The 57,671-nt window shown below is 50.3% G+C and carries 50 protein-coding genes (2 of these 50 cut by a window edge); 11 read left to right on the top strand and 39 right to left on the bottom strand.

The features are described from left to right. The 5 genes from acsB to BUF15_RS14330 all read right to left on the bottom strand — a co-directional run. Positions 1-1,262 carry the 5' portion of an acetyl-CoA decarbonylase/synthase complex subunit alpha/beta gene (gene acsB, locus BUF15_RS14310; RefSeq protein WP_073614249.1) on the bottom strand. It extends 952 nt beyond the left edge of the window, so the window shows 1,262 of its 2,214 coding nt (coding positions 1-1,262); it begins with the start codon at positions 1,260-1,262; its stop codon lies beyond the left edge, outside the window. A 52-nt stretch (positions 1,263-1,314) separates the two neighbouring features. After that, positions 1,315-3,342 (bottom strand): anaerobic carbon-monoxide dehydrogenase catalytic subunit, encoded by a 2,028-nt coding sequence (gene cooS / locus BUF15_RS14315; protein WP_073614250.1) that lies wholly within the window; start codon positions 3,340-3,342, stop codon positions 1,315-1,317. Between the two features lie 78 nt (positions 3,343-3,420). After that, the gene (locus tag BUF15_RS14320) at positions 3,421-4,974 is read right to left on the bottom strand and encodes an acetyl-CoA decarbonylase/synthase complex subunit delta (protein ID WP_073614251.1); all 1,554 of its coding nucleotides are present in this window, start codon (positions 4,972-4,974) and stop codon (positions 3,421-3,423) included. A 176-nt stretch (positions 4,975-5,150) separates the two neighbouring features. After that, a complete protein-coding gene (locus BUF15_RS14325) occupies positions 5,151-7,109 on the bottom strand; it encodes an ASKHA domain-containing protein (RefSeq protein WP_073614252.1) in 1,959 nt (652 codons plus the stop codon). A 668-nt stretch (positions 7,110-7,777) separates the two neighbouring features. Continuing rightward, positions 7,778-8,572, bottom strand: coding sequence for a cytidylate kinase-like family protein (locus BUF15_RS14330; protein ID WP_073614253.1), 795 nt, complete (start codon positions 8,570-8,572; stop codon positions 7,778-7,780). Positions 8,573-9,060: 488 nt separating this feature from the next. On the opposite strand from BUF15_RS14330, the gene BUF15_RS14335 reads away from it, so the two are divergent. Both BUF15_RS14335 and BUF15_RS14340 read left to right on the top strand, forming a co-directional pair. Beyond that, complete coding sequence (locus BUF15_RS14335) at positions 9,061-9,561, top strand: rubrerythrin family protein (RefSeq protein ID WP_073614254.1); 501 nt, start codon at positions 9,061-9,063, stop codon at positions 9,559-9,561. A 134-nt stretch (positions 9,562-9,695) separates the two neighbouring features. Further along, a complete protein-coding gene (locus BUF15_RS14340) occupies positions 9,696-10,394 on the top strand; it encodes a M15 family metallopeptidase (protein ID WP_073614255.1) in 699 nt (232 codons plus the stop codon). A 27-nt stretch (positions 10,395-10,421) separates the two neighbouring features. Here the strand turns inward: BUF15_RS14340 and BUF15_RS14345 are convergent, their stop codons facing one another. After that, complete coding sequence (locus tag BUF15_RS14345; RefSeq protein ID WP_159441304.1) at positions 10,422-11,063, bottom strand: TIGR04211 family SH3 domain-containing protein; 642 nt, start codon at positions 11,061-11,063, stop codon at positions 10,422-10,424. Between the two features lie 604 nt (positions 11,064-11,667). Here BUF15_RS14345 and BUF15_RS14350 point away from each other — a divergent pair. Continuing rightward, entirely contained in the window at positions 11,668-13,083 is a 1,416-nt protein-coding gene (locus BUF15_RS14350; protein ID WP_084554011.1) for a PLP-dependent transferase, read from the top strand. Between the two features lie 202 nt (positions 13,084-13,285). Beyond that, a complete protein-coding gene (locus tag BUF15_RS14355) occupies positions 13,286-13,486 on the top strand; it encodes a twitching motility protein (RefSeq protein ID WP_073614257.1) in 201 nt (66 codons plus the stop codon). 4 nt (positions 13,487-13,490) lie between these two features. On the opposite strand, the gene BUF15_RS14360 is transcribed toward BUF15_RS14355, so the two are convergent. The 27 genes from BUF15_RS14360 to BUF15_RS14490 all read right to left on the bottom strand — a co-directional run bounded on the left by BUF15_RS14360 (position 13,491) and on the right by BUF15_RS14490 (position 43,425). After that, positions 13,491-14,342 (bottom strand): sensor histidine kinase, encoded by an 852-nt coding sequence (locus tag BUF15_RS14360; protein WP_073614258.1) that lies wholly within the window; start codon positions 14,340-14,342, stop codon positions 13,491-13,493. A gap of 33 nt (positions 14,343-14,375) precedes the next feature. Beyond that, positions 14,376-15,050: a hypothetical protein gene (locus tag BUF15_RS14365; RefSeq protein WP_143170727.1), complete on the bottom strand. Its 675-nt coding sequence runs from the start codon at positions 15,048-15,050 to the stop codon at positions 14,376-14,378. A gap of 198 nt (positions 15,051-15,248) precedes the next feature. After that, positions 15,249-16,055 (bottom strand): glycosyltransferase domain-containing protein, encoded by an 807-nt coding sequence (locus BUF15_RS14370; protein ID WP_073614260.1) that lies wholly within the window; start codon positions 16,053-16,055, stop codon positions 15,249-15,251. Positions 16,056-16,143: 88 nt separating this feature from the next. Beyond that, a complete protein-coding gene (locus BUF15_RS14375; protein WP_073614261.1) occupies positions 16,144-18,111 on the bottom strand; it encodes a PAS domain-containing hybrid sensor histidine kinase/response regulator in 1,968 nt (655 codons plus the stop codon). 159 nt (positions 18,112-18,270) lie between these two features. Further along, positions 18,271-19,734, bottom strand: a complete 1,464-nt coding sequence (locus tag BUF15_RS14380) for a TrkH family potassium uptake protein (protein ID WP_073614262.1) — start codon at positions 19,732-19,734, stop codon at positions 18,271-18,273. Further along, positions 19,731-21,068: a Trk system potassium transporter TrkA gene (gene trkA, locus BUF15_RS14385; protein ID WP_073614263.1), complete on the bottom strand. Its 1,338-nt coding sequence runs from the start codon at positions 21,066-21,068 to the stop codon at positions 19,731-19,733. The genes BUF15_RS14380 and trkA overlap by 4 nt, the downstream gene beginning before the upstream one ends. A gap of 217 nt (positions 21,069-21,285) precedes the next feature. Beyond that, a complete protein-coding gene (locus tag BUF15_RS14390; RefSeq protein WP_073614264.1) occupies positions 21,286-22,029 on the bottom strand; it encodes an NADH-quinone oxidoreductase subunit B family protein in 744 nt (247 codons plus the stop codon). 58 nt (positions 22,030-22,087) lie between these two features. Continuing rightward, positions 22,088-23,605 (bottom strand): hydrogenase large subunit, encoded by a 1,518-nt coding sequence (locus tag BUF15_RS14395; RefSeq protein ID WP_073614265.1) that lies wholly within the window; start codon positions 23,603-23,605, stop codon positions 22,088-22,090. Continuing rightward, complete coding sequence (locus BUF15_RS14400) at positions 23,598-25,025, bottom strand: proton-conducting transporter transmembrane domain-containing protein (protein ID WP_073614267.1); 1,428 nt, start codon at positions 25,023-25,025, stop codon at positions 23,598-23,600. Before BUF15_RS14400 ends, BUF15_RS14395 begins: the two co-directional genes overlap by 8 nt. 4 nt (positions 25,026-25,029) lie before the next feature. Next, the gene (locus BUF15_RS14405; RefSeq protein WP_073614268.1) at positions 25,030-25,683 is read right to left on the bottom strand and encodes a hydrogenase; all 654 of its coding nucleotides are present in this window, start codon (positions 25,681-25,683) and stop codon (positions 25,030-25,032) included. Then, entirely contained in the window at positions 25,680-26,597 is a 918-nt protein-coding gene (locus BUF15_RS14410; protein WP_073614269.1) for a respiratory chain complex I subunit 1 family protein, read from the bottom strand. Before BUF15_RS14410 ends, BUF15_RS14405 begins: the two co-directional genes overlap by 4 nt. Positions 26,598-26,634: 37 nt before the next feature. Continuing rightward, complete coding sequence (locus tag BUF15_RS14415) at positions 26,635-28,470, bottom strand: proton-conducting transporter transmembrane domain-containing protein (protein ID WP_234981183.1); 1,836 nt, start codon at positions 28,468-28,470, stop codon at positions 26,635-26,637. A gap of 379 nt (positions 28,471-28,849) precedes the next feature. Then, positions 28,850-29,092 (bottom strand): hypothetical protein, encoded by a 243-nt coding sequence (locus tag BUF15_RS14420; RefSeq protein ID WP_073614271.1) that lies wholly within the window; start codon positions 29,090-29,092, stop codon positions 28,850-28,852. A gap of 423 nt (positions 29,093-29,515) precedes the next feature. After that, positions 29,516-30,874, bottom strand: a complete 1,359-nt coding sequence (locus tag BUF15_RS14425) for a sigma-54-dependent transcriptional regulator (protein ID WP_073614272.1) — start codon at positions 30,872-30,874, stop codon at positions 29,516-29,518. Continuing rightward, positions 30,871-32,340 (bottom strand): sensor histidine kinase, encoded by a 1,470-nt coding sequence (locus BUF15_RS14430; protein WP_073614273.1) that lies wholly within the window; start codon positions 32,338-32,340, stop codon positions 30,871-30,873. Before BUF15_RS14430 ends, BUF15_RS14425 begins: the two co-directional genes overlap by 4 nt. A 170-nt stretch (positions 32,341-32,510) precedes the next feature. Then, positions 32,511-33,350, bottom strand: coding sequence for a F0F1 ATP synthase subunit gamma (locus BUF15_RS14435; protein ID WP_073614274.1), 840 nt, complete (start codon positions 33,348-33,350; stop codon positions 32,511-32,513). Continuing rightward, on the bottom strand, positions 33,347-34,861 hold the full coding sequence (locus tag BUF15_RS14440) for a F0F1 ATP synthase subunit alpha (protein WP_073614275.1): 1,515 nt from the start codon (positions 34,859-34,861) through the stop codon (positions 33,347-33,349). The genes BUF15_RS14435 and BUF15_RS14440 overlap by 4 nt, the downstream gene beginning before the upstream one ends. A gap of 54 nt (positions 34,862-34,915) precedes the next feature. Beyond that, positions 34,916-35,665 (bottom strand): F0F1 ATP synthase subunit delta, encoded by a 750-nt coding sequence (locus BUF15_RS14445; RefSeq protein ID WP_073614276.1) that lies wholly within the window; start codon positions 35,663-35,665, stop codon positions 34,916-34,918. A gap of 12 nt (positions 35,666-35,677) precedes the next feature. After that, the gene (locus BUF15_RS14450; protein ID WP_073614277.1) at positions 35,678-35,947 is read right to left on the bottom strand and encodes an ATP synthase subunit c family protein; all 270 of its coding nucleotides are present in this window, start codon (positions 35,945-35,947) and stop codon (positions 35,678-35,680) included. A 13-nt stretch (positions 35,948-35,960) separates the two neighbouring features. Continuing rightward, complete coding sequence (locus BUF15_RS14455) at positions 35,961-36,638, bottom strand: F0F1 ATP synthase subunit A (RefSeq protein WP_073614278.1); 678 nt, start codon at positions 36,636-36,638, stop codon at positions 35,961-35,963. Then, the gene (locus BUF15_RS14460) at positions 36,639-36,860 is read right to left on the bottom strand and encodes an AtpZ/AtpI family protein (protein ID WP_407642619.1); all 222 of its coding nucleotides are present in this window, start codon (positions 36,858-36,860) and stop codon (positions 36,639-36,641) included. 47 nt (positions 36,861-36,907) lie between these two features. Then, positions 36,908-37,318: a F0F1 ATP synthase subunit delta/epsilon gene (locus BUF15_RS14465; protein WP_073614280.1), complete on the bottom strand. Its 411-nt coding sequence runs from the start codon at positions 37,316-37,318 to the stop codon at positions 36,908-36,910. Then, a complete protein-coding gene (gene atpD / locus BUF15_RS14470) occupies positions 37,315-38,718 on the bottom strand; it encodes a F0F1 ATP synthase subunit beta (RefSeq protein WP_073614282.1) in 1,404 nt (467 codons plus the stop codon). Before atpD ends, BUF15_RS14465 begins: the two co-directional genes overlap by 4 nt. A 244-nt stretch (positions 38,719-38,962) precedes the next feature. After that, positions 38,963-40,111: a CaiB/BaiF CoA transferase family protein gene (locus BUF15_RS14475; protein WP_073614283.1), complete on the bottom strand. Its 1,149-nt coding sequence runs from the start codon at positions 40,109-40,111 to the stop codon at positions 38,963-38,965. Between the two features lie 45 nt (positions 40,112-40,156). Continuing rightward, entirely contained in the window at positions 40,157-40,756 is a 600-nt protein-coding gene (cobO, locus tag BUF15_RS14480; RefSeq protein ID WP_084554015.1) for a cob(I)yrinic acid a,c-diamide adenosyltransferase, read from the bottom strand. Positions 40,757-40,759: 3 nt separating this feature from the next. Then, the gene (locus BUF15_RS14485) at positions 40,760-42,646 is read right to left on the bottom strand and encodes a GNAT family N-acetyltransferase (protein ID WP_073614284.1); all 1,887 of its coding nucleotides are present in this window, start codon (positions 42,644-42,646) and stop codon (positions 40,760-40,762) included. Between the two features lie 197 nt (positions 42,647-42,843). Continuing rightward, positions 42,844-43,425 (bottom strand): transglutaminase-like domain-containing protein, encoded by a 582-nt coding sequence (locus BUF15_RS14490; RefSeq protein ID WP_234981184.1) that lies wholly within the window; start codon positions 43,423-43,425, stop codon positions 42,844-42,846. Positions 43,426-43,796: 371 nt separating this feature from the next. On the opposite strand from BUF15_RS14490, the gene BUF15_RS14495 reads away from it, so the two are divergent. Both BUF15_RS14495 and BUF15_RS26605 read left to right on the top strand, forming a co-directional pair. Further along, on the top strand, positions 43,797-44,018 hold the full coding sequence (locus tag BUF15_RS14495; RefSeq protein ID WP_073614285.1) for an alanine-zipper protein: 222 nt from the start codon (positions 43,797-43,799) through the stop codon (positions 44,016-44,018). 302 nt (positions 44,019-44,320) lie between these two features. Further along, complete coding sequence (locus BUF15_RS26605; protein WP_159441305.1) at positions 44,321-45,463, top strand: L,D-transpeptidase family protein; 1,143 nt, start codon at positions 44,321-44,323, stop codon at positions 45,461-45,463. A gap of 81 nt (positions 45,464-45,544) precedes the next feature. Here the strand turns inward: BUF15_RS26605 and BUF15_RS14505 are convergent, their stop codons facing one another. The 6 genes from BUF15_RS14505 to BUF15_RS14530 form a co-directional block, all read right to left on the bottom strand. Next, on the bottom strand, positions 45,545-46,702 hold the full coding sequence (locus BUF15_RS14505; protein ID WP_073614286.1) for an acyl-CoA dehydrogenase family protein: 1,158 nt from the start codon (positions 46,700-46,702) through the stop codon (positions 45,545-45,547). A gap of 30 nt (positions 46,703-46,732) precedes the next feature. Beyond that, positions 46,733-47,518: an enoyl-CoA hydratase-related protein gene (locus BUF15_RS14510; protein WP_073614287.1), complete on the bottom strand. Its 786-nt coding sequence runs from the start codon at positions 47,516-47,518 to the stop codon at positions 46,733-46,735. Positions 47,519-47,545: 27 nt separating this feature from the next. Then, the gene (locus BUF15_RS14515; protein ID WP_073614288.1) at positions 47,546-48,304 is read right to left on the bottom strand and encodes a DUF6125 family protein; all 759 of its coding nucleotides are present in this window, start codon (positions 48,302-48,304) and stop codon (positions 47,546-47,548) included. A gap of 23 nt (positions 48,305-48,327) precedes the next feature. After that, on the bottom strand, positions 48,328-49,527 hold the full coding sequence (locus BUF15_RS14520; RefSeq protein WP_073614289.1) for a M24 family metallopeptidase: 1,200 nt from the start codon (positions 49,525-49,527) through the stop codon (positions 48,328-48,330). A gap of 86 nt (positions 49,528-49,613) precedes the next feature. Further along, a complete protein-coding gene (locus BUF15_RS14525) occupies positions 49,614-50,462 on the bottom strand; it encodes a 3-hydroxybutyryl-CoA dehydrogenase (protein WP_073614340.1) in 849 nt (282 codons plus the stop codon). A gap of 64 nt (positions 50,463-50,526) precedes the next feature. Beyond that, on the bottom strand, positions 50,527-51,705 hold the full coding sequence (locus tag BUF15_RS14530; RefSeq protein WP_073614290.1) for an acetyl-CoA C-acetyltransferase: 1,179 nt from the start codon (positions 51,703-51,705) through the stop codon (positions 50,527-50,529). 619 nt (positions 51,706-52,324) lie between these two features. On the opposite strand from BUF15_RS14530, the gene BUF15_RS14535 reads away from it, so the two are divergent. The 5 genes from BUF15_RS14535 to BUF15_RS14555 form a co-directional block, all read left to right on the top strand. Next, positions 52,325-54,094: an acetate--CoA ligase gene (locus tag BUF15_RS14535; RefSeq protein ID WP_073614291.1), complete on the top strand. Its 1,770-nt coding sequence runs from the start codon at positions 52,325-52,327 to the stop codon at positions 54,092-54,094. A gap of 148 nt (positions 54,095-54,242) precedes the next feature. Next, positions 54,243-55,388: an acyl-CoA dehydrogenase gene (locus tag BUF15_RS14540; RefSeq protein WP_073614292.1), complete on the top strand. Its 1,146-nt coding sequence runs from the start codon at positions 54,243-54,245 to the stop codon at positions 55,386-55,388. A gap of 102 nt (positions 55,389-55,490) precedes the next feature. Beyond that, the gene (locus tag BUF15_RS14545; protein ID WP_073614293.1) at positions 55,491-56,264 is read left to right on the top strand and encodes an electron transfer flavoprotein subunit beta/FixA family protein; all 774 of its coding nucleotides are present in this window, start codon (positions 55,491-55,493) and stop codon (positions 56,262-56,264) included. Positions 56,265-56,276: 12 nt separating this feature from the next. Beyond that, the gene (locus BUF15_RS14550; RefSeq protein ID WP_073614294.1) at positions 56,277-57,194 is read left to right on the top strand and encodes an electron transfer flavoprotein subunit alpha/FixB family protein; all 918 of its coding nucleotides are present in this window, start codon (positions 56,277-56,279) and stop codon (positions 57,192-57,194) included. 189 nt (positions 57,195-57,383) lie between these two features. Further along, on the top strand, positions 57,384-57,671 hold the 5' end (the start) of the coding sequence (locus tag BUF15_RS14555; protein WP_073614295.1) for a TetR/AcrR family transcriptional regulator. Its footprint extends 372 nt past the window's final position; only the first 288 of its 660 coding nucleotides appear in the window; it begins with the start codon at positions 57,384-57,386; its stop codon lies beyond the right edge, outside the window.

Consider the following 57,671-nt stretch of genomic DNA (forward strand, 5'->3'; position numbering starts at 1 on the left):
TAGTTGATCAGATGATGAATCTGACGTTCCATAATCGGCTCGAAATCCGGCTGGAACTCACGACCGGCGATCTGTACGTAGATACCGAGCGGAAGGGTTTCGCCTTCTTTCATGTCACCGATGTCTTTACCGACAACATTGACCTTGCCATCCTCGATCTCACTCATCTCAGCCATTTTGACCAACTCGGTACACTGGGTCTTGCCGCCACCCATCTGACCGAAGAGGTCACCACCACGTACACGCTCACCTTCGAATGCCGGGCCAAATGCACAAGGAATGTCGATCTCAGTTACATTGATCTTCAGACCGCGAACTTCGACAGACTTCTGGCAGATCTCGTTGTGCGGTACATTTGCGACAACGTGCTCGTAGGTACAGATACCGGTCGGCAGAATCTCCGGGATATCCGTATCGGCAAGTGTCGGGAAGCCCCAGTTGACTGCGCCAGCAGCTGCAACAGCCCACTCGGTACCGACATCGCCCAGAGCGTTGACGAAAGCGAAGATACGGTTTTTGTTGTACATCAACATCTTGCGATAATCGCCTGGCTGTACACCACCGAAGGCCATTGCGGCCCTGTTAGCGAAACCAAGTGCAAATACTGCCGCAGAGATGTCCGGACCAAACGGTACGATACGGGTATTCCAGCCAATCTGCATTCCAGCCTCGAGACACTGCTCGATAGCGGTTTTGCCATTATGGTTGGCCGCGCAGAAGATATAGAGTGACTTCTTCTGGTAGTCCTCGATGATCATCTTGGCGGTCTCGGCATCAGGTGCAGCGCCGACGATGGCAGCAAAACCCGGAGCAGAACCGTCAACAAACTCAACACCACGCTTTCTGAGGATGGTGTCATCAGCAGGACCAACCCAGATCTTTCCAGCGTCTACGTCAGGATCTTCCGTAAAGGTATAGTAATCAGGTTGATTCAGGATGCGAATCGCCTCTTTGATCTCATAAGCAAAGATACCGGCCATGCCAGCATCAAGCAGAGGTCCGAGATAAGGAAGGTGATTGGCGCCTTTCAGGTGCGGCGGCAGCAGACCACGTGCAAACTCCAGAGGCTTCTTCAGATCCTCGAGAGTCTCACACTTCATACCGGTCAGAGAATAGATAACCGGCAGATAATATGCGGTATTGCCAAAGCCGATCTTGGTGGATGCATCATAGCTTTTGAGGGCTCTTTCCAGCTCTCCCTCAACCTGGGATACGACCTTATAGCCGCCCTGTATCGCTGCAAATGCTACTAATCTAGACATGCGTTCCTCCTTCTTTTGAGGATAAATTTATCACGTATTCTTCGATCGAATGTTAGTCCATTCCAAGGGCCTGTCTGTCGGCCATATCCATCAACACCCTCTCACGGGCCTTATCGATACCAAGCTCTTTCCGCTTTTTGTCGATATGGGCGATCATCTTGTGAGCATGCTTGATCGGATCGGGCTCGCAATCCCATTTGCCGCCATAAATTTTTTCCATGTCTTTATAGAGGTGGTCCCTGAATACCGGAGCGCCATCAACAGGCATGTGATAACCGAAAACGGTGTAGACACCGGAGGCAACAAAATATTGCCCGATGGCGATCGCTTTCTCACTCATCCACTCGGGTGCACTACCGGCAGCCGGAAGATCACAGATGTCGTTGCCGAGACCACCAGCTTTCACGACCTCGGTTGCAGCCAACAGAATACGGCTGTTGTCAACACAGGAACCAAGATGCAGAACCGGAGGAATACCAACGGTCTCACAGACCTCGGCAAGGCCTGGTCCACAATGAACTGCTGCAGACTCAGGAGTCAGCAGACCATGAATACCGGCGGTAATAGCAGAACAGCCGGTGGTCAGAACGATAACGTCGTTCTTGATCAGCTCCTTGATGATGGTGATATGCTCTTCGTTGTGCTTGGTTCGGGCATTGTTACAACCAACAACACCGGCGATACCGCGAATACGACCATTGATGATGTTGTCATTTAAGGTGTAGTAGTCGCCACGGAAGGAGCCGCCAAGATGATAACGGATGGACTCGACGCCAAATCCGGCGATCTGCTTCATCTTATGACGTGGAATCATGATATCTGCACCACGATTCTCGAAATTGTCGATAGCAAGTTTCACGATGCGCTTGGCATCCTGCATGGCGTAGTGCTCGTCAAACTCGATATGAACCACGTTCTCCTGCTCCATCTTGGCCATCGGATGGGTGGTGATCAGTTTGGTGTGGAAGCACTTGGCAACGTTGGCAAGATTCTGGAAAACACACTGGACGTCAACAACCATTGCCTCGCAAGCACCAGTGATAATTGCCAGTTCCTGCTGCAGGTAGTTACCTGCGGGCGGTACACCGTGGCGCTGAAGGATCTCGTTGGCGGTACAGCAGATACCACCCAGCTGAATACCTTTGGCTCCTTTCTCTTTGGCGTAATCGATCATTTCCTGAGACTGACAGGCGGCAACGATCATCTCGGAAAGCAGCGGCTCGTGGCCATGGACGATGATGTTGACATGATCTTCCTTCATAATGCCAAGGTTCGCCTCAGACTGCAGAGGAGAAGGTGAACCGAACATAACGTCCTGCAGGTCTGTACCGATCATGGCACCGCCCCAACCATCGGCCAGAGAACAACGGGTTCCCTGCTTCATCAGGTTTTTGAAATCCTGATCAACACCCATATGGGTGCGATGCATAATATCAACGACCTCACGATCGATGTTCCGGGGCAGAACACCCTGCTCTTTCCATTTGTCCTGCAGTGGCTGCGGGGCTCTCTTAAGATAGGCAAGGGTCGAACCGGTTTTACCCCACTCCGCCATTGCTGCTTCAGCAACACCGAGGGCGATCTCATCGAGATCACGATCCATCGTCTTGCCATCTACTTCAACAGTTGTAGCTACACCAAAATAAGGGGCAATCTGGATCAGCTTGGCCGGATCCTTGATCGTGTAATCGTTTGTTTCTTTTCGTGCTACAGCAAGAAATGTCTCGGCAACAGAACGACCATGATCTGAGTGAGCAGCTGCGCCGGCGGCGATCATTCGAGCAAAGTTACGGGCGGCGATGGTGTTGGCGGTTGCGCCGCACAGGCCTTTGCGGGTGTCCTCGCCTTCGATGCCGTCTTTCGGCAACGGCAGACGACAGGGGCCCATTGCGCAGTTCTTACAGCAGATACCCTGCAGGCCAATGGCACAGGGTTTCATGGTAACAGCACGATCAAAAACGGTTTCTATCTGGAGTCTTTGCGCTCGACGAATCATCTCCTGGGTTGAGGCTTCAATTGAAGCTTCCATCGGATCTGCAAGCTTAGGAGCTTTCGCGGGTGCTTGTTTTGCTTCTGCCATTAGAGGTTCCTCCTCAATATTTTCTTAGCGTGAATCGCTTTTCACTGCCACGATGTATCAACCACGAAACGGTCCACCTTACCGTTTGTGGAATCTGTTCAGCATTTCAATAATTTTTTCCTGAACGGTCATCTGTACGGCAGCCGGAGTAGCTTTTGCGTCGCCAGTGGGTGCGCTTGCCCTGCCAGCAGCATGTGCTTCGCGCTCTTTTGCGCGTTGTGCCCGAAGAGCGGCTTCTTCAGCATCACGTTGTGCTTTAGCATCGGCAAGGGCTTTTGCTTCGGCTTCTGCCTTGGCTTTGATATCTGCAGCTGCTTTGGCCTCGGCGTCAGCTTTGGCTTTGGCATCGGCTTGGGCTTTTGCTTCTGCATCAGCTTTTGCTTTGGCTTCGGCATCTGCTTTGGCTTTTGCTTCTGCCTCGGCTTTTGCTTTGGCTTCTACAGCCGGATCTACAGCAGGTGCTGCAGGAGCTTCAGCTTTGGCTTCCGCTTTCGGAGCGGCTGGTGCAGCTGCAGCTGGAGCTGCTGCTGGTTTGGCGGCGGCAGGTGCTGCGGCAGCCTCTTTCTTGGCAGGTGCAGCTTTTTTCTCTTCAGTAATAGTCAGATCAAGTGCCGGGGCCAATGCTGCAAAGTCAACCTTGACATCGGCAAGACGTTTGGTAATGGGAGCGACATCAGCAAGTGAACCACCATCAGCCAGAGCAGTAATGTACGCTTTGGTAAGTCGTATGGCCTCAGGATGACGCATGATCAAGATGTTAGCGCCAGTCATCAGATAGGCAACGGCACCGACAGCTTCCATCAGAATACCGCGACGCTCCGGATCACCGAGAATCGGAGCCTCTTCTACAGTCTGTTTGGCTTCCTTGCACTTCCAGACCTCGTTTCCGAGGTTATTGATCATCGGGTACTGCAGTTTCTCATCACCCTGGGTCATAGCGGCCAGAGTCAGGCGCTCCATAACGGAGTAAGTGTACTCAAGACCATAACCAAGACCACCTGTGGTAGGATCAACAATGACCCTTTCCATCGGCATTCCAAGGTTTTCAAGCAGAATGTTCACCTGCTTTGCCAGGTTTACATCAATAGGAGAAGAAGAGATAATGGCATGACCATATCCCATGGCAGCAGCGCCAATACCTTTATAGTTTTTCTCCTCAACAGGACCAAGTACCAGATTGCTTCCTTCGCAGGCAGCGGCCACAGCCTTCATGACCTCTTCATCCTTCTCAGGATTTGCGCAGCCCCAGACGATCAGCGGCACTTCGATTGTTCCAAGTACGGCTTTTACCGTCGCAGCCGCCGAATCGGCACTGGCATTTTTATCATTGGGGTCTATCGATTTCAGCTGAAGGACGATTGCATCTGCGCCATATTCATCAACACATTTTTTGGCCCAGGCGGCAGGATTATCGAGCACATCAGCAAAAGGAGCAGTAGCCGCTTCCGGCCAATCCTCAGGCTTTATGTCCCAGATTTCCATGGCAATGATAGGCTTGTTCGGCATCGCCCCTTCAAATGTATAGAAAGGAAACGATGTTTCACCGCCAACGGTGATCGCTGCGGCCCCCTTGCCAATGGTTATTTCTCTTATACCACCAGAATAGGATTCCTTCTTGATTTCAAATCCCACTTTTGCCTCCTTAATGGTGAGTTGTTAACTTGAAGGTTGTTGTAACCACCCAACCTCAACCTTCCCTTTTTTCATGACTCAAATTCGAGAGGTACAAACTTCTGCTTCAACTGTGTATTATATCGATTCGACTCTCCTTTTTCTCTTTTGCCCTACGGGCGTTAACGAAAACTTTGCTACTGTTTCTTTTTAGCCATCATGCGTTCTTTTAATCGCGGAAACTTCTCGATCTCGGTGTGGGGGATAAACATTGCCGCGATATAGTTATTCATATAGGAAGGCGTTTCCGACAGCTCAAAATTTGTCATACGCCTGGTAACCTCGACCACATCCTTACGAATTGCATTGGTCAAAGCACTCATCCGCGCCCCAAGCAGCGAACCATTTCCTATATAGGTGACACGTGCAGGGTCTATTTCCGGCAAAAGGCCAAGGGTCATGGCTTTTTCAAGATCGATATAACTGCCGAAACCACCTGCCAGTATGATCTTCTCGATTGAATCCATGGTCAGGCCGACCTCTTCCAGCAACGTCATGCAACCACTGTAGATGGCGCCTTTAGCCCTGATCAGATTCTCGATATCCACCTCTGAAAGTGTGATATCCCTGTCGATCTGCGTTTCATCCTTCCATGCAACGACATATTCCCAGATGCCATTGGTGCTGCGAATCCTTGGGGTGCCTAGATCACGATTGAATCTACCGTTGTTATTGATCAATCCCATTTCGAACATCACGGCCGCCATAGTCAAAAGACCTGAGCCACAGATGCCTTTGGGTTGCTCATCGCCAATGGTGAGAATCATCGGCTCAAAGGTCACGGGATCAACAAGGAAATCCTCGATCGCACCTTTTGCGGCACGCATACCAAATTCAATCCCGCCACCCTCGAATGCCGGCCCGGCAGAACAGGCGGTGCAGGCGAGCCAATCCTTGTTGCCAATGACCAATTCAGCGTTGGTACCAATATCAAGGAAAAGGGTCAGCTCCTCATTTCTATACATACCACTGCCCATGATACCGGCCACAATATCGCCGCCCACATAACTGGAAATCTGCGGAAAGACAAGAGCAATGGTCTGCTCATCCAAATCGATACCTATCGAGGTCGCAACAAAAGGCGGATACAGGGTTGATGCAGGCACATAGGGCGACCTTCGCAGATAGCGGGGATCAATTGCCAATAAGAGCTGGGTCATGGTCGTATTGCCGGCGATGGTGATAGTGGAGATATTCTCTTTATCTACACCCGACTTCTTTACCGCCTTGTTGACCGCCCGGTTAATAGTCTCAACAACCACCTGTTGCAGCGTTTCGAGGCCTCCCGGTTTTTCTGCGTACATGATCCGGCTGATTACATCTTCGCCGTAACTTATCTGTCCATTGAAATCCCCATGCTCACCAAGGCACTCGCCGGTTGCTAGATCGATTAACTGGCAATAGACGGTGGTAGTACCTATATCGAGAGCGATGGCGTAACTCTTGTCGGAGGTGTCGCCAGCCTGAATATTTGTGATCAGCGTCTTGCCGTCATCCCTGACTGGTTTCACCAGGGTCGCAGTGACCTTGAAATTATCGGCTCGCAACACTGCCGGCAACTTGCGAATTACCGGCAAGGTAAGCTCAAGCTTATGCCACTCGGAGCTCTGACGCAGTCCTTCAATCAGCCTGGAAACATCGGGCATATTGTTCTGGGCATCAGGAGGGGGAATCTCAAGATATTGCTTGATCACCGGAGGCAAAAACAGCCCCTGCTCCTTCAATGTGTCAAAATCCAGTTCGGTGATAGTCGCTGTACGACGGGGTGCCACCTGTTTATTGAGAGCACTGGCATCAATTGACGACTCAACAGGAATCCTGATGGTAACGTCGGAATCAATTCTTGCCAGACAGGCCAGTCTATATCCCCTTGCCGCATCTTCCTCGGTCAGTCGATCGGAAAACCCCTCTGAAACCTGACCGTCCTCAACCAGAACCCGGCATTTACCACAGACACCGCCACCACCACAAGAGGCATTAACATGCACCCCGGCCTGCAAGGCCGCGCGGATGAGACTCTCACCAGCAGCAACCTCAATTTTCCGCTCATGCGGCAGAAAGGATACCTTGTATTTTTGTTTGGCAGATTCAACCATCAACGACCACTCACTTCCTATCTTCAACGGCAGGTCCCCGAAACACTTCGGGGATACCAACCGTATATTTGCATACTGTCCCCGACCTAAAACCACCAGCGACCGGGCACATCAATTTTCCAGCAACATGCACCATATTTAAATGATGTTGCAATGCAACCGGGAGAACTCTTTTGGGGGCAATGCCTGCCAGGGTACAGGGTGACTGGAGGGAACTACAGGAAATACGTAGCCTATCCGCCCGGGATAGGCACGATGCATGGTGTGTACGCGACAGACTCAATGGGTAGAATTGAATTCCCACTGACAAATCACCTTATGCAGACATTTCGGATCAACACGCAAAGAAGCGGACAGCACCGCCTTTCGCACTTAATTCACCACGCAAGGTTTACCTTGTAATTTGTGAAAAATCAACATCTAGGACGAATGTTTTGCATTCCTATTCGCCTTTCGGCTAAAATCAATTCTTCTGTTAGCGAACATAAAAACAACTGATCGAGAGCATCTCTTTTCATTATCAATCAACTTTGGCACACTCGCTGTGCAAAATAGTCATCGGCAACAAATCAGCACAACGGCACATCAATAGGTTAGGCGTACTCATCGCGCCTCAGCGAAATCATCGTTTTTCACCCCTTCCCTGACAAATATATCAAACCTAACTTTCAGTAATATGGTGAAAAGCTTATATCGATTGATGCTACCCCCTCCAGCTCGTGTAACATCGAATCCATCCGTTCTCTCACGACCTTTTCCTGAGACTCCGGCACCTTCACCTGGATACGAACCGACCCGTTTTCGACATAAACAGCTGCCTGAGGATAGTCAAACAGTGCAGCTTTGACCTCTGCCTGCAAAGCAAGGTCAACAATTCGCCTTGTCGAGTCTTCTGTCGCTTGATAACAGGGAAAAGAGGTTGATCTGGCAATCAGACTGGCGGCGTCTTCCACGCCCATGGTACTGATGTTGAGCACCATGTCGTAGTTTGCCGGCTCTGAGATATCAACACCATAGAGCAGCATTGCCCACTTTCGTCGCTCCTCATCATCTTTCAGCAATTGCTCACGCGCCTCTTCCCGTGAGATAGTTTTTCTCTTGGCTTCTGCAGCAACACGTTCATCAAGATCCGCGATAATACGTACCTTGATGACATGGCTGACGCCATCGACAAAAAATTGTCCGGCCAGCCCGTGGTACACATGATTATCTTTTTTCAGGAACCGGAGAATGGAGGATGACATGTAATTAATATAGCGATCCCGGCCAAAGGAAAATCGCTCCAACACCTGGGCAGCGTGCCTGACATTTGGCATCAGCCTGATTTCAGGAAGATCGTATATCTCACTATTTTGCAGCAAAGACCCACGCGATATGCATTCATACCTCAGCACCTCCGCCACGGCGTGCGCAACCTCCCTGCCACGATGGTAACTCCCCCTGGAAATACTGATAATCGGCATAATGTTTCCCTTTGAGTCTAGCAATCGGCAAATAGAGTCTCCGTCAAGCGAAACGATAGGCAACCGCCCTGACCTGCCAATCCTAACGCAATACCCCCTCCGTTCGCAACTGCTTTTACACCACTTTCTTACCTAATATACAATGTGATACTATGTATTGTTATCCATTCGACACCATTAAAGTTAAACAATCTTTTTATTATCCTGCACATACTTTTCATCCTTCATCGACACGTACTTCGATTCTCACAAAGAGATGGAGAAATCTATGATTATACACGGTAACAATTGCACCATCGCTGCTAATCATATATGATGACATTCATCCTCGAAGAGCAAAGATTCAAGCCTCTACCCAAACGGACAATGCAGGCACACAACCTGGTCTACAGTTGAAGCGCTGGTCGGCACGCCGAACAGTGATTTCAGTATCCCAGCCGCACCTTTCCGGGATCATGTCTATAATCTATACCCACAAGGAGACAACCATGCCGACGACAACAGACAATCTCAAGGAAGCCTTTGCCGGTGAAAGCCAGGCCAACCAGAAATACAAGGCCTTCGCTAAAAAAGCAGAGAAAGAGGGATTCGCCAACATCGCCAAACTTTTCCGTACCACCGCCGAAGCCGAGCGTATCCACGCGGAAGGTCACCTGAAAGCTCTTGACATGATCGCCTCCACCGCCGATAACCTTCAGGCGGCAATTAACGGCGAGACTTTCGAATTCACCAAAATGTATCCGCCGATGGTTGAGAAGGCCACCACCGAAGGCCATAAGGCCAAAACCATGTTCCGATTCGCAGTTGAAGCAGAAGAAGTCCATGCCAACATCTACGCGAAAGCCCTTGAGGCTGTGAAGAAAGGCGTAGATCTCGATGTTGCCGAATTCTACCTCTGCCCAATATGTGGCTTTATCGAACTCGGCAGTGCACCCGAGAAATGCCCTGTGTGTGGTGCCCTCAAGAAGGTATTCCATCTGGTTGACTAAGATGAGAATTGAATGATCTGCCGATAGACAGATCATAGACAACCAGGGCGGGGAACGCTTTTTCGTTTCCCGTCCTCTTCTTTTTTCCTTCCATATCCGGTATCTGTAAACGCCGAATACCCCAAGAATAAGCGATGTCTGCCCCTCACCAACTTTCTTTTATTGCCCGGAGCACTATCTCCTGTTGCCTGTTGCTTCTATCTGTATCACGGCTCCTCGCCACAGAAAATAACGACACCACCGCAATCATCATAGCACCGGCGGCACCTCCGGCTGAGACCATCCAAATCGAAGAAAAAAGCTACCAGATTCCCAGACCGTGGGTCGGCAACCGCATCTCCGCTCCGTCTTTGCCCATGAGCGCTTTCAAGATGATCCCTGTAGATCACACCCGTGACAGCACCCATATCTATGTGGTCACGGAGACACACCGCGCTTTAGTGAAGTTACTTGAGGCAGCCAAAGAAGACGGGATAGTGTTACGCATTGAGTCAGGTTACCGCAGTCCCGGCTATCAAAAGAAAATTTTTTCGAGAATGTTGGACGAAGGCCGTCAGTTCGAAGATATCATCCGCTATGTGGCACCTCCGGGATACTCGGAACATGCCCTGGGAACAGCGGTGGATTTTTATCCCAGCAACTGGGAATTTGCGCGACTACCTGATTACAGTTGGTTGCAGAAGCATGCATCTCAGTATGGTTTTACCGAGACATACCCGGAGCATAACAGCAAGCATTATCCATGGGAGGCGTGGCACTGGACGTATCATAAAGAAACGGAGACAGCTGCAACAAAGCAGCCTGAGCTGGAGGCCGCTGCGCCCCAAGGCTAGCCTGGAGCGCAACCGGAAGTACGTTAATTACGACAATAGCGATGATTTCCGCCGGCGGGAAGGACTCGGCATCTTGCCAAGAGCAATGCCAAAAACCAGGACACCGCCTCCAGCAAGGAACCAGTTGACGGTTCGGTCTTTCTTCATCTGGTTGTTTTCCGCCTCCAAAACGACAATTTTTTCGACCAGCTGCCGATTTTCTTCCGCAGTCTTCTGCATATCGTTTCTAATCTTCATGACATCGGCAGTATCGCGCTGGAGTGTCTGGAAATCAGTAACGACCTTATCGCGCTCAGCCACCAGCATATCGAGATCCGTCCTGGCTGTTTCAAGCATCGTTGTCATTTCTTCAATTTTCAGGGTGGCCTCAGTTTCCTTTTGTTGCAAAACCTCTTTTTCTTTTCGCAACTGGTCAACAAGTGCATCAAGAGGCGGCTCGTTTTTCAGAAAACGTCGCAACATCCAGCCCTCGACACCGTTACTCAGTCTCACCAGGGCATAATCTTCGTTTTCTTCCACCATTTCAACCGAGTTCCCCTCTTTCACCACCCCTACAATCTTATACTGATTTCCTTGGCCGGTCCGCACTACCGCCTCACCACTGGGCTTGACATAGCGTGTTACCGCCATGGTGTTATCGGCACAGAACAAGACCAAAAACAGTATCATAACAATGGGCATCGTCAACGAAAGCCTGTGACACATGGCCTTAAAAGATTGTTGCTCTCTTCTCATATTCAATAATCTCCAGAAAACAGTCCGACTTGACTGATATAGATGTTGGATCAACAAAGGTGGCACGAACGATATAGTCAAAGATAAAGACAATGTACAGAAAATAGCAGCGACATTGCACTCATCGCAAACGCCGCATCAGGTGATACCCATTGCAACGTCTTCACGTCAGGCATTCTGACACCAGTCAAAACCCTACGCCAGACTAGAAGCCTATTTTTACTCAGCTGCCTCTCTTCTGTCAAGACGTGTACGTTCTGCATGGGTGCTAAACGGTTGCCACTTTCACCTGCAACACCCTGCCTTTTTATCAAATACATGCAACTTCAACTAAATCACAGGCAAACCCTGAATATCACTCTTGACTGTAAAATGGTCAAGAAACCCATACCACTACAGGATTTACCAAAGGACTCGGCACCCATGTCCGTATGATATCTGAGCGATTTATTTGACGGAACCTTGTTGAAAACGATATTATGTAACCGTAACCATTCAACTGTTTTTCCCTCTAACTTTCTACGGAGAAGGGCAAACCATGTCAAATAGCAGCGATGTCATCATCACCCCAGGGATGCAGGCCTACATTGACCGGAATAGCAGCTATCTCAAAGAACGGGAACAGTATATCGCCAACGAGGTGAAAAAATGGAAATTTGACACAATCGCCGTCCACGGTCTCTATTCAGTTCAGGACGCAATAAATGATTATCAGGGGGCGATCATCGAACCCATCTTTATGAGCAGCTCACAGGCGTATCGTGATTCCGACGAGATGGCCGCCGCCCTGGCTTATAAAATACCGACATGGTGTTATTCGCGTATCGCCAACCCGTCAACCTACTACTATGAATGGACTCTCGCCCTGTTGGAAGGATACGGGTTTGATGGAGAAACCTCCTGCTGCTCTACCTCATCCGGCATGGCAGCAATTTTTACAGCGGTCCAGCCATTTTTAAAAGTCATCGACTCCTCAACCGAACCATGCAATTTCGTTGCCACCGCCCAGTGCTACGGCGGAACCTTCCAGCAATTCACTGTGCGGCTAATGCAGGAGCGCAATATCGAATGCCGCTGGGTGGTCAATGCCAATGATATTGATGAATGGGCCTCAAAAATCGATAAAAATACCCGTTTTCTTTACGGAGAGCTGCCCTCCAATCCGCAACTCTCGTTTTTCGACATCAAGGAGGTAGCAGACCTGGCCCACAGCCACCAGCTACCGCTCATCTGCGACTCGACTATCGCTACCCCCGCCCTGCTTCGCCCCATCTGCCATGGTGCCGACATTGTGGTGCAGTCGGTCACCAAAAGCCTCACCAGCAGTGGATTCGGCATCTGCGGCGCCGTCGTCTCTAGAAAGAACCTGGTCTCTGCCATCGTCGAAGAGGGGTTGAAAGAGGACTTTGCACTCAATGTCAAACTGTTGCAGAATCGTGACTTTGGCCCTAACCTGCACCCGCTGCAGGCGGTAATGAGCCTCAACGACATGCGGACCATACGCTCGAAAATGGATCTCATGAGCCGCAACACCATGAAAGTGGCGACCCATCTTCAACACCATCCTAAAGTGGAAAGCGTCCAGTACCTGGGACTTCCAAACCACCCCCAACATGAGCTTGCCAGCCGCTACATGTGGCTGGTGGATGCAGATCATGACGAGCTCTACAACCAACCGGTGAACCGTTATGGCCATCTCATGTCATTTTGCGTGAAAGGGGGCGCAACCAAAACCAGAACCTTTTTTGACAAGCTGCAGCGGATCTGGAGAGCTACCGACCTCGGCAGAATCAAGTCTGTAGCCACTATTCCGGCAATATCGACCCATCAACAACAAGGGGAATCCGCACGCGCTCTGGCCGGCATCCCTCCAAACATGGTTCGTCTCTGCGTCGGGGCCGAGCATCCGGATGACGTTATTGCAGACCTGGAGCAGGCCCTTGAAAAGATATAAGTCAGGTCAACCGGCACAGGCAGGCAGCAACGCACAACGAGTCATCAAATGCTGGAATCACATGTGACACAACAGTTCCTTGATGTAATTGATGCTATTGCGACTATAATAGACTCATTTTCCAGGACGTGACCGCAATTTTGCGGAAACTCTCCTATTCTACAATAACCAGCACTATCAACCTGACACAGGAGATATTTTCGTGGAACTGCTCAACAATCAATCTGCACTTATTCTTGAAGAAGACGAACACGGCGAAATCAGCGTCAACGTGGCAAGCGGCAATCAGGAAAGCATCACTTCCATGATCTGCGAGGCAATCGCCAGGAAGTTGATGTCGGACGAACAGTTCCAGACCGAGATCATGGATATGCTCGATGACGAGGAGGAAGAAAGCGAATAAGATCTCAACATGAAGACACTTTGAGTTGCGGATGTTGCTGCAGGCTTACCTCAGGACACAGCTTAACATCACCGCAACTCGAAAGGTTCGATAGGGGAATAATAATCTGGACAACCGTCCCTTCTCCGGGTTGTGTATCGATGGTCAGGTCTCCACCAAGATAAAGCAAGCGGTCTTTCAGCGAAAATAAACCGAATCCATTGCCTGAGACCTGGGCAATGTCAAATCCCTTACCCTCATCTGCAACCTCGGCAACAAAAAGATCGCCATCCTCCCGCAAGATAATCTGCCCCTCCCTGGTTCTCACATGCTTCACCACATTGATAACCAGTTCCCGCACAACTCTATAGAGAGTCACCTTTGCCTGCTGGTCGGGAGCAAGAGGCCTACTCAACAGATTGCTGAACACCAGACACATGTCGTGACGAATATTGATATCAGTAACCAACCACTCCAGGGCAGCCTCCAGGCCGAAATCATAGAGCACCGGAGGGCTTATCTGAAAGGTGAGGGACCGCAGATCGGTAAGCGCCTGCTCCAGATGAGTGCGGATATCGTGTAGCTCCCCCATTTCAGGTTTCCTACGCTGTACAGATTTTATCCGCGAGAGGCTTAAGGCAAGCAGCTGAGTAACACTGTCGTGTAAATCCGTAGCAATGGCTCGTCGCTCCCGCTCTTCGGTGGTAACGAGTTCCATGGATATCGCCTGCAACTTCTTACCAATACTCGCCCGCTCTTCTTCAATCAACCTTTCCTGAATGCTGATCAATCGCTCCGTCCGCTCGCGAATAATGTTATCACGATTAATAATCTGCTCCTGATGCTCCATCTCGACCGCCTCTGCTTCCTCAGTCAACTTGCGAATCCAGGGCAGACAATAGAGAGCGCCTTAGCCAAGCCGAATGAGCAGATTTGGCTCCTGGTAGCGTATCTGAAAGTCCCAGATAGATCTCTTATCCTCATCCGAATGTGTCGGACCGGAATCGACACAAATTGCATCGACGGTGATATCGTTCGCACCCGCCAACTTGGCATATGCCGCAAAGCAACCGGCATTCCACTGCATGGTAAATTCATTGATGACAATACCCGGATTATGGACAATCCGTATCTCAACGAACCCTTTCTCCAGTTTTCGTATCTGATACTCTTTGGTACGATTATATTTGGCCGCCTCCTGGGAGATTTTCATCGCCACCCTATGCCCCCCTAAAAGCGCCATCCCAAGGGTGGTACGTATCACAGGTTGAGTCTTATGGAGGGTGGAGCCGATTTTGTAGCCCAGGCGTGGATCAGGCACCTGCTCAAGGATCAGGTCATGGAAGGCTTTGACAAAGTTATGAGAGAACCAGTAGCGGGGATTCTGCAGGTGATATAACCTTACGGGTTCCACCACACCACTCTGCAGATTTTCGACATAGCAGGGAAACATTTTTGCAAGCCGGTCAAGCATGCCCTGAAGATCGAGGGATGGATGGCGATCTGTAAGATATTGGATGAGCCAGAAAGTATTAAGCGCCGAGACCTCTTTCGCCATCACCTCCGGCGTAGTGTTACCGTCCATGCATATGCCGATGAGAGAAAAACTGCAGAAGAACAGCAGCGATAACCGTTATATCAATGCTCACTTTTCTGCGATATGTCTCTACTTAGCAAATATTCCATGCGGAATCAATATCTTCCATATGAAAACCACACGATGTTACATTTCAACCGCAGCAGCATCGCGATGGCTCAACAGTCTTTCACTGAAACAATCAACTTACCGGTGATCCATTCGTTTGAAATAATTTCGAAAAATCCAATATGGAATATAATACGGTTGCACTTCAGGACAAAGACTTAAGGCATAATTGAATGCCATCTGATCCCTTCGTGACCAGGTTAGCAGCTGAGTAAACCAGGTCTCCATCAACAGTTGCAGCGCCGGTCGGCCGGACCGACGGATCATCACCCTGGCATTGATATGGGGCAAATGGTCCTGAAATCCCATTTCATTGGTATAATGCTGGTATTGTCGCTGCAACATATCCACATCATCCTTCCCTTCTTCAATGCATTTTTCCAGCTCCTGGCTGAGCGAATGCAAAAATGGATGTTGCAGGATAGCGAAATCACTGTCAATCGGTAGTGCCTGGGCAAGAAAACTATCTAGATCACCGCGTATACGTAGATTTGCGTCAACGTATACGCTGATATCATACCCCTGATCGACCAAATGATGGTTGATTTTGAAATGACGCGATAATCTGACCGGATCAAAATCCTCCTCATTTTCCAGCAAGCATACCCGCCATGTTCTGCTCGAAAGAGCCTTATTGTCGGTGAAGCAGACGTAATCCCAGTTCGGCAGCTTTTGAGGGATCTCATTGAGTCGGTCGTACCCGCCAGTCATTATTGTGTAAAAAAGCTTTTTTTCACCTCGATATCGTCGGGCACTTGTCAGTCGCACCAGGCTCGGACGTTGAAACAAGCGTCGCAGATTGTATGATAGAACCATACGCCAGAGATCGAGATTTCCGCCGCCACGATTGGTGTTATATTTCTTGAGATGTTGGAGATAATTCATAGATATGGAGAGGCAGTTCCAGCAGGCCCGATGATGCTGTTACATGAGAGTGGAGAAAAGAGTAAATGGCGCATTTTCCGGGCACTGTTCATGGGGAGTCATGTAAAACCCTGAAGACCACCTGCTGTAAATGATTGAAGATATATGGTTTAGAAACAACAGCTCGAAATCCGTAATCTGCATAATGCGCCATCACAGGATCCTCGGTATAACCACTTGAAACCACAACCCTGGCTTTGGGATCGATCTCCAGCAGTTGCTGGACGGTCTCCTTGCCACCTCCTCCACCGGGAACGGTAAGATCCAGAATAACAAGGTCAAAGCACCGCCCATCATCAACTGCTTTTCGGTACAGTTCGACAGCGCGAAAACCATTCACTGCCGTTACCACCTGACAATCCATTGCGACCAGCATTTCTTCGACGACATGGAGAATATCCTCATCGTCGTCCATGACCAGAACCCTTGGTTGGAAGCCAAGTGGTCCGACTGGTTCCGCTTGACCCGGTGCAATTGGTTCTACCGGGTGAGACGACGCGGGCAGATACATGGTGAAGGTTGTCCCTTTTCCAAGCTCTGAACTCACGCTGATTTTCCCTTTATGCCGTGCGATGATCGAGAAGACGCTGGCAAGTCCGAGACCACGGCCGGTCTGCTTGGTACTGAAATAGGGGTCAAACACCCGGCCAAGATGTTTTTCACTGATGCCGATACCCTCATCGCGGACCTCGGCTCGAATATACTTGCCGGCAGTGAGTCCAAAAAGAAGATTATCGGCGCCATGCTGGTAATTTGAAAACCGTATGCTAAGATGCCCACCATCCACCATCGCCTGTTTGGCGTTGATCGCCAGATTGGAAAAAACCTGCTGGATCTGGCCTTTATCCACCTCTGCCTGCCAGAGATCGTCATCAGCCGACAGCACCAGCCGGATGTTGCTGCCGGAAAGATCAAAAGACACCGTCTCCCGGACCAGATCGACGAGACTGACCTGTTCGATTATGGGGTCTCCCCCCTTGGCAAAGGTCAGTAACTTCCCGGTAAGATGAGTGGCACGATTGAGACTGTTTTCTGCCTGTTCGATGTGCCTGAACGCCGGGTGGGTATTTTCCAGCTTTATTTTGGCAAGAGAGAGGTTACCAAACAGTCCCGTCAAAATGTTGTTGAAATCATGAGCTATTCCACCTGCCAGGGTACCAATACTCTCAAGCTTCTGGATAACTTGACTATCCTGCTCTGCCCGCTTCTGGGCACTGATGTCGCGTATCGCTGCCACCCGCACCTGCTCGCCCCGGTAATTGATCTCACGCCCGCAAATTTCCACGGGGAATCGGCGACCATCCTTGGTGAGACCCATAGTTTCATAGGCCTGTTCATAGCCGGAATCCATATTCTCTCGCACATTTTCCCGTTCTTCGGGAGCGATCAATATGGTGGAATATTTGCCTTCCAGCTCTTCCGGTGAGTAGCCAAACATTTTTTCGGTATTATCATTCTGGCCGATACAGACGCCTTTTCTCGTGAGAACGACAGCCTCAAAGGTCGCTTCCGATAAAGCACGCTGATGCGCTTCCGATTCAAGAAGGTCCTGTTCCATCACCTTTCGCCGGGTCACATCACGGATAAAAGCATGCAGGGTGCCATCCGGCATCATCTTGCTGTTCATCTCAATGGGGACAACAGAGCCATCTTTCCTGGTGAGAGTCCGCTCAGTTTGCACCACTTTTCCCTGTTTGAGCAGATCATAGCGAAGCGGCACCCGAAGCTGCTCCTCTTTCGAAAATAGCTGGCCCATATGCATGGTGAGCAGCTCATCGCGTGAATAACCGGTCAAGGCAATGGCACTCTGGTTGACACCGGTAAAATTGCCCTTTGGATCACCGGTAAAAATAGCGTCAGCCGCCAGCTCTATTAAGCCTTGGCTGCGATCCCGTTCTTCCAGGGTTGCAACAACTTCACTCCGGCATTTTCGCAATGCTTCCTGCAAAACTGCCTGCTCCTGGTGCAGTTGTTCTATTTTGTCCTGGAGTTCCTGAAAAGAGGATTTCTTCATCATTACCGGGTGGTTCGATCACGAAAGGTTAACCCAGCGCTCAAAGGGGACAGTGAGCAGAGTCGCATTTCCTGCACTTTTATTGTCGCCATTTATGGCCTTCTTTTCAAGCGGATGTTCTATATCTTCGACGTTCATCACGCACCATCCAAAGCGGACAGCTCAGCAACCTCGACGAAATGTCCAGAAATCGGGATGCAACATGGCAATAAAAGGTATCAGCTCAAGCCTGCCCACAATCATATTTATGATAAAGATGATCTTGGTGGCAATTGATAACATGCCGAAACTCCCCATCGGACCTATTTCGCCAAATCCGGGACCGATATTGCCAATTGTTGCGGCGGTACCGACAAACCCTACAGCCGCATCGCCCTCGATCATGGTCACAACCAGCCCAGATATCACCATGAGCATGATGTAAAAAAGGAGAAAACCGAGAATCTGGCGCTGGATATCCTCAGGTACTGTGGTTCGATCGATTTTTACCGGTAACACCGCCTGGGGATGGAGCACCTGTGACACCTCCCTCTGGAGGTATTTACCCATAAAAAGAACGCGTACAACCTTAACACCGCCACCGGCAGAACCGGCACAGCCTCCGACCAGCATAACCGTCAACAGCATTGTTTGCGCGGGTACAAGCCACAAAGCAAAATCGACCGAGGAAAAGCCGGTGGTGGTAATAATGGACACGATCTGGAACAGACCATCCCTCAGGCTGTCAGCCCCGGACATCTGGTGGCTGAAATAGAGATTCAGGCCCAGCATGCTTGACATGAACAAAACAATAGTGAGATAGAGACGAAACTCCTCGCTTCGAAAAAGCGAGTGGGGTTTCAGCTGGACCAAGGCACGATACTGGAGTGCAAAGTTTCCTCCTGCCAAAAACATAAAGCAGGTGATAATCCAGGTTGAAGCTGAGCTCTGGTACCCCATGATCGACTGTGGATGCGGTGAAAACCCACCCGCAGCCATGGTTGTGAGACTGTTACAGACCGCATCAAATAGCGGCATACCGGTAAAATGGAGCAATCCAACTTCAACAACAGTCAACAGGACATAAATAAGCCACAGCGCCTTGGCGGTCTGGGCAATACGCGGGGTAAACTTGTCTTCGGTCGGCCCAGGTGCTTCTGCAAAAAACATCCGGCGGCCAGCCACGGCAAACTGGGGAAGGATGGCGACAAAGAGAACGATGATACCCATGCCCCCCAACCACTGGGTCAAACTCCGCCAGAAGAAGAAATCTTTGGGGTAAAGGGAGAAGTCGATCAGGATTGTCGCCCCGGTAGTGGTAAAACCTGAGACGGACTCGAAGTAGGCATCAAGCGGGCTCAGCCCATAAAAAAGATAGGGAATACCACCTATTGCCGCCATCACTACCCAAGTGAGGGTTACAATCATAAATCCTTCGGAGCGCGTAACAGAATCGAAATTATGACCCCATCCGCCTCGCCACTGGCAAATCAACCCGGAAATTAATGCACAAACGGAAGCCACCAGGAAAGGAAGAATGGATGAATACTCCTCCTCGAGTATCGCCACCACAATCGGCAACAGGATAATCACCCCAATGCCGAGGAGTATCAGGCCAAGGGCATTGGCAATCGTGCTCTTTCTCATTTTGTAAAGACCGCCCGCAACAATTCAGCATTTTCAGCAATGGTGAAAATCTTCAGTTGATCACCAGCGCTGATCATGGTTCGACCATCTGGTATCACAATGCTGCGTCCACGTTTAATAATGCCGATGATGGCATTTGCCGGCAATTTGAGATCCATAACCCTGGTATCGACAAATGCTTCAGATACTTCGATACGAAGTACTTCGCCCTGCCCTCCTTCCACCAGTGCCAGGATATTGACATTTTTCGCATGCAGGTGATTGAGCAGTTCTTTCATCGCCGACTCTCTGGGCGAAACGACCACGTCGATGCCGACCTTTTCAAAAAGCTGAGCGTTTCGGGCGTTACCAACCCGGGTGACGATGCGCCGAACCCCAAGCTGTTTGACTAAAAGCGAGCAGAGCAGGTTTTTCTCGTCATTATTGGTGACGCAGATCACCACATCCATATCACCAATGCCTTCATTCTCCAGCAACTCAAGATCGGTGCCGTCACCATTCAACACCAGACTTTTTTTGAGATTATCCGTTAAAAAAGTACATCGGCTGAGACTGTGCTCAAATATTTTCACCCGGATATTGGCTTGCTCCATCTGGTGGGCCAGAAAGTAACCGACATTGCCACCGCCGATAACCGCTGCAGTCCGGATTCTGTCATTTTTTTGAAAAACATTGACGGCCAGCAAATCCAATGCTGGACCTGTCCCCATGAAGATCACTTTATCGTCTACGGCAATGGTGGTGGAACCATTTGGAATAAAGAGAACATTATCCCTGGTAATACCTACGATAAGTACATCTTTGGGAAAGGAGTAGTCCATGATTCGCTTGTTGCAGAGCGGTGAGTCATCTTTGATCCGGTACTCGAACAGTTTGGCCTGACCGTCATCGAAATATTCGACATCGATGGCCTCCGGCACCAGGATAATGCGAAAGATATCCTGGGTCAGTAACTGTTCAGGCCAGATGACCGTGTCGATATCATATTTCGTCTGGTAACGATATTGGACAGGTGAAACAAGATTATTGTAAATCTCTCCTTTACGGACAAAACAGACCGTCTCAGCATTAACAATTTTCTTAAAGGTCCAGCAGGCGACAATATTGGCTTCGTCCGTCAAGCTACAAGCGATAAACAGTTTCGCTTTCTTGCCGTTTGCCTGCTCCAGTGCCGCCACATCGGCTCCACTGCCGCAAACGTAGCCAATGTCAAGGTTATTGAACCGCTCCGGCAGCCGCTCAAACTCATCGATGACGGTGATATCATGTTCCAGATACAACCGGGCAGCGATCATATAGCCGATATCGGTTGCCCCATAGACAAGTATCTGCATTTGTAGTCCTCCTTCCCTCTTATTCCGTGAAATGCGTGACTTACAGGGTAGGATACATTTCACGGGAGATCTCTATCCGCCTGCCTGCGACAAAATACCACGCCAAGACAAAACCCGAAATGACAAATTCGGTAAGAAGTTAGAGCAACTGCGCGCTGAGAAAAGAGGCTATCCGTCCACCACATTCAAAGTGAACGGATAGTAATTGAGGAAAAAATTATTTGAAATACTGCAAAAGGGCATGCAGCGTCGTCAAAGGATGGGGCGGACAGCCGGGAATATAAAGATCAACAGGCAGAAGGCTGTTCAGATCACCGACTACCTCATCACTGCCATAGAAAGGCCCGCCAGAAATTGAACAGCAACCACTGGCGATAACTACCTTCGGCGCTGGTACAGCCTCATAGGTATCAAGCAGGGCCTGGCGCATGTTACGGGAAATGGGCCCGGTAACATGGATACCGTCTGCATGGCGGGGAGAGGCCACAAAATCAATACCAAAGCGTGACAGATCAAAAAACGGGGTATTGAGGACGTTGGTGTCAGCTTCGCAGGAATTGCAACCAGCCGCCGAAACCTGGCGAAGCTGCAGTGAACGGCCAAAAAGTTTCTTGAAATGCTGTTTGGCATGATCCGCCAGCGCCGGTAAACTGCCGCCAGTAATGAGATCGGATCTGTTAGCTGCACCCAGTTCGAAATTCTGGCTGAACTTGACAAAAGCGCCATTCGCCACTGTTTCACACTGGCCGCAGAAGGTGCATCTGCCAAGATCAATGGTCCTGGCAGAGACGTCTATGGCCTCCTGCGGGCAGATAACAGCACACTGCCTGACGACATCACTGCTGCAGTTACTGTCTATCACCGGCAACCCTCTAAAACGATGGTAGAGGTTGATCGGCACTTTCGGATATGCAGAGGTCTTGCACCCCTGCTCCAGTTTGTTTTTGAATACTTTCAGCATATTCTATACCTTTTATCACAGGTGAACGGCGGCAGAACTCTTCTGCCGCCGTAGCTTCTTACAGGTCGAATCCGCAGTAAGAGAGGTTGTAGCTCTTGTTGCACAGCGGAAAATCCGAGATTTCCTGATTCCTCAAAGACATGGCCAGCCCGGTCCAGTTATGGAAGGACGGGTCCTTGATCTTATAACGCTGCACTTTTCCGCTACTGTCGGTCAAGACGCAGTGTGAAACTTCACCGCGCCATCCCTCGTTAATGGTTACGACAAAGGAATCGGGCTTGAGAGCACAATCTTCCATCTGTACCGGTGCAGCGGTCGTCTCCGGTTTATCGAGCAGCATATTGATGATTTTTAAGGAGTGCATGATCTCTTCTCTTCGAACCGTCGCCCTGCTCAGCACATCCCCCTGCGTCACATGGTTGCTGTTTGGAGGCAGTTCACCATACATTTCCGTAGGAAAACTGACCCGCGCATCATAACCAATGTTGCAGGCCCTGCCAGCGTAACCCACCAGACCGAGGTCTTTCGCCATCTCATGCTTCACGGTTCCTGTGTGCTCAAATCGGGCCAAAACGGTATGGGCGGTAAAGAGCAGATCACAGACGTGTTCAATTTCAGGGGTTGTTTCGGCAAGCTTTGCCCGAATAAGCTGACGTTGCTCGTCACCCATCACATGGGCCACACCGCCGGGTCGAACAAGCCCTCTTCCGAAACGATTACCGCTCAGAACCTGTAGGAGATTGAGAAACTCCCCGCGTAGCCGGCCAAAGTAGGCTGCAGGCGGGTTAAAGGCCACATCACCGCTCAATGCTCCCAGGTCACCAATGTGGTTACATATCCTCTCAAGTTCCAAAGCGATTGAACGAACAATCTTCGCTCCTTTGTCCACATTTTTGCCGCTCAAGGACTCCATTGCCTGGCATAGACAGAGATTATGACCAATGGTGGTGTCGCCGGCAATTGTCTCACAGATGATCGGAAAGCGTTTCTGCGGCATTGTCGGCATCATCTTCTCAATGCCTCTATGCTGATAACCAAGCTGGATTTCGAGATGAAGAACCTCTTCACCCGCACACTGAAACCGGAAATGACCCGGTTCAATAATACCCGCATGAACCGGCCCGACCGCGACCTCATGGATAGCCTGCCCGTCCACCTTGAAATAGGGGTAGTTGCCGGGGATCTCAGCAGAATAGTTATTCCCAAAGACATCCTCTTCGCCGGAATAGTTCTTGTGATACCGAACCATCTTCAGCCAGGGATGCCCATCAGGCTTCAGCCCATACTGTTCGGCTATCTCCCGCTCAAACATATGGAATTTTTCGCTGACAGCGCCGGTCAGCGACTTAAAGGTCCGACCAGTTTCGGTGCCGATGACAAAAAGTCCGGCACTATTGCGAACAACTGCCAGCAGTCGGTTTGCATTCTCTTCCTGATAGGCAAAATACTGGACAATAAAGCCCTCGTTTTTGACAAACGCCGAAAGCTCGGTATAAAACACATCATATGGGACCTGGGGAATATCGGCCCGGGGTATAACCTGACCGTTATGTATTTGCAAAAGGTAGTTATCCATGAATCGTTCCTCCGATGGTAGCGATCGCCTGGTTAATCGCCGTATAAATGGCATCCGGCATCCAGACACAGAGGGTCAGGGAAGCAAGCAGCAGAGCGTACGGGGCAATCAGACGCAGCATTTTCTCGCCCACCTGTACTTTCTCCACACTTTCGCCAAAGGACATGGACATAAAGACACGTCCCGCCCCGGCAAAAACCAGGGTCAGCCCAAAGAGGAATAAGGAAGCACTTATATAGCGCTTACTCTGGAACGCACCGATTATGATAATCACTTCACTGATAAAGAGCCCGAACGGTGGCAAACCGGAAATACCGACAAATCCTGCAAAAAACGAAACAAACGTTTTTGGCAGACTGTTGATGATCCCGCCGATCCGCTGCACCTTCTTGGTCCCGAAACCCAAAAGGATGTTACCAGCTGAGAGAAAGAGTGAGGACTTGATAAGCGAGTGGTGAATGAGATGCAGGAAGGCGCCGTACATGGCAAAGCCGCCGATACCGACACCGAAGGCGATAACGCCCATGTTCTTGATACTCGAATAGGCAAGCATCCGTTTGTAATCGGGCTGGCCAATAATGAAAATGGCGCCGACAATCATGGAGAGCAGACCAAAACCTACCAGAACATTACCGGAAAATTCACCAAGTCCGGCCACATTCATCAGCACATCCATCTTGTAGATACCAAGAAAAGCGCAGTTTAAAAGAGCACCCGACAAAAGCGCCGAAGCAGGACTCGGAGCCTGACTATGTGCATCGGGCAACCAGGTATGCATCGGCGCAAGTCCCATCTTGGTACCAAAACCAATAACAACAAAAATAAAGCCAGCCTTCAGCCATACCGGATCGAGCTGTGCTGCGACGGTGTTCAGCGAGTTAAAGGTGAGCGGTGCGTCGATATTGCCAAGCTCCATGGCGAGGGTGATGAAGAAGCAACCCAACAATGCCAGTGCAATTCCCACAGAACAGATGAGGATGTATTTCCAGGTTGCTTCTAGAGCTTCGGTGGAGCGATGCGAGAAAATTAGGGGTGCGCTCACCAGGGTCGTTGCTTCGATGGCGATCCAGAGAACAATGGGATGATCCGACAATGTCACCATGGACATGGTGCCGAGAAACAGCATCATGCAGCAGTTGAACACCGGCTTATTTTCAACCTCTGTCTCCTCGATATACGAAAACGCATAAATGGAAATACAGACGAAGATAAACGAGGTGACCAGAAGAATCAGCAACCCCTCAGGCGATGCACTAAAAAACTGCGGGAAGGCTGGCGTAAGTTTACCCATCCAGCTCATCACCGTTAACTGCAGGTGAAGAAGCGCCGTACAGAGGAGCAGTATCCTGCTCATGCCCGATGGGAGTGCGAGGGCGGCAAGCCCAGCAACCAGTGGCAGTAAAAAGACAAGTTCTATCATAGTATCAATCCTTTAATCGTCCAAGTAAGGTTGTGTCCACATCATCGAAAGCCCTGCTGATATTGTGCAGGATAATGCCCATGATCATGACGCCGACCAGTACATCGAGAAGCACACCGAATTCAACTACATAGATAGTATGGGTGTGATTGGTGAGCGCAGTACCGATGAGGTAGATACCGTTTTCAAGCATCAGGTAACCAATTACCTGGGTGATTGCTTTTCGGCGTGCCATCATCAGGAATAATCCGGATGCCATAGTGGTAATGGCGGTTATCAGCACAATATCGTTGCCGGAGGCAAGTGAAAGACGCAGATTGTTGGTAATAAAAACGGACACGAGAATGAGGCCGAGGCCGACAAGGATCGAAGCGTGATAGCCAACAAATGGCTCAATTTCACGTTTGATTGCCACCCTTTTCACCGCCAGATACAAAAGACCAGGGATCAATATTCCTTTGATCAAAATCATCACCTGGTAAAAGATGATGGCTCCACTGCTGAATGCTTCATTGTGTTTCAGAAGAAGTGGAGTAAGTGAAACCATGACACCCTGAAGGGCCATGATCTGTACCAGCGCCATCAGCCTGGTGGAGCCCAGCGACAACAGCACTGACAGCAAAATAACAACCAGCGTTGCTTCAGTCAGATTTATCATTGAAAGACTCCCATGGTTAATATGGAGGCAAAAAAGACCAGGGCAAACGAAGTGAGGATGAACTGGGGTACCAGATTCATCTTGAACCGGGCCATAATCGACTCTGTCAGACCGATTGCCGCATAGACAAGGACAAGAAGACCCAAAAACAGCGCCCAGCTGGAAAATCCGGAAAGGCTTGAAAGTGGGTAGATAAGGTTGGCGATAAAAGATGAGTAGAAGAACAGTTTGTAAAAGGCGCCCAACTCGATAAGCGCCAGATCCGGGCCGCTATGATCGAGAATCATGACCTCATGGATCATGGTCAACTCAAGATGGGTGGCCGGATCATCCACAGGTACCCGAGAGTTTTCAGTAAGCAGTACCATGAACATTGAAACGATGACGAGCAGCAGCAATGCGCCCTTGTCACTCATCAGCGAGATGCTGTTATCACCGCTAAAGTATTCGGCGAAACTGAGCGAACCGGTCAACCGGTAAAAAACCACCAGTACGGCAAAGACGGTGATTTCAGCAATACATGAGAAGAAGACCTCCCGAGCTGCTCCCATTCCTTCAAATGGCGAAGCCGTGTCAAGCGCTGCCACCACGGTAAAAAAACGTCCGATACCGAGAAGGTAGAACAACACGATCACATCCCCATGAAAGGAGAGCAAAGGGTTCGCTCCGGCCAATGGAAAAAAGAGCAGAACAATGAGCGCGGTGGCAAACGAGACGATTGGTCCAAGTTGAAACACAAAGGAGGTGCTGGTGCTGTAGACCGATCCTTTTCGCAGTAACTTGGCCAGAATGTAATATTTGATTAACAGTGGCGGCCCTTTTTTTCCGGCAAAGAAGGCCTTTACCTTCAAAATGATACCTGGAAAGAGCGGCGCTGCCAGTATCGCAATGGCGAGTGATAGATATGTTTCCATCCGTTACCTCTGTATAAAATGTCGCATCTGCCTGTGTTTACATAAACAGAAGCAGAACAATAATTGTCACGATGATGTAGCTGATATACAGCTGAATGTGGCCATGCTGAATCCAGCGGAATTTCCCCAGCAGAAAGACAAAGGGGGTAACAATTCTGTCCACCAGTGTTATCTCGGCAATATCATCCACCCGGGACTCATAGGTTGTACGTCCTGGGAATATCTTGGAAATGCCAGAGTAATAGGTTCGCACCTGGACGAAAGGCCGGAAAAACTCAACAATACTCATCCCATATGAGGTACCGGTATACTGCATGCGTACGGTCGGCTGGGTAAAACCGCAGCCCCAGGTTCCCCCGCTGCCAATCTCTTTCTGACGATAGAATATTTTCCGAAGCACAACTGTGAAGAGAAACACACCGACAAAAATCCGTGCCGCAAAACCGAGATTCTGCGTCACCACAGCTACCGCCGAAGTCTCGACCAGATTGAGCGAAGTGATGCTTTTCAGTCCCAGCATTGCCATCTGAACAAAGGGATCAGGGAACAACCCAATCAGAAGGCAAACTGCAGAGAGCACAACCATCGGAAAGGTCATGGAGAAATCTGTTTCATGCGCTTTGGCTGCTTCAGGGCTTCTCGGTTCACCAAGAAAGGCCAGACCAAACACTCTTGAAAAACAGGAGATAGCCAATCCTCCAATAAAAGCCAGGGAGATAATAGCCAACATGATCAAGATGAAGGTTGCCCCCTTCTGGGTAAGACCGTGGAACGCACCGAAATAGATGAGAAACTCGCTGACAAATCCGTTGAAAGGCGGCAGGCCTGATATAGCCAACGACCCGAAGAGGAATCCTTTTCCAGTGGTGGTCATCCGTTTGACCAGCCCGCCCAGTTGATCGACATTTTTGGTACCGGTGCCATGCAGCACCGATCCTGCCCCAAAGAAGAGCAGCGGTTTGAAGAGCGAATGGTTGAAAACGTGCAGCAGGCTGCCAGCAAAGCCAAAACTCGCCATGACCATATCACCAACGGCGATGCCGATCATGCCGATGCCTGCACCGATCAGAATAATACCGATATTCTCAACGCTGCTGTAGGCCAGAATCTTTTTCAGATCCTGCTTACCCAATGCATAAACCACACCGAGCACTCCTGAGATCATGCCAAGAACCAGAATGACCTGGCCAAAAATGATATCAGTGGCACCAAGCACGCCATACAGCCTGATAATACCGTAAATGCCCATCTTGATCATGACACCCGACATGACACCGGATATGGCACTTGGAGCTGCAGGGTGGGCATGCGGTAGCCAGGTATGCAGCGGAAACACGCCTGCTTTTGAGCCGAAACAGACCAGGGCCAGGAAAAAGACGACAACCTTTATGCTTGCCGGCATTGTAGCAAAGGATGAAAGGGCAAAAGATCCTGTGTAACTGTAAGCAAGGGCCAGGGCCGCAAAAAGAAACATGGCGCCTGCCTGAGTGAAAAGAATGTAAATGTAGCCCGCTTGCCGGGTTTCTTTTTTCTGATAATCGTGCATCACCAGAAAAAAGGAAGAGAGCGACATAATTTCCCATGAAAGGGCAAAACTGATGATGTTGTCGGCAGTTGCAACCAGCGCCATGGAGACGATCAGCAGAGTGAGAAAGAAAAAATTGACCGCCACACGGCCGCTGTCAGCTGCCTTATCCATATAATGAAAATTATAGAGCGCGGCCAGCGGACAGACTGCAAATATCGGGATCAGGAAAAAAGCTGAAAGAGCATCAAGTGAAAATGAGAGGGTGAAGAGATGCAGCCAGGACCCTGAAAAGGTCACGACCTCATCACTTTGAAGTGTAGTGGCAACTGCATATAACCCGATCAAACAACCAGCTAGGGTCAAAGCAATATACCCGGCCTTCATCAACCGAAAGAGCCGATACGTTGATAGCGCGAATAACCCACCGGCGCATACAACTGAGAGTGAAAGTAAGAAAATGTCCATCATACCTCGTTATAATGTGTCGTTATCTAAGGTGAATGTTCTGTCGCCTGAGCTATCCAGTGAGTCAGCCTGTTATTATCATGGGCCCTCCATATTGTTATGACTATAAATTTCATAGTGTCGTAAATACTGTTCCTATACCTGTATATGTGTACATTTCGTTTAAACGTGTTAAAGGCCCTACTTTGTATTTGATCTATCAACCCGTATTCATGGGTGTTATCACAAATATCAAATTTTATTAGACCGGAGGATCTCTTCAGCGATCCTTTGCATTTTCGTAGGTGAAGCCATACCAGAGCTGGTCTTTTCCAGACTGATTCTGGGGAATGATTTCTTCGAAATCCCAGATCAGACTCTTGAGATATACCAGCCAGTTCAGGGCATCCACCATTGACAGGAACGGTCCAACCTCCGTCAACCCGCCGATATCTCCATATTGGCCTTCTAAATACTCTTTCGCCTTTGCCGGTTCCTGGGTAATACCTATGAGAATAGTCACATTGAACCTTTGCTGAAAAATTTCGAGTTAACCACCCCAACCCGATATAACTTTGCAGTTTATGTGCCACACGACAGACATGAATCCATACAACTGTTATTGTTAGATATATTGTGAGTTTAAATACCGTTTTATGGTTATGCCATACGCAAACAACCACGATGTAACATGGGTAGCAAAAATTACGATGCTCGTGCTGGGGCACTATGCCCCAGCCATATATTTCAGCAACAAAGGGTTATACAGGACGCAACCGGGAAACCCGGTTTATAAGGTCAGCTTTTGGTGAATGAAAAAGCAAAAGGGAGAGATTCAGGTCAGGAAAAACGATTCGGGGCATTTTTCCCAACTGGGGAAAAATGCCCCACTCAATCGGATTGCGGCCAGGCTGATATGGAAGAGGTATAAGAATTTATAAAGAATTTATTCTTCTTCGTAACGCTGGAGTTTTCGGTACAGGGTCTTGCGATCGACCTTTAATATCCGTGCCGTCAAGGTTCGATTACCGCCGGTGGATTTCAAGACGTGCAAGATGTAGCGCCGTTCCATCTCTTCCATGGAGATGAGCTCCATTGGGTCCTGGTCACCTACCACAATATAATCATTACGAAATATCCGGATCTTCTCTGGCAGATCATCGATAACCAGTTTGTCAAAACGGGTGAGAGCAACAGCATGTTCGATGGCGTTGCGTAATTCCCTGACATTGCCCGGCCAGGAATATTCCAGCAGTTTTTCTGCAACCCCGGTGGCCAAGCCAGTCACGGCTTTATTTTGACGAGCAGCGAAATGTTCGATAAACTTGCCCGCCAACAACAGAATATCTGTGCCCCGCGAACGAAGCGGCGGCATCTCGATCTGGATGACATTCAGCCGGTAAAAAAGATCTTCCCGAAAGAGTCCATCCTCAACCGCCGATTCCAGATCGCGATTGGTGGCGGCAATGATTCGAACATCAAAAGGCAGTTCGGTGGCTCCCCCAACCGGGCGAACGCAGCGCTCTTCCAGGGCGCGCAGCAGTTTCGGCTGGAGATCAAGCGGAATTTCACCCACCTCGTCCAAGAAAAGTGTCCCGCCGTCCGCTTCAAGAAAAAGACCTTTCGTACTGGTTCTGGCATCGGTAAAGGCGCCTTTTTTATGTCCGAACAGCTCACTCTCCAATAGCTGCCCGGGCATCGCCGCACAATTGATGGTCACCAGAGGATTATCCTTTCGGCGACTGTGATTATGCACCGCCCGGGCAGTCAGCTCTTTTCCTGAACCACTTTCGCCGGTTATCAGCAACGATGCCTCAGAATCGGCGATTCGACTGAGTTGCGAAAACAACTCTTCCATCACCGGGCTCTCTCCGAGAAGATTCTCAAAGCGCCGAGGCTCCATGGCCGCATCGCTCAGCATCTTCACCTTCTGCTGCAGGTTCCGGTACCGCACCGCCCTGTCCAGTGACATGGCAAGAATATCCATATCCAGCGGTTTGGTGACAAAGTCGTAAGCCCCTGACCGTATCGCAGCAATAGCCGTATCCATACTGCCAAACGCCGTCATGATAACAACCGGTATATCTGGCGAATCGGTGGCAATTGCCTTACAAATATCCAGCCCGTTCATATCCGGCAGATTGATGTCGGCAAGCACCACATCGGCAGAACGTGCATAGACAGCCGCAAGCCCCGCTTTTCCTGAAGTGTAGGTGGATACCGTAAAATCCCGACGCCCTAAACCGGCGATTAACAACTCGCACATATCCTGGTCGTCTTCTATAACGAGAATGGATCCTCTCATGATTCACTCGGTTGCATGGGGAGATAGATAGAAAAGCACGCCCCGCTTCTGACAGTGCTCTCAACATTTATCCAGCCGCCATGCTCCTCAACAATGCCATGGGCTATCGAGAGGCCCAGGCCAGTGCCGGTGCCAATAGTTTTGGTAGTGAAGAAAGGCGTGAAGATATGTTCCAGATCTTCTTTACAAATACCCTCGCCTTCATCAACGATACGAATTTTCAGATAGGACCGCGAACCATCTTCTGAATGTTGCGAGGAAGGCAGCATCTCATTCGAAACGCTGATGGAAACAGAACCGCCATCCGGCATGGCCTGAATGGAATTCATCATGAGGTTAATCAAAACCTGCTGGATCTGGGCACCGTCCGCCTTAAGCGTTACTTCGGCCCCTTCTTCCCGGTTCAGCATAAACTCGACACGCTGCCGGCTGGCCATGGGATAAAGCAGCTGAAAAATCTGCTTGATTATAAGAATAATATTTTCTTCAGCAATCTGCTGCCGCGGTCGCCGGGTGAAGTCGAGCAATTGCCGGATAATGTTTGTCATGCGCTCAGCCTGACTCTTGATGATGGTCGCGCATTCCTTGATTTCCGCCTCGTTAAGTTCATCTCGCATGATCATTTTGGCCCGACCGTCCACAACATTGAGCGGGGTGCCAATTTCATGGGCTATACCTGCCGAAATGAGGCCGAAGGTCGACAGCCGCTCGGTATGGCGTAACTGATCAAGGGTCTTTAACCGGGCATCATATTCAAATTTGATTTTCTCCCTGGCAATAATCAGGCTGGCGCACATATCGTTCATGGTCCTTGCCAGATCGGCCAGTTCGTCGCTACCCTGGATATCCAGATCGGCAGTCAGATCACCCTGCCCTATTCGTCGAGCACGCTCGGTTAGCCGATTCAGCGGCAATCGAATGTTCCAGTAGATAAAATAGTAGAGAAACAGGCCGCAAACTAGCGCCAATACGGCAGTGATAAAGGAATCACGATCAGCCATCCGGCGGGTAAATTTTTTTAGTGGCAAAAGTGGTTGCCGTAATTCAAGCGCACCCTGGCGTTCCTCTCCAACGTCCACCGGAACATAGGTATAGAGGTATTTTTCACTCTCCACGCCTTCCAGTTTCAGGGAAACCGTTTCTCCGGCGGCTACCTTCTGCAAGGTTTTCTGTTCAGACATGGGGCGGGTGGTGTCAGCCACCAATTCATCGACCCACACCCAGGTAACCCCGATCGTACCGCTATTACTCGCATCCTGAATGAGTTCTTTCGCTTTTTTCTCGCCGCTCACTTGCCAGGTGTGGCCGATCATCGCGGAAATAGAACGTCCATTCTGCACCGCGTTGGAGACCATATCTTTTTCAAACTGGTCCACCTCGGCGAGAAAATTGAAATACTCATCGGTGCCGATAAGTAAAATCATACCGAACAGAAGGTAGCCAAACAGGTGATAGAATAATTTCATTATGTTGCTTTCTGTATAATTACGCCCGACTTACTCCGAAAGGCACAATATGAAAAACGGACTCATCCTGGAAAGATCAAGATAACGTCGTCAGATCGTGACCTCTCTAGCGCCCCTTTTGCCCCAGGGAAGAATATGTAACATCAGAAAAGAGAGATAACAAGGTTGTATCAAGTTGACTTGCCGAGGTCGAAGGCACCGCTGCCAAGCAGAATCATCTCAATCTCGGCAGTAATTTCCTCCTGCCTCAGAGATCTGACTCTCAGTTGCATAGCAGCCAGTCGTTCTTCAAGTCGGTGGAGAGCCCCACCCAAATGTTGAACACGATATCTGTTTTCAACCAGAAGAGAGGCGGTTAACAACCGGATCAATCCGACAAAGAGATAATGTTGAAGAAAATCCTGAAAAAACACATCAGGCTCCAGGTAAAGATGTGGAGGAAAGGTTTGTTTTTTTATTTTCTCTTTCGTTTGAGGAGGCAGCAGTTGTCTCAACACCACCGTATCGGAAGCATCGTCGTGATACATGACGCGGAGCCCTTGGGCCTGATGGCGCTTCATCTGTTTCCTTACCTCAACGACAACCTCAGAGAGTATCGCAAACAGTTCCTCGCCTGTTGAAGCACCGGCCATTATCCCAAATCCCTCTGCTTCCTCACCGAGGTGCCGAGAGAGCTTTCCGCCGACAATCAGAACACTGCATGGTTCACCACCATCCTCTCGCGTTTTTGATAATTCCGTCGCCAGTATTTCATTGAACGGCCCACAAAAGCCCCGCTCTGAACCGAGAACAAGAAGTAAATCCGGTCCACTCCCAGATCCTGCCAGATCGTAAAAGTAGAGAAAATCTGCGATTACCGTATCAAGCACATCCGACATCTGCCGCTGCTGTTCGGCTTGAGCGGCCAGTTTATGCAACTCCAGCTGGGCAAGGGTTCGCATCGAACTGATAATGGCCTGAAGCTCCTGCAGTTGTTGAAGATGCAATGCTATCTTGCGGGATCGACTCATGGCACACCTGTTGATACAATCTCATCGAACCAGTTCGACAGCTTTTCCAACCAGCGTTCGCGGCTCTCTTCTAAACTCGTAGGATCTTTTTGCAGACACTGCTGCAAATGATGCATAACCTTCACGACTTCAGAAAGCTCGATATTATCAAAAAGGCCTGAATTGTAGGCTATCAACCAAGCCATCTGCAGCTCTACCGGTAATGGATTGAGCTGCTCCTGCTTGAATATTTCACGAAGTATACGGCCCCGGCGAATGGCTTTTTCCATCGAAGCTTCCAGCCTGGTGCCGAAACGGGTGAAGACCTCAAGCTCTAGAAACTGCAGATAATCCAGCTTCATCCTGCCAGCCTCCGCCTTGATCTGCTGATGCTGTGCCTGCCCGCCTATCCTGGAAACGGAACGGGCGATATCGATAGCCGGACGGTAGCCGGCTGAAAAAAGATTACCATCGAGATAGATCTGACCGTCGGTAATGGAAATGAGATTGGTTGGAATAAAACCGGCAATATCACCTTGCTCCGTCTCCACGATCGGCAGCGCCGTCATCGTGCCGCCGCCCGACTCAACTGCCAGAGCCGTGCTCCGCTCAAGAAGCCGTGCGTGGATTGAAAAGATATCACCCGGATACGCCTCACGTCCCGGATGGCGACGTAAAAGCAGTGAAAGCTCACGATAGATTTTGGCATGAGTGCTGAGATCGTCGTAAATGATCAGGGTATCGCAACCAGCATGCATCCATCCCTCTGCTATGGTACAGCCGGAAAAGGGGGCCAGATACTGCATGCCCGGCAGAGCACTTGCCTCTGCGACGACAATGGTGGTGTAATCCATAGCCCCGTTTCTGCGCAGTGTGTTGATAGTACTGATAATCGAAGAACGTTTCTGGCCGATCAGCACATAAACACACTGAACGTCCAGCCCCCGCTGATTAATCACGCAATCGACAGCCAGTGAGCTACGGCCAAGTCCCTCATCGCCAATCAACAATTGACGCTGGCCTTTCCCGACAGGAATAAGTGTGTCGATTGCCTTTACACCAGTATAAAGTGGCTTTCGAACAAAGTCGCGCTGGATAATTGGCGGGGATTTTTGTTCAATAGCTCGCCAACGCACCTCCCGCAGTTCCCCCAATCCATCAAGCGGTCTGCCCAGCGGGTCAACAACCCTTCCCTTCAGGCTATCACCGCAGACCATAGAAAGCCGTTCATGGGTAAGAAAAGCTGGCATGCCTGACGTCAGCGCCTGACTGTCATCCAGCAGAACCACCCCCACCCTGTCAATGGCCAGATCGAAAACCATGGCCCGGCTACCGTCAGCGAAGACAAGCAAACCGTTCATCCGCGCTGAAGGCAGTCCACTAATCCAGGCGATTCCGTCACCTACAGAAACCAACTGTCCCTGTTCAGTAAAACGCATACGAAACTGGTAGGAACGAAGGTAGCCTTCCAGCCGATCCAACGGGCTGTTTTCAGGTTCACCACCATATTTGGTTCTGGGATCGATCACCATCTTCAGCGTATCTGCTCTCCTCAATTTATTGCGATCATTTTTCGTATCACACGCTCAATGTTTCTGTGCTGCAGCCGAAAATGCCCGTAACTCCTCGGCCAGGTTGGCATCAATAATCCATGGCCCCACCTTGATACGTACCCCTGCCAACAGCTTTGGATCTTGAATGAACGTTATGGCAAGAGGTTTATCCAGAAGGTCATTTACATAGATTTGCAAATCGTGACGCCGCTGTTCACTCAAGAGATAGGCACTGGCAATCTCGGCCGTATGGTTTTGACTATCATCACTTATGGTTGCCAGCACATTTCTTTGTTCATCCGGCAAATCCCTTATCTCAGCCATTAACAACTCAATCAGACGAGACTCCAGATCTTCCGAAGCGACCCGTGCCAGCAAATTTGCTGCAAATCGAGCTCCCATCTCAACACCACGAAATTCACACTGTTCCTGCTGCTCACGTTTTTTTCGCTCATCCAGGATTTCGTTCTTCTTTTTCCGGGCCGATAGTTCATCCTCAAGTTTTGATAATAGATGTTCACGTTCCACTGCTATTTCACGTTCCAGCTGCGTCCTTGCTTCCTGTCGCTCTTTTTCCCAGTCTGCAAGACGATGGGTATACTGGGCGGTTAACTGCTCCGCCTCTTTTTTCATATCTCTGGTCTTCTGCAACTGCTCTTCAAGGCTGAGCCTGCGTTTTTCAATCATCTCCTTAACCGGTAGATACAACAGCCTTTTCAAGAGCCAGACCAGCACCAGGAAATTAAGGATCTCAAGGAAAAATGTCGTCCAATTCAGTTCCACAACACAACTCCCTTACGGATGAAGAAGATATTCGAGCAATGGGTTGCGAAACAGGATGATAAGGACAATGACCAGCACATAAATCGCCAATGATTCTATCATCGCCAGACCGATAAACAGCGTCCGCATAATCGACTTTTCCGCTTCAGGTTGCCGTGACAGCGCTTCCAGTGCACTGCTTATCGCCTTGCCCATAGCAAATGCCGGTAACTGCACCCCTATCGCAAGGCCGACGACCGCCGCAAGCGTCGATACCTCGATAACCACACTTATCTCGGACATGTGCTCCTCCTCTTTATGGCTTGCCTTCCTCATGGGATTGAATGCCACCGGCCACATAAATCAAAGCCAGCATCCCGAAAATATAGGCCTGTACCAAAGCCTCAACGATATGCAGCATCAGAATCGGGATTGGTACCAGAAACCCCGCTACCATCAGCACAAGAAAGGCTGCCATCTCAAGGCTCATCATATTGCCGAACAACCGCACCGCCAGCGCCACCGTCCGTGTCACCTCACTGATCAGATGAAACGGCAGCAGGAATGGACTTGGACTGAGATAATGTTGCAGATATTTCTTGAGCCCCTGAGTCCTTATCCCAAACCAGTGCACCGATAAAAAGACCACAATAGCCAACGCCGTTGTCACCGACAGATCCCTTGTGGGAGAATCGAGTCCCGGCACCAGACCCAGCAGGTTACTGCAGACCAAAAATATCCAGATGCTGGCAATAAAGGGCATTATCCGTTGGGCATGACTACCGGCAACCTGTGCAACAGCTTCTTCCATGGTGGAAACAATTGCCTCGATCACCACCTGCCTGGGTCCCGGTGTACTGGCAGGCGAACGGACCAGCAGCCAACCAACTCCGCTGATCACCACCGTCATTCCAACGCTTGTCGCTAGGCTGACGCTGATATCGAATGGCCCGAAAGTAAAGAGTGTTGCAACACGAATACTTACTTCATTCATTTACCTCTCCCGTACCAACAGATAGACATTGACAGCGCCAACGATCACACCAAGGAAAAGGAGACTCAGGGTCCAGCGCATCGAATACCCTTCCAGACCGCTGTCGATCCACCGGCCAAGGTAGGCCCCGGCAACTACCGGCAGCACAAAAATCAGTCCGAGGGTACCAAGAAAAATGGTCTGGGCGAGGATGGTTGGTCGTTCCTTTTCCGCCTTTTTCATCCGTTTCACTCGCCTCTCGATGTCCTTGCTCAATTTTTTTCGCTCAGTCATAACAGGCTCACCCCCTGGCGTCGCAACTCCCACATTCGCTTGAGTAACGCCTCTTCCATACTTTTGAGGCTCTGCCTGACTTCCCGAATCTGCTCTTCTTCAGCCACCAGTTCTTCCACCAGCCGCTGCGCGATCCGTTCGTATTCGGAGTCTATCAGATAGTGGCGACATACCAGGTTCAAGACATTTGCATCAAAATAGAGAACCGCCCCGGGCACAGCGACATACTCCCAATCACCTTCGCCGCGTCGAAAACTGGCCAAGCCAAACGTCAGCACCGTCATCATCCGCGTATGATCCGGCAAAATACCGAAGCTGCCGCTGCCATCTTCACCGACAAAAGAAGAGACATTCTCAACCACCAGTTGTTTTCGGCTGTCGATAATTTTCAGTGTAAAGTAGCTCATGGCACGACCTCCTGCATTGAACCCTTGAAATAGCAGTTCTCTTCAGGTAGATCGTCATATTTTCCTTGAAGAAAATCCTGACAATCAGCGATCGTTTGCTTAAGAGGTACCGACTTCCCCGTCATACCGGTATAGGTTGCTGTAGCCCAGAACGGTTGCGTCAGATAACGTTGCAGCTTCCTCGCCCTGATAACCGTCAACCTGTCCTGTGGCGAAAGTTCCTCAACTCCCAGCATGGTGATTATATCTTCCAGCTCTGCATAACGGGCCAGGGTCTCGCGAACCCCTTCGGCAACAACATAATGGATATCACCAAGAGTATGCCGATCCATTAATTTGCTCGTGGAAACAAGAGGGTCGACAGCCGGATATATTCCTCGTGCGGCCTGTTGGCGAGAAAGGATTACCGTGGTATCGAGATGCTTCAATATTGCGTTAACCGCCGGATCACTCATATCATCGGCAGGCACATAGACCGCCTGGACAGAGGTAATGGAGCCACTCTCGGTTGAAAGGATGCGATCCTCCAATTCTGCTACCTCGGTGTGCAGCGTCGGCTGATATCCTACCGTTGCCGGCATCCGCCCAAGCAGACTCGATATCTCACTTCCAGCCTGGACAAAACGGAAAACATTGTCCATGACAAAGAGAACCTCTTTCCCCATTGTATCTCGCAAGAATTCCGCATAGGTGAGTGCCGACAACCCCACCCGGAACCTCACACCGGGAGATTCATCCATCTGGCCAAAAACCATTAAGGTGTGCGGCATGACCCCGGCTTTCTGCATTTCATGCCACAGCTCATGCCCCTCACGCAGCCGTTCTCCCACACCCGCAAATACCGAAACACCATGATGGAGGGCGGCAATGGCATGCATGAACTCCATGATAAGAACAGTCTTACCCACCCCTGCTCCACCAAACAAACCTGTTTTCCCACCTGCGGCAAAAGGACAGAGCAGATCTATCACCTTGATACCGGTCTGAAGAATCCCCTGGGATTCCAGAGCATCGGAGAGAAACGGCGGGCTCGAATGTATATTTCGATAAAGTTCGGGGACAAGAGGTTCGCCACCATCCAGCGGTTCGCCAAAAATATTGACAAGACGGCCAAGGCAGCAGGTAGCGACAGGCACATGCAAGGATGCTCCACTATCATAGACTGCCATGCCCCGAAACAGACCGCTGGTCTCGTGCATGGTTATAACCAGAATATGATGCTGATCAACATGCTTGTGGACTTCGAAGATATAGGTTTCGCCATCCACTCTGGTGGTAAGAGCACGTCTGAGTGGCGGCAAACGTCGGCAGTTGACTTCCACTACCGGTCCGTGAACCTCGGTAATGAAGCCGATGGCGTCATCCTGCGAGCAGTTTTCCCCTAACCGATCATGGTTCATGGCAATGGTTCCCGAAAAGAGAGAACAGTCTGCTCAAATACCAGAGGGTACAAAAGCGCATTTGTTGATGCACCGCAACAAAGCTCTCACATACTTCATTTTATCGTTCTGGGAGAGAAAATGGTATAGGACGGCAGGAAAAAGTCTTTCCCTTATCTAAAGAGGAAATGAAAAAGCGAGTAAAAATTGGATAAATCCATTTTTCCGTCAGGCAGAATACGGAATTGAACTTTATCAAAGAAGATCAAACGACGTTTCGCGCGCGAAGTTCAGTTATTTGTTCTGGCGTATATCCAAGTTCTTTCAAAACCGTATCGGTGTGCGCCCCAAAGCTAGCAGGAGCTGTCTTCAACGCCCCGGGAGTTACTGAGAGTTTTACCGGGATTCCAAGTGTAGTCAGGGTAGCACCATCAACACTTTCATACTCGCAAACCATCTCACGCTCGCGAAAGAGTGAAGACGACATCACCTCGTCAAGTTCGGCAATTGTGCTGAAACAGACATCCTGGCCGCCAAGCAGTTCCTGCCAGTGTGCCAGGGGCTTGGTGGCAAAAACAGTGCGTAACCAGTCGACAATTTCCTGCCGATGAGATTGGCTGTACTGCAGTGGTGCATAGTGGCTGGCGCCTAGAAGTTCACAGAGTTTTTTCCAGAACCTGTTTTCCACTGCCCCGATAGCAACATGCCTGCCATCAGCTGTCCGGTAGGTATTATAGCACCCGTAACGATGGGACAGAGTGACATCTGAACGTCTTGGAGACTCGCCTTTTGTATTTTGAAAAAATCGGGGCAAGGTCAACAGACCGAGAATACCGTCGGTCATGGAGATATCGATATACTGGCCTGCTCCGCTTTTCTCTCTATTGTACAAGGCGAGCAGGATACCCACCGCAGCCTGCATCGCTCCGCCCATGATATCAGCAATCTGGACACCGGGAATGGACGGTGGATTGTCTGTTTCACCTATAAGATCGAGAACACCGGCTGTCGCCAGGTAGTTGACATCATGGCCAGCCACATCTCGCATTGGCCCGCTCTGGCCGTAGCCAGTGATGGAACAGTAGATAAGACGTGGGTTCATCCCGGACAGCTTCTCGTAATCCACGCCCAAGCGTCGGGCCACACCCGGCCGGAACCCCTCAAGCACCACATCGGCCTTTTCCGCCAATCGATAAAAAATATCCAGCCCGTCTTCCGTCTTGAGATTGAGGGACATATGCCGTTTATTGCGGTTGATTTCACCAAAGAACAGCCCATCTTTCTGGAAGCGGCTGTCTTCGACGGCAAGCACATCGGCACCGTGATCGGCAAGGATCATTGAACAATACGGTCCAGGCAGCAACCGAGACAAATCCAAAACTCTTACACCATCAAGCGCCCCACAATTCAGCATATCTCCCCCTTCAACCAAACGTCGAGAATCTCGGCGCCTTTTAAATCAGAACTCAATCCCTTTCTGGGCCTTTACACCGCTATTAAAGGCATGCTTCTGAGGATCGATAACTGATACCGTATCGGCAACTTGCACCAGCGCTTCATGGGCATCACGGCCAGTCATGATGATACTCAACCGCTCCGGCTTATTCTTCACCAGATCAACAATTCTCTCGACATCCAAAAAACCAAAGAGCGGCAGATAGGTGATTTCATCGAGGATGACCAGATCGTAGAGATCACTTTCGACTTTTTCTTTGGCCAATGCAAACCCTTCCTCGGCAACCCGCTTATCTTCTTCTATTTTTTCACGATTAAAAACAAATCCCCGTCCGCAGATATACCAGTCAAGGTTGGGAAACTGATCCGCCAGCAGCCGCTCACCGTAATCTCCCTGACCTTTCAGAAACTGGATGACACAGACTCGCTGTTGATGGCCCAGGGCCCTAAAAGCGGTGCCGAGCGCTGCCGTGGTTTTCCCCTTGCCATGGCCGGTGTTCAAGATGACCCGGCCCTTCACTTTTTTCTTTGACTTCTCTTCTGCACTCATATTTTGCCTTGCCCGCGAACCGTCGTCAGTCTCAAACGGTTTTAATTTTTTCACATCTTATGCTAGTTCATCAAAGCGGCAGGTCAGCAACAGATCGCCATCTTCCAGCTTTTTCTGTACCTTATACGGTAGAGTCTGAAACAACTTGATCATCCCCTGATTACCAGGTGAGGTGAAGGCCATCAGCCCGGCCAGACCATTTTCACGCGCTGCATCGGCCAGTTTTTTGAGGAGCAGTTTGCCAAGCCCCTTGCCCTGCATTTCCTCACTCACCGAAAACGCCACTTCCGCAATGTTTGAACCTCTAAGTCGCATCATCTCAGCAACACCAACAATCTTGCCAAAGCCAAATTCACCTGAAACAGCCACCAGGCTGAGTGCATTCACATAGTCGGTCTGGGATCTGACTTCGACATCTGTTCTGGTGAAGTGACTCTTCTGACAGAAGAAGCGGGACAGCACATCCTCCTTAGGCAGTGTGTAATAGTGTTCCTGAATACGCCGTTCATCCACGGGTTTCGACGGCCGAATGGTGATCCTTTCGTCTCTTATCTCGATAACCTCTTCCAGCTTCACCGGATAGATGGCTTTCACTGCTTCACCAAGGTTTCGTTCGGAACCGATTAAGCCCAGCTCCTTGGAGGACTGGAACAGCTCTTCACGAAAATCGGGATGGGCAATCGAAATCATGGCAATTACCCGCTCCTGCAGGCTCTTGCCAAACAGATTGACGATACCGTATTCCGAGGCAACGAAATGCACATCACCGCGAGGCACAACCACCACATCATCCACCAGATTGGGAACGATGTTTGAACGTCGTACACCATCCGGCCCTTTGGAAGTAGAACGGATCATCAGAATCGACTTCCCGCCTGGCGATCGGTGAGCGCCACGCACAAAGTCGGGAATTCCAGAAATACCGGCAAACCGTGAACTGGCGGACGCCTCGGCAGACATCTGGCCGGTGAGATCAATGGTGTGGGCGACATTGAGCGAAACCATCCGGTTATGGCGCGAGATGACGAAGGGGTCATTGACATAGTCGGAGGGGTGAAAATCCACCGCTGGATTGTCGTTGAGAAACTCATAGAGATCCCTGCTGCCCACGGCCATGGAAGAGACCATCTTCCCTTCGTTAAACCCCTTGCGCTGGTTGGTAATATTACCGCGAGCGTAGAGGTGCATGATATCATCGGTCAGAAACTGGGAGTGAACGCCGAGGTCGTTCTTGTTGGAAAGCGCCTGCAAGGTAGCCTGACTGGCGGCATCAAGTCCGATCTGCAGGGTTGAACCGTCTTCAATAACCCTGGCAATATGCTTACCGATAAACTGCTCTACGCCAGACGGCGCATTTTTATAGGGTACGGACAAAATATCCTCTTCGTACTCGACAAAGAGATCGACATAATTGACATGGATAAAGCTCTGTCCCATCACCCTTGGCATCCGCGGATTGACCTGAGCGATAACGAATTCTGCCGAGCGAGCAGCGGCAAGAGTGACATCAACAGATATGCCAAGACTCATCCAGCCAAAATCATCCGGCGGCGACACCTGGATCAGTGCCACATTGAGCGGCAGCTTCCTGGTAGTAAAGAGAGATGGCACATCAGACATGTTCATCGGGGTGATAAACCGCTTGTGCTTGGCAATCGCCTCGGTCTTGGTTGAACCAAGATAAATGGAACGGATGTTCAGGCTGGCATCACGAGTTCGATCGGCAATGGCAGCAAACGACATGGTTTCCTGCGTTAAAAGACGCAATATCTCAAGGCCGCTAAAGCTATCTGCTCTTGCGGTAAGGGCTCGCACCAGCTCCTGGGGTTCGCCGCAGCCTGAGCCGATAAAGACCCGCTGTCCTGACCGAATTTTTGCAGCCGCTTCTTTGGCGCTGACCGTTTTCTCTACATAGCTGTCCGCCCAATGCTGGGTAGTTGGCATAACCTGTTCCTTTTATCCCACCGGCAACGACCGGCTCATTTTCACGTAGACTATCTGTCCCTGGCCTGCAGCTACCTGCCTCTGGCAACAAAAATTCATGTCGACAGGCAGATACGATATAGCAATTCCTTTCATCTTAGTGCAGTAGCAGCCCCAGCACAACACAATTTCAGTCGACGGAGAGAGATATCAACGGCTTATACCTTGAGATCTTCCCGGGCTTCATTCGCCGCTTCAACTTCGAAATCGCCGTTTATCGTCTCCAGTAGTCCTTGATAATGGTATTTGAAAGTTGTCATAATCTCCGCAAGCGGCAGGTCGTCAAAAGAACCTCGCTGGTGCAGATATTCCATAAAACGATTGCCCGCCTTATCAAAGGAATGAAAAATCGAATCATGCACCCCATCGAAATCAAGTGGCTCGAGTCCCAGTTTTTCACACAAGCTGCGATTGAAAGCAGGTGTAGCCTTGACCCAACGACCTTCAAGAAAAATCTCGGTATAGCCATGCCAATAGAAGACATCGGTCTGCATTTGCCTACGCAGCCGCTCTGTGGACATGTGATTTTTTACATCACCAAAACCGAGGCGTGCAGGAATATTACATGCGCGGCAACAAGCAGCGAGCAGCACGGCTTTCGGCACACACCAACCATAACGGTTTTTCAATGTGGTGCTGGCCTTCATACCTTCTTGGGATAGGTCAAGCCGATACGGATCATACCGTATTTCATCGCGCACACTATGATACAACGCCACAGCCTTTTCCAGTTCACTCATATCCTCACCCACGTAACGGGCAACAAATTTCCCAACAATCGGATGATGCCAATCAAGCGAGGGCGTTGCCACCAGACAAATAGACATTTCCATGGGCGTTTTTATCCTTTTCCTTCTTCTATCTTTATAGTGCAATACATTATATTTGTTAAAATATTTGCCGATATAGCAGACCAAAAGAAACAGTGAGCAAAATATATTTTTTTCGGCCCTTCCATATCCTGCTCATCTTCCTATACTATAGAATAGTTGACTACCTCTTTAATGCATGATCCATGTATTTTCCGTACTCTAAGCTAAAACCCGGATTTTTATTTTTGTCTAGCCATGTAATTCACCGGGTTCAATCTCAACAATTGGAGGACATTGATATGGTGTATACAGGAAAAAAACAACTGACGGCTCTTGGTCTCGCCATACTGCTTGGCTTCAGCCTCATGACTAGCGGTTGTGCAACCAAGTCGACAGCCCAATCGGATGAAGCCTTGAGCCGTGCCGAGGCTGCCGCCTCACGCGCCGAGGCTGCCGCCAACCGAGCTGAAGCTGCTGCAGAAAAAGCCGAGCGTATTTTTGAGAAAAAGATGAAAAAATAGCAGAGCAGCAAAAGAACACGCGGCACCATACAGGTGCCGCGAGAACTCTACCGTTAGCTCCTCGGAGAATGTCGATCAATTTTTTTTTCATTACATCCATGCTGAGATCCTTTCTACAACACCTGCCCGATAACCCCATTCCCAAAGCTCCACAGATCCGACAGGAAATGACAAAGTTTTTTCCAAAACAAACCCTGACGCCTTGCTGCCTTATATTCCTTTTCTTTCTGTCCTTTGCTATCTTTGACCTGACGCCCGCCATTGGTGCTTACCAGGAAGGAAGAGGAAACGGTGAAATTATTGTGGTTTCAACAATTGCCTCTACCGTGGCAGTTGAAATTCTTCTGGATGACAGGCCGCACATTGTCGGTGGCAGACTGGCCCAGGACGCCATTCTGCTAAGAGCCGGGAAAAAATGCGATCTGGAAGATTTTGAGGTCGGTGAAATTGTAAAAATTGCCTGGCACACGGTCGATAATCGAAAAGAGATCGTTACCATCATTTCCGACACGCCTCCAGCTCCTCCCACCCAGCCGGTAATCGTCCACAAAGATATCGATACCGCTCCTACAGTACCTGGTCCAGAGCCAAACAACCGTGTCGCCCCACCCGAAAGACTGGCAAATACAACAGCAATGATTGGCCAGCCCCAGCATCATGTTGTAAGCACGGAAGACACACTGCTTGATATTGCCCGCCAGTACAATCTTGGATACAACGAGATTGCCGACATGTACCCCGACCTCGACCCATGGCTGCCGCCGGTGGGAAGAAGATTATTACTGCCCACCGCCCGCCTGCTGCCCGATGGCGATAAAAAAGGTATTGTTATCAACGTTCCGGAAATGCGCCTCTACTATTTCAGTAAAACAAAAGAGGCCACGCACGTTATTACTCACCCGGTGGGGATTGGCGACACCGATTTCCAGACCGAACCCGGCAACTATGTCGTCGGCAACAAGGCCATAAATCCCACCTGGTACATTCCGCCATCCCTCCGGGCAAAATACCAGGTCAAAAGTGTTCCGCCCGGTCCGGATAATCCTTTAGGAAAATACTGGCTGGGCCTCAAAAACACCAATTACGGCATCCATGGCAGCGATATACCCTGGTCGATCGGCAGAAAGGTCACCCATGGTTGCATCCGGATGTATCCTGAGGACATCTCCACATTTTTCAATATCATTGGCGTCGGCACAACTGTGCAAATCGTCTATGAACCGGTGAAGATTGGAAGAGTCGGCAACGACATTTACCTTGAGGTGCATAAAGATATTTATAACATGTTTCCCGATCTTAGCGCCTATGCACGAGAGAAACTCATCGAAAAAGGCTACTGGATGAATGTGGACAGGAAACGCTTTACCAACGCAATCCAACAGAAAAGAGGCATTCCTGAAAACATCTCCTACGGAGCCAGGTTGACGGCAAATGCCAGTTATTAGAATTCACCGTCAAGGCTCTTTTCTTTCTCAGCAGAATCGTTCCTGCCATGTGGAAAGTCCAGTTGCACAACACCCACCCTATCAGGAGAATTCGCGCAGAATCTCCCTGGAGATAATCAGTCGCTGGATTTCACTGGTCCCTTCATAGATGGTGGTGATGCGGGCATCACGGGTATAGCGTTCAATGGGGTATTCGGCTGTATACCCGTAACCGCCCAGGATCTGCATCGCCTCATAGCAGGCCTTATTGGCACTCTCACTGGCGAAAACCTTGGCCATTGAAGCCTCTTTGGCGAAATGCCGCCCCTGCTCCTTTTTGTAGGCCGCGTTCATAAGCAGCAGTCGACTTGCCTCAAGATTGGTGTACATATCGGCAATTTTCCACTGAATCGCCTCAAACTCGCAGATTTTTTTTCCAAACTGCGCCCGATCCAGCGAATATCTGGTAGCCGCATCCATGGCGGCAAGCCCTACGCCCAGCGCCAGCGAACCGATTCCGATCCGGCCGCCGGCAAGCTCAGTCACCGCCACCCTGAAACCGTCATTGAGCTCTCCCATCAGGCTATCTGCTGGAATTCTGCAGTTCTGAAAAAGGATTTCATTAGTGGCCGAGGCGTGCTGCCCCATCTTTTCTTCTTTTTTGCCGACCACCAGCCCCTCGGTGCCGGCTTCCACCAGAAAGGTGCTGATCCCCTTGCCCTTCGGAGCTTTCGGGTCGGTAACGGCCCAAACCACGAAAACCCCGGCACAGGAACCGCTGGTAATGAACATCTTGGTGCCGTTTAAGACCCAGTGGTCGCCGTCACGAACTGCGGTGGTTGTCATGCCGGCCGGATCGGAACCAGCACCCGCCTCGGTGAGAGCAAAGGCACCCGCTACGAATTCACCACTGCAGATTTTGGGGATATATTTCTTTTTCTGTTCTTCACTGCCCAGAGCCTGGACGACTTCGTTGACCATGTTGTTAACCGACACCGTCACCGCCGTCGAGGCACAGGCCCGGGCGATCTCGGTCATGGCCACACTAAAGGCGATTACCCCAGCTTCGGAGCCACCGTACTCATCTTTGATATTTAACCCCATCATGCCAAGTTCGGCCAGTTTCTTCAGGTTCTCATAGAAGGTTTCCTGGCTGCCACCTTTGTCAAGCTCAGCCGCCACGGGAGCAAGTTCTGCCTGGGCAAATTCCCGAGTGGTTTCCTGAATCAACTTTTGTTCTTCTGTCAGCTCTAGATACATATATCTCCCCTGCCTGTAACGGCTGGTTCTTTATTTCCCCTGAAAGTCGGCGGCCCGTTTTTCGAGAAAAGCCTGCATACCTTCCTTTTGATCTTTACTGGCGAAACACTGGCCGAACTGTATAGCCTCATAACTGTTGGCACGATCCAGATCCATCTCCACCCCTGTATTGACCGTCTTTTTACATAACCGGATGGCTATCGGGCCTTTGGAAGCGATCTTTTTGGCCATTTCCCGGCAGGTCGCCATCAGCTGATCGGCCGGAACCACCCGATTTACCAAACCGATACGCAGTGCTTCCGCTGCATCGATAATATCACCGGTATAAAGCAGTTCAGAAGCCAGACCCTTGCCAATCAATCGTGGCAGTCGCTGGGTACCGCCAAAACCTGGAATGACCCCGAGATTAACCTCGGGCTGCCCGAATTTGGCATTTTCCGAGGCAATCCTGATATCGCATGCCAGGGACAGTTCACAACCGCCGCCTAAAGCAAAACCATTTACCGCAGCAATGACCGGTTGGGGCAGCTTTTCGATTGCTGTCATCACGGTGTGGCCAAGCCCGGCAAAGTCTGCAGCCGCCATAGCGTCGAGTTCCTGCATATAGGCGATATCTGCACCGGCAACAAAAGCCTTCTCTCCACCACCAGTCAGGACCACAGCTGTGATCTCCCTTGCCTTCTCCAGGAGACCGAAACAGTAAAGCAACTCCTGTAGGGTCTCATAGTTGAGGGCATTCAAGGCCTTTGGCCGGTCGATAGTTATTTGAGCTATCGCCCCATCTTTTTCGAAGCGGACGTTTTTCAATTCGGTCATACTATTCTCCTAGTACAGGTATTTCTCTTACACGAGACGTTCGGAATCCATGGAAAAACGCCAGGCGCAATGCCATTCTTCAGGATGTTCGTCCGGCGGACAACCAATGCACTCCGTCTGAATCCGGGCATCTATGGTCCTGGCGAAGTAGGTGTACTCCACCAATCCGGCAGATTTGCATGGATAATCGGCAAGCCCTTTGCGATTTCTTGCTTGCTGGACCCTACAGGCGTTCATCTGAAAAACAAAGCTGTTTTCTGTCTCTTCGCTGATCGACTGTTTATTAATGTTCGCATATACGCGAAACGCAAGGGCTCTTTTCAAGCCGTCCAACCCCGGCTTTCTGCCAAGATTCAGCTGATCCCGGATCATCTCCGCCTCAAATGGTGAGAAATGGGCCCAGCAAGAATCATTGCAACGTTTGGCTTCATTCATTCCTTCGGCAAATTCAATTGACTGGAACCATACGCCGTCGTTGGCCAGCCAGTTTTTTGCCATCCGTACCCGCAGCTCCTGAAGCTTTTCCGGTCCCATCTCAAACAGGGTGGAGGGAATACCCTCAACAAGATCAAAACCTAAAAGCGGTGCGAGATGCCTCAGCTGCATTTCACCGCTGATCCTGGCCGTTGCCTTTAACAGTTCCAACGCTTTTTCCTGTCCCATCTGGTGACATACCTCGTTATACCAGAGTGCGTGGTGGATGATCGTACGATGAAACAGATCGACCACGTAGTGAGCAGTCTGCCGCTGGTCCAGATCTTCAACACTGTTGACGTTCTCGTACATTGTCTTCTCCGTTAGGTATGTTTTTATATAATTCGGATCGTGTTATCTAATGTGGTAAGTGATTCAAGCCCCTGCTCCGTAACCAGGTGGGTATTTTCAATGCCGACCACGCCTTTACCGGGAAATATCGCTTTCGGTTCAAGGGCAATCACCATGCCGGCCGCCAACGGCAGGGTTTGTCCTTTGGCAATAAAGGGAAACTCGTCAAGTTCAAGCCCGACCCCATGACCGGTGAAGCGGATCTTACGATCACCGACTCCCATAAAGTTCTCCCCATACCCCTTTTTCTCGGCAAGTGCGATCATCTGTTCATAGAGATCCCCGGTCAACACTCCTGGTACCGCAAGTTTTTTCACCTCTTCCTGAATTGCAAGCATCGCCTCGTGTGCCTGCATCAGCTCATCTGGCAGCTGGCCAAGAGAGAATATCCTGGTATGGTCGGATAAATAGCCATTTAACGCAAAAACATAATCAACAAGAACAGGTTCATTACGTCCGATCTTCTTGTACCCTGCTCCCTGGCCGATCATGCTGCTCACCCCTTCCCCTCCGGTAGGTGAGGCGAGATAACTCGGTACAGCTGCAGAGGAACCGGACATCAGGTGCCCGTAAAACATCTCACTGCCCCAAAGACGCATACGGACAATACCCTGATGCCCGAGACTTCGTGCATACGCCTCGATTTCCCCAGCCAGCTGTACCTCGGTCTTACCCTCTACAAGAAGTTCAGGAACACGCAAGGCGACTTGGTCCGACAAAGCACAGGCCTTTCGTATTCGATCAATTTCATAGGACGACTTTACTGCCCTGACCAGCCGAATCTCGGTGGAAACGTCGACAATTTTGGCATCCGCGAAAATCTTCTGATACTGAGAGAAGAGATTCACCGGCAACACATCAAGCTCCATACCGAGTACAGAAGGCAGCACCAGGCCCATCAGTTGGAGCTGGTCCGGGATCTTTTTCGGGCTCACCAACGGGATCACATCAACGAGCTGCGACTCCTGTTTCGCCCGTTCAAACTCCTTGAAGACCATCAGGAGCGCCTCTCCGGTATCGGGGACATAAAGCCAGCCCTGCTGAGACGTTCCCGAAAAATAATAGAGGTCCGTCTTCTGCACGATCAACGCCGCCTGTACCTCTTTTTGCCGCAACCTTTCCTGCAGCTGAGCTATGCGCACCTCAAGTTCAGCTGCGGGCGTTGCCGATAGGTCGTACGTCATTTGCTGTGTCTCCTCGTTGAGATGCCAAGGCATGATACTTCATTGCCCACATCGAGAAACTTCAGGCTACGTTGAAGGATAGTTTTTTAGTAGGTGTAAAAACCTTTGCCGCTTTTTCGGCCAAGCCAACCGGCCTCAACATATTTTCTGAGCAGCGGACATGGACGGTATTTTGAATCCTTAAACCCATCATAGAGGGTTTCCATAATAGCCAGGCAGGTGTCAAGCCCAATGAGATCAGCCAGGGCCAGTGGCCCCATGGGATGATTCATGCCAAGCTTCATGACCGTATCGATATCTTCTTTTTTGCCGACACTCTGATACAGGCAGAAGATCGCCTCGTTGATCATCGGCATCAGAATTCGGTTGGCGATAAAACCAGGGAAGTCATTAGCCTCCGCCGGAGTCTTGCCGAATTTTTCGCAGAGTTGCCATGTTATTGAAAATGTTTCATCTGACGTCGCAAGACCGCGAATCACCTCCACCAGCTTCATCACCGGTACGGGATTCATGAAGTGCATACCAATCACCTTCTCCGGGCGGTCGGTCTGGGCAGCGATCCTGCCAATGGGAATGGAGGAGGTGTTAGTGCCGAGAATCACATGCGGTGGACAAATGCGGTCCAGCTCACGAAAAATACCAAACTTTAGCTCTTCTCGCTCAGTGGCAGCCTCTACCACATAATCGGCTGCTGCCATATCCTCAAGATTGGTCGTAATTTTCACCCGGGACAGGATCGCCTGGCCATCAGCCTGAGAAATTTTCTCTTTTTCCACCAGCCGATTCAAATTTTTACCTATTGCCGCAAGCCCCTTTTCGGCAAACTCCTGCTTAACATCACTCATCACCACCTGCAGACCACTTGCAGCAGCTACCTGGGCAATACCGTTACCCATCTGACCTGATCCGATAACTCCAAAGGTCTTGACTGTCATATTCTTTTTCTCTCCGTTATTCATTGTGGCTCTTTGTCATTTCATTGATACTCGCAGCACGTGTTCACGGTCTTCTGAGAATTAAAGCAACCGCTTCTCCTCCACCAAGACAGAGTGAGGCAAGTCCTCGATGTGCATCCCGGCGCTCCATCTCATAGAGAAGATCGGTCAGAATCCGTGCTCCGCTGGCCCCAATGGGATGCCCTATCGCCACACTGCCCCCGTTGACGTTAACCTTTGTGGTATCAAGCTCGAGAACCCGATTAATGGCAACCGAGGTTCCTGAAAACGCTTCGTTAATTTCAAAGAGATCGATATCGTTTATGGTAACACCCTCTTTTTTCAACACTTTGGGGATAGCATAGATGGGTGCCATCAACACATATTTCAGTTCGATACCGTGGGATGCCTGCGCTCCCACTTCAGCCATGATCTTGCAACCAAGCTGCTCGGCCTTTTCTCTGCTCATCAACACCAGGGCGGCGGCGCCGTCACTGATAATTGAAGCATTACCGGCAGTACCCACACCATCCTTTTTGAAGGCCGGACGCATCTTGGCAAGCGTTGCGTAATCGGTGGGCTGTACACACTCATCCCGGGTAAACATCTTTGGTTCCTTTCCCCGTTGCGGGATGGGCACCGGTACAATCTGGGCATCGAAATAACCTTTCTCCTGCCCTGCCTGTGCCTTGGCATACGACTCGGCAGCAAAGCGATCCTGATCTTCACGGTTAACCTTCCAGTTCTCGCAGATAAGCTCGTTGGACATCCCCATATGAAAATCATTGACCACATCCCAAAGCCCGTCGTGAACCATATGATCTTCGATTTTACCCGGCCCCATTCGATGGCCCCACCGTGCTTTTTCCATATAGTACGGAGCCATGCTCATGTTTTCCATGCCTCCCGCCACCACCACATCAGCATCACCACACTGGATTGCCTGGGCTGCCAACATGACCGTCTTCAACGAGGAGCCACAAACCTTATTGACGGTGATAGCCTCAACAAGATCGGGCAGACCTGCTTTAATCGCCGCCTGCTTTGCTGGGTTCTGGCCATAACCACAGGGAAGTACCATGCCCATGATACACTCGTTGACTTCGCTGTCCTCGATACAGGCACGCTTGATTGCTTCCCGGATGACATGGCCGCCAAGGTCTGTGGCGCCAATGTTTGCAAGAGAGCCGCCAAAACTGCCTAGTGGTGTACGAACCGCGCTGACAATTACTGCCTGTTTCATAGTGAGTCCCTCTGTTGGTGATGGCCCGGCAGAAGATAGTGCCGCTGCCCGCTGACCATGTTGTTGCTGCGTTTAGATTATCCCAATAGCCCGAGCTACCTGAATCCTACTGGAAAATACCTCTTGATTCTTGTTAAAAATGGTTGTTTAATCAATCAAAAGCAAAGGCGACCAAGCGCTCACTCGCTACACGTTTGATGTTTACGTAATCCCTCTTGTTTGTCAATCTTTTTCCGTGAATGGCATGCACTTTTCATGTCAGGAAAATCGTTGTCCGGCCGGAAGCGATGAATGTCAACACTGTAGCGCGGATGGAGCACACGCAATATAATTTTCCCTCATTACCTTTGCTCATTCAATGAGGATGAAATCCCGGAAGAACAGATCTTCAGGGAACCAGCAGCAGTGGATAATGGTATCAGACTTTCCGATTTAACCGCGGAGTTCTGATCCTTTTTTGTAAAGAGTAAAGAAAATTGTTTTGACAAAGCGTCTGATTTGCTTTCTAGTTGCAGAATAAACCGACCGAGCGCTCGGTAAAGATAGTTTTGGCTGTTAGGCGGCGTGGCCTTAAACAGGCCCTGGAGTGCATCTCTAATCTGAACCCCAAGGAGTCCCTATGAGCATGGTAAGTCTGTACAAAGAGGTCATGGATCTCAACATGATGGAAGATAACGACCAGAAGGAGGCTAAGGCCAAAGCGTTTTTCGACAAACTTAATGCCATGACCCTCCCCGACACATTCAACTGGGCCGAGGAGATTTTTGAAGGACTGCACCTACAGGAGCGTCCGAATCAGACAGCACTTATCTGGGCCGATATCCACACCGGAGAAAGCAAGAAATACACCTACAAAGAATTCGCAGCCCACGGCAATCAATGTCTTAACAGGCTCGCCAAGGCCGGCGTCACGATTGGTAACAATATGTATATGATGACACCAATTGTGCCCGAAACCTGGTTTGCCAGCTATGCCTGTGTCAAAGGTGGTATTATTGCTGTTCCTACCGCCACCACCATGACCGTCCGCGAGATGAAGTTCCGTTTTGAAACCTACCAGCCGGACTGCATTATTGCCGACCAGATCTACACCGACATTATGGACGAGGCCCTGGCGCTCACAGGTATGGAGCCAAAGATCAAACTGGTATTAGGCGAAAAGGAAGGCTGGGTCAGTTATCGTCAACTCACCGATGAACCCACTGAGGCGAAAGCCGCCAAAACCGGCTCTAAAGATCTGCTGTTCTGCTTCTTCACATCCGGAACCACCGGGCTGCCCAAGCGGGTCGGCCATACTGCCACATCGTATCCTCTCGGCCATCTCTCTACTTCAGTGATGATAGGTATCCGTCCGGATGACGTACACCACAACCTGAGCGCTCCAGGCTGGGCCAAATGGGCCTGGTCGAGCTTTTTTGCTCCGTTAAACGTCGGCGCCACTGCCACCGGTTTCAACTTTAAAGCTCTGGACGGTCCGAAGTATCTTGAGACCGTGGCTACCCAAAAAGTCTCAACCTTTTGTGCGCCACCTACCGCCTGGCGATTATTCATTAACCAGGATATCTCCAAATATGATTTTTCGGCTCTCAGACAATCCATCGGCGCAGGTGAACCGCTGAATCCCGAGGTAATCAGCAAATGGAAAAAGCTGACCGGCACCGAGATTCGCGATTTCTACGGCCAGACCGAATCAACCGCCATGATCGGCAACGCTCCCTGGATGAACGGCAAGATGCGCAGCGGCTCCTTCGGTAGCCCTTCTTTCATGTATGACGCGACCCTCGTTGATGATGACGGCAAAGAAATCACCAGCCCTGACGAACCTGGCCATATCGTGGTCCGCCTCGACCGATGGCGCGCCATTGGCCTTTTCACCGAATATATCGGCACACCGGAAAAGATGGCCAGCGTTTTCAGAGACAACTACTATTACACCGGCGATAAGGCGTCCATCGATCCGGACGGCTACTGGTGGTTTGTCGGCCGCAGCGATGATGTTATCAAGTCCTCGGATTTCAGGATCGGCCCCTTCGAGGTGGAAAGCGCCCTGATCGAGCACGATTCTGTAGGTGAATCAGCCGTCGTTGGTGTACCCGACCCGAAACGCCACCAGTTGGTCAAAGCCTTCGTCATCTTAAAAGCCGGCTACGAGCCTTCGCGCGAGATGGCACTTGAACTGTTCAAGCACACCATCAATATCCTGGCAAAATTCAAGATTCCACGAATTATCGAGTTCGTTCCGGAATTACCCAAAACCCTGAGCGGCAAGATCAGGCGTGTTGAACTTCGCCAAAATGAGACGGATCGTCCCGACGCAGGCAAAGCCGGTGAACGAAAAGAATACTATTACTGGGAATTCCCGGAATTGAGTTCCAGTAAAAAAGAGTAATCATCACAGGGGATCATCCCGCATCCGGTCGGTAGTACCAACCGGCCCCTGAGCCACCGCCCACTGGAACAGCACCCAGGCCGACAACTCCTCCGCCGGGTGCGGGATGGTTTTGCAGGACACAACAGGACTCTTCGGAGCAGATGCCATGAATTTCGATTTAACAGAAGAACAGAAACTGATTAAGGACATGGTCCGCGAGTTTGCGGAAAATGAAATTGCCCCGTCTGCCAGCGAGCGCGATGAAGAAGAACGTTTCGACCGCGGTCTCATGTTTGATAAACTCGGGGAGCTCGGTCTGACTGGTATCGTTTTCCCTGAAGAGTATGGCGGTGCCGGTGCTGACTATATCAGCTATGCTATCGCTGTTGAAGAGCTCTCCCGGGTCTGTGCCTCCACCGGTGTGACCCTTTCTGCTCACCTATCGCTTGGCAGCAACCCGATTTATCTGTTTGGCACCGAGACTCAGAAACAGAAATTTCTCACCCCCATGGCAAAAGGCGAGAAGATGGGCGCTTTCGGTCTCACCGAGCCAGCCGCAGGCTCCGATGCTGGTGGCACCAAGACCACGGCTAGGCGTGAAGGTGACAGCTGGATTTTAAACGGCACCAAGATTTTTATTACCAACGCCGGTGAAGCCGAAATATATGTGGTTATGGCCCGCACCGACAAGGATGCTCAAAAGCATCACGGCATCAGCGCCTTTATCGTCGAAAAAGGAACGCCGGGTTTTTCCTTTGGTAAAAAGGAAAAAAAGATGGGCATCCGCTCCTCTCCCACCATGGAATTGGTCTTTGAGAACTGCCAGATTCCAGCCGACAATATGCTCGGTAAAGAAGGTGAAGGTTTTAAAGTGGCCATGAAGACCCTTGATGGCGGCCGTATCGGCATCGCCGCCCAGGCACTGGGTATTGCCCAGGGCGCGCTTGAAGCCGCGGTCAACTACGCCAAGGAACGAAAACAATTCGACAATCCGATCGCCAGCTTTCAGGGCATCATGTTCCAGCTGGCCGATATGGCCTGTATGGTTGAATCAGCCAGATTACTCGTCTATCAGGCAGCGTATAAAGCCAGCAACGGTCAGTCTTACACCCAGGCCTCCGCTATGGCCAAACTGGTTGCCAGCGAAACAGCCATGAAGGTCTCGACCCAGGCGGTTCAGGTGCTGGGCGGCTACGGTTACACCCGTGAGTTCCCGGTGGAACGAATGATGCGCGATGCCAAGATTACCGAGATTTATGAAGGAACCAGCGAGATCCAGAGGCTTGTTATCGGCACCAACCTGACCCGCTGACAGCCAAGATGATTGCCTTGTTGTAACCGATGACTATTCTTTAAGATTATACAGCAGCAAGCAGCAGAACAACATTATTCAACCCTGACAGATGGGGACGCTATGAAAATACTGGTATGCATAAAACAGGTTCCGGACATGGAATCCCGATTCAAAGTCGACAGCGCAGGCACCTGGTACGACACCACAGAACTCGTATGGCGCATGAACGAATACGATGAGTATGGGGTCGAGCAGGCCGTACAGTTGAAGGAACAGACTGGCGGCGATTTGACGGTCCTCTGTATCGGCCCTGATCGGGTCAAGGAAACCATGAAGAAAGCGCTGGCCATGGGCTGTGATCGAGGCGCCCACGTCAACGACCCGGATTATGCCACCCGCGACCCATTTGAGATAGGTGCGATTATTGCTGAGTACGCTAGTGATAAAGGTTTTGACGTGATCTTTACCGGCATGCAGTCCCAGGATCGAGGGAGCGCTCAGGTTGGCGTGCTCGTTTCTGAATTACTGGGAATTCCCGCCGTCACCACCATCGTCGATTTTGTCCTTGAAGGCTCCACCGTCAACGTTAAGCGGGAACTGGAAGGTGGCATCAAGGCCAAAGTCTCTGTAACTCTTCCCGCCCTCTTCACTTGCCAGCTTGGCCTCAATACCCCGCGCTACCCTACCCTGCCAAACATTATGAAGGCCAAGAAAAAGGAACTGCTCTCGATACCGGTTCAAGACCTCCTAAAGGTTGCCTTCCGCCTTGAGACCGTGTCCATGCAATTGCCTGAAAAGAAAGGTGGCGGCTTGGTACTCGAAGGAGATGCCGGTGAATTGGCCGATAAACTGATTACGATACTCAAAGAAAAGACCGGCGTTCTCGCCAAGTAAACGGGTGCTGATATGAAAGCGTTACTTATAGCCGAATCACGAGAAGGAAAAGTGCTTGGCAGCTGCAGTGAGTTAGTTGCCTTTGCCCAAAAAGCCGGAAGCGACAGCGTCATGTTCATGGTTGGCACGGATAGCAACTTGCCTGCCTACGATGGCACCATTTATTTAGCCGATGCAGCCAAATATGGCGAATATAATCCGGCGGTGCATAAGCAATTGATTCTTGACGTGGTGACCAAAGAAAAGCCAGACATGATCGTCTTCAGCCACTCTTCCTATGGTTGGGATCTCGCCCCCCGGGTGGCATTTGCCCTGGAGGCAGCCCAGTTTTCCGAAGTCGCGGATATCGTTGATGGCGACCCGGTTGTTCCTGCCTGCAACTCCAAACTGAGAAGGCGCCTGAAAGCGAAATCGACCGTCAAGGTGCTGACCCTGCAGGCTGGAGCCTTCAGCCTGGCTGAACCCATTACTGCCAGCCCGAATGTTGAGAAGATTGATACCGATACCGCCGGCAAGGTGACCTTTCTCGGTTACGAAGAGGCCCCCAAAGGTGGTGTTGATCTCGGTAAAGCCGCAATCATCGTCAGCGCTGGGCGCGGCGTCGGCGGTAAAGACAATATCCCCATGGTTGCCGCACTCGCCAAGGCGCTTGGGGGGGAATACGGTGCAAGTCGTCCGGTGGTTGATGCTGAGTGGGTCGAACATGCTCGCCAGGTGGGAACAACAGGCCAGACCGTTTCGCCAAAACTCTATGTCGCCTGCGGTATTTCCGGAGCCATCCAACATCTGGCCGGCATGAAGAAATCGGAATTCATCGTGGCAATCAATACCGACAAGGATGCCCCTATCGGCGAGGTAGCCGATGTACTGGTAGTGGCTGATGTAAAACAGTTTTTACCTGCACTGACCGAGCGACTGCAGGCAGGGTGAGCGATGACAGCATCGCTGCTACGGGAAGTATTTTTCTTCTCCAGCAATGCTGCCCGCCAGAGCCGGGGTGGGGTGCAATTCCTCACGTAAGGAGGTTTTTCTTTTGTTCTTTCCAAATATTGTATAGATTAGCCGTTGATAGTGCTTTCAGCTCTTCTTGAGGTAAATCAGGACAATACAGGCATATAAATGAGAACAAAAGAAAACGAAGTCAAAGAGGTAGCCACCCAGATCAAAAACCAGGATCTGGTCAAAGAACGTCGACGGCAGATTGTCGATGCGGCCGTTAAGCTGTTCATAAAACACGGCTACCATAAAACCACCACACGGCTCCTCGCCAAGGCTACGGGTCTCTCCATCGGCACAATGTACGATTACATCTCCACCAAGGAGGATGTTCTTTATCTCGTCTGCGTGGCAATCCACGCAGAGGTAGAAGAGGGAGTGAAAGAGGCACTGGCACGACCACTCAAGGGC

Source organism: Desulfopila aestuarii DSM 18488 (assembly GCF_900143695.1).
Taxonomy (GTDB): Bacteria; Desulfobacterota; Desulfobulbia; order Desulfobulbales; family Desulfocapsaceae; genus Desulfopila; species Desulfopila aestuarii.

Bases quoted from the DNA above. Each gene is read 5' to 3' on its own strand.
- cooS (WP_073614250.1), bottom strand. From the start codon at position 3,342: ATGGCAGAAGCAAAACAAGCACCCGCGAAAGCTCCTAAGCTTGCAGAT.
- BUF15_RS14325 (WP_073614252.1), bottom strand. From the start codon at position 7,109: ATGGTTGAATCTGCCAAACAAAAATACAAGGTATCCTTTCTGCCGCAT.
- BUF15_RS14330 (WP_073614253.1), bottom strand. From the start codon at position 8,572: ATGCCGATTATCAGTATTTCCAGGGGGAGTTACCATCGTGGCAGGGAG.
- BUF15_RS14335 (WP_073614254.1), top strand. From the start codon at position 9,061: ATGCCGACGACAACAGACAATCTCAAGGAAGCCTTTGCCGGTGAAAGC.
- BUF15_RS14340 (WP_073614255.1), top strand. From the start codon at position 9,696: ATGTCTGCCCCTCACCAACTTTCTTTTATTGCCCGGAGCACTATCTCC.
- BUF15_RS14345 (WP_159441304.1), bottom strand. From the start codon at position 11,063: ATGATACTGTTTTTGGTCTTGTTCTGTGCCGATAACACCATGGCGGTA.
- BUF15_RS14350 (WP_084554011.1), top strand. From the start codon at position 11,668: ATGTCAAATAGCAGCGATGTCATCATCACCCCAGGGATGCAGGCCTAC.
- BUF15_RS14365 (WP_143170727.1), bottom strand. From the start codon at position 15,050: ATGGACGGTAACACTACGCCGGAGGTGATGGCGAAAGAGGTCTCGGCG.
- BUF15_RS14370 (WP_073614260.1), bottom strand. From the start codon at position 16,055: ATGAATTATCTCCAACATCTCAAGAAATATAACACCAATCGTGGCGGC.
- BUF15_RS14375 (WP_073614261.1), bottom strand. From the start codon at position 18,111: ATGATGAAGAAATCCTCTTTTCAGGAACTCCAGGACAAAATAGAACAA.
- BUF15_RS14380 (WP_073614262.1), bottom strand. From the start codon at position 19,734: ATGAGAAAGAGCACGATTGCCAATGCCCTTGGCCTGATACTCCTCGGC.
- trkA (WP_073614263.1), bottom strand. From the start codon at position 21,068: ATGCAGATACTTGTCTATGGGGCAACCGATATCGGCTATATGATCGCT.
- BUF15_RS14390 (WP_073614264.1), bottom strand. From the start codon at position 22,029: ATGCTGAAAGTATTCAAAAACAAACTGGAGCAGGGGTGCAAGACCTCT.
- BUF15_RS14395 (WP_073614265.1), bottom strand. From the start codon at position 23,605: ATGGATAACTACCTTTTGCAAATACATAACGGTCAGGTTATACCCCGG.
- BUF15_RS14400 (WP_073614267.1), bottom strand. From the start codon at position 25,025: ATGATAGAACTTGTCTTTTTACTGCCACTGGTTGCTGGGCTTGCCGCC.
- BUF15_RS14405 (WP_073614268.1), bottom strand. From the start codon at position 25,683: ATGATAAATCTGACTGAAGCAACGCTGGTTGTTATTTTGCTGTCAGTG.
- BUF15_RS14410 (WP_073614269.1), bottom strand. From the start codon at position 26,597: ATGGAAACATATCTATCACTCGCCATTGCGATACTGGCAGCGCCGCTC.
- BUF15_RS14425 (WP_073614272.1), bottom strand. From the start codon at position 30,874: ATGAGAGGATCCATTCTCGTTATAGAAGACGACCAGGATATGTGCGAG.
- BUF15_RS14430 (WP_073614273.1), bottom strand. From the start codon at position 32,340: ATGAAATTATTCTATCACCTGTTTGGCTACCTTCTGTTCGGTATGATT.
- BUF15_RS14435 (WP_073614274.1), bottom strand. From the start codon at position 33,350: ATGAGTCGATCCCGCAAGATAGCATTGCATCTTCAACAACTGCAGGAG.
- BUF15_RS14440 (WP_073614275.1), bottom strand. From the start codon at position 34,861: ATGGTGATCGATCCCAGAACCAAATATGGTGGTGAACCTGAAAACAGC.
- BUF15_RS14450 (WP_073614277.1), bottom strand. From the start codon at position 35,947: ATGTCCGAGATAAGTGTGGTTATCGAGGTATCGACGCTTGCGGCGGTC.
- BUF15_RS14455 (WP_073614278.1), bottom strand. From the start codon at position 36,638: ATGAATGAAGTAAGTATTCGTGTTGCAACACTCTTTACTTTCGGGCCA.
- BUF15_RS14460 (WP_407642619.1), bottom strand. From the start codon at position 36,860: ATGAAAAAGGCGGAAAAGGAACGACCAACCATCCTCGCCCAGACCATT.
- BUF15_RS14465 (WP_073614280.1), bottom strand. From the start codon at position 37,318: ATGAGCTACTTTACACTGAAAATTATCGACAGCCGAAAACAACTGGTG.
- atpD (WP_073614282.1), bottom strand. From the start codon at position 38,718: ATGAACCATGATCGGTTAGGGGAAAACTGCTCGCAGGATGACGCCATC.
- BUF15_RS14475 (WP_073614283.1), bottom strand. From the start codon at position 40,111: ATGCTGAATTGTGGGGCGCTTGATGGTGTAAGAGTTTTGGATTTGTCT.
- BUF15_RS14485 (WP_073614284.1), bottom strand. From the start codon at position 42,646: ATGCCAACTACCCAGCATTGGGCGGACAGCTATGTAGAGAAAACGGTC.
- BUF15_RS14490 (WP_234981184.1), bottom strand. From the start codon at position 43,425: ATGAGTGAACTGGAAAAGGCTGTGGCGTTGTATCATAGTGTGCGCGAT.
- BUF15_RS14495 (WP_073614285.1), top strand. From the start codon at position 43,797: ATGGTGTATACAGGAAAAAAACAACTGACGGCTCTTGGTCTCGCCATA.
- BUF15_RS14505 (WP_073614286.1), bottom strand. From the start codon at position 46,702: ATGTATCTAGAGCTGACAGAAGAACAAAAGTTGATTCAGGAAACCACT.
- BUF15_RS14510 (WP_073614287.1), bottom strand. From the start codon at position 47,518: ATGACCGAATTGAAAAACGTCCGCTTCGAAAAAGATGGGGCGATAGCT.
- BUF15_RS14515 (WP_073614288.1), bottom strand. From the start codon at position 48,304: ATGTACGAGAACGTCAACAGTGTTGAAGATCTGGACCAGCGGCAGACT.
- BUF15_RS14520 (WP_073614289.1), bottom strand. From the start codon at position 49,527: ATGACGTACGACCTATCGGCAACGCCCGCAGCTGAACTTGAGGTGCGC.
- BUF15_RS14525 (WP_073614340.1), bottom strand. From the start codon at position 50,462: ATGACAGTCAAGACCTTTGGAGTTATCGGATCAGGTCAGATGGGTAAC.
- BUF15_RS14530 (WP_073614290.1), bottom strand. From the start codon at position 51,705: ATGAAACAGGCAGTAATTGTCAGCGCGGTTCGTACACCACTAGGCAGT.
- BUF15_RS14535 (WP_073614291.1), top strand. From the start codon at position 52,325: ATGAGCATGGTAAGTCTGTACAAAGAGGTCATGGATCTCAACATGATG.
- BUF15_RS14540 (WP_073614292.1), top strand. From the start codon at position 54,243: ATGAATTTCGATTTAACAGAAGAACAGAAACTGATTAAGGACATGGTC.
- BUF15_RS14545 (WP_073614293.1), top strand. From the start codon at position 55,491: ATGAAAATACTGGTATGCATAAAACAGGTTCCGGACATGGAATCCCGA.
- BUF15_RS14550 (WP_073614294.1), top strand. From the start codon at position 56,277: ATGAAAGCGTTACTTATAGCCGAATCACGAGAAGGAAAAGTGCTTGGC.